At 74.0% G+C, this 53979-nt stretch carries 48 protein-coding genes; 15 read left to right on the top strand and 33 right to left on the bottom strand.

Translation table 11 applies throughout. The annotated features are described in order from the left end of the window. The first annotated feature begins 261 nt into the window (after nt 1-261). From ACPYOM_RS02435 to ACPYOM_RS02410, 6 genes are all read left to right on the top strand, one after another. A complete protein-coding gene (locus ACPYOM_RS02435) occupies nt 262-2268 on the top strand; it encodes a M15 family metallopeptidase (RefSeq protein ID WP_481344760.1) in 2007 nt (668 codons plus the stop codon). A gap of 139 nt (nt 2269-2407) precedes the next feature. Next, nucleotides 2408-3811 carry a dihydrolipoyl dehydrogenase family protein gene (locus tag ACPYOM_RS02430; protein ID WP_481344759.1) on the top strand — a complete coding sequence of 468 codons (1404 nt, stop codon included), beginning with the start codon at nt 2408-2410 and terminating at the stop codon, nt 3809-3811. A 106-nt stretch (nt 3812-3917) separates the two neighbouring features. After that, a complete protein-coding gene (locus ACPYOM_RS02425) occupies nt 3918-4775 on the top strand; it encodes an HAD family hydrolase (RefSeq protein WP_481344758.1) in 858 nt (285 codons plus the stop codon). A 130-nt stretch (nt 4776-4905) separates the two neighbouring features. Next, on the top strand, nt 4906-5337 hold the full coding sequence (locus ACPYOM_RS02420; RefSeq protein ID WP_481341406.1) for a YciI family protein: 432 nt from the start codon (nt 4906-4908) through the stop codon (nt 5335-5337). A gap of 252 nt (nt 5338-5589) precedes the next feature. Continuing rightward, nucleotides 5590-6834, top strand: a complete 1245-nt coding sequence (locus ACPYOM_RS02415; protein ID WP_481344763.1) for an RNA polymerase sigma factor — start codon at nt 5590-5592, stop codon at nt 6832-6834. 98 nt (nt 6835-6932) lie between these two features. Beyond that, on the top strand, nt 6933-8384 hold the full coding sequence (locus ACPYOM_RS02410) for an amidohydrolase family protein (RefSeq protein WP_481344757.1): 1452 nt from the start codon (nt 6933-6935) through the stop codon (nt 8382-8384). Nucleotides 8385-8390: 6 nt separating this feature from the next. Here the strand turns inward: ACPYOM_RS02410 and ACPYOM_RS02405 are convergent, their stop codons facing one another. Further along, on the bottom strand, nt 8391-8849 hold the full coding sequence (locus ACPYOM_RS02405; protein WP_481344756.1) for a VOC family protein: 459 nt from the start codon (nt 8847-8849) through the stop codon (nt 8391-8393). Between the two features lie 144 nt (nt 8850-8993). Here ACPYOM_RS02405 and ACPYOM_RS02400 point away from each other — a divergent pair, with 144 nt between their 5' ends. Continuing rightward, the gene (locus ACPYOM_RS02400) at nt 8994-9653 is read left to right on the top strand and encodes a hypothetical protein (RefSeq protein WP_481344755.1); all 660 of its coding nucleotides are present in this window, start codon (nt 8994-8996) and stop codon (nt 9651-9653) included. 25 nt (nt 9654-9678) lie between these two features. Here the strand turns inward: ACPYOM_RS02400 and ACPYOM_RS02395 are convergent, their stop codons facing one another. The 4 genes from ACPYOM_RS02395 to ACPYOM_RS02380 all read right to left on the bottom strand — a co-directional run bounded on the left by ACPYOM_RS02395 (nt 9679) and on the right by ACPYOM_RS02380 (nt 13834). Beyond that, entirely contained in the window at nt 9679-10731 is a 1053-nt protein-coding gene (locus ACPYOM_RS02395) for a TerC family protein (protein ID WP_481344762.1), read from the bottom strand. A 249-nt stretch (nt 10732-10980) separates the two neighbouring features. Then, nucleotides 10981-12462 carry a sensor histidine kinase gene (locus tag ACPYOM_RS02390; RefSeq protein ID WP_481344754.1) on the bottom strand — a complete coding sequence of 494 codons (1482 nt, stop codon included), beginning with the start codon at nt 12460-12462 and terminating at the stop codon, nt 10981-10983. Continuing rightward, complete coding sequence (locus tag ACPYOM_RS02385) at nt 12459-13175, bottom strand: response regulator transcription factor (RefSeq protein ID WP_481344753.1); 717 nt, start codon at nt 13173-13175, stop codon at nt 12459-12461. The genes ACPYOM_RS02390 and ACPYOM_RS02385 overlap by 4 nt, the downstream gene beginning before the upstream one ends. Nucleotides 13176-13231: 56 nt before the next feature. Next, nucleotides 13232-13834 carry a DedA family protein gene (locus ACPYOM_RS02380; RefSeq protein ID WP_481344752.1) on the bottom strand — a complete coding sequence of 201 codons (603 nt, stop codon included), beginning with the start codon at nt 13832-13834 and terminating at the stop codon, nt 13232-13234. Nucleotides 13835-13995: 161 nt separating this feature from the next. Between ACPYOM_RS02380 and ACPYOM_RS02375 the strand changes: the two genes are divergently transcribed. Both ACPYOM_RS02375 and ACPYOM_RS02370 read left to right on the top strand, forming a co-directional pair. Beyond that, entirely contained in the window at nt 13996-14853 is an 858-nt protein-coding gene (locus ACPYOM_RS02375; protein ID WP_481344751.1) for a TrmH family RNA methyltransferase, read from the top strand. A 131-nt stretch (nt 14854-14984) separates the two neighbouring features. After that, complete coding sequence (locus tag ACPYOM_RS02370) at nt 14985-15620, top strand: VOC family protein (RefSeq protein WP_481341391.1); 636 nt, start codon at nt 14985-14987, stop codon at nt 15618-15620. A 145-nt stretch (nt 15621-15765) separates the two neighbouring features. Here ACPYOM_RS02370 and ACPYOM_RS02365 read toward each other — a convergent pair whose 3' ends face one another. The 7 genes from ACPYOM_RS02365 to ACPYOM_RS02335 all read right to left on the bottom strand — a co-directional run bounded on the left by ACPYOM_RS02365 (nt 15766) and on the right by ACPYOM_RS02335 (nt 22748). Next, nucleotides 15766-18114, bottom strand: coding sequence for a heavy metal translocating P-type ATPase (locus ACPYOM_RS02365; protein ID WP_481344750.1), 2349 nt, complete (start codon nt 18112-18114; stop codon nt 15766-15768). A 12-nt stretch (nt 18115-18126) separates the two neighbouring features. Further along, complete coding sequence (locus ACPYOM_RS02360; RefSeq protein ID WP_481341393.1) at nt 18127-18345, bottom strand: heavy-metal-associated domain-containing protein; 219 nt, start codon at nt 18343-18345, stop codon at nt 18127-18129. 169 nt (nt 18346-18514) lie between these two features. Continuing rightward, nucleotides 18515-18925, bottom strand: coding sequence for an MmcQ/YjbR family DNA-binding protein (locus tag ACPYOM_RS02355; protein ID WP_481344749.1), 411 nt, complete (start codon nt 18923-18925; stop codon nt 18515-18517). A gap of 122 nt (nt 18926-19047) precedes the next feature. Continuing rightward, entirely contained in the window at nt 19048-20460 is a 1413-nt protein-coding gene (gene purB, locus ACPYOM_RS02350) for an adenylosuccinate lyase (RefSeq protein ID WP_481344748.1), read from the bottom strand. A 93-nt stretch (nt 20461-20553) separates the two neighbouring features. Beyond that, the gene (locus tag ACPYOM_RS02345; RefSeq protein ID WP_481344747.1) at nt 20554-21396 is read right to left on the bottom strand and encodes a VOC family protein; all 843 of its coding nucleotides are present in this window, start codon (nt 21394-21396) and stop codon (nt 20554-20556) included. 35 nt (nt 21397-21431) lie between these two features. Next, the gene (locus ACPYOM_RS02340) at nt 21432-22202 is read right to left on the bottom strand and encodes a VOC family protein (RefSeq protein ID WP_481344746.1); all 771 of its coding nucleotides are present in this window, start codon (nt 22200-22202) and stop codon (nt 21432-21434) included. A gap of 24 nt (nt 22203-22226) precedes the next feature. Continuing rightward, a complete protein-coding gene (locus ACPYOM_RS02335; RefSeq protein WP_481344745.1) occupies nt 22227-22748 on the bottom strand; it encodes a low molecular weight protein-tyrosine-phosphatase in 522 nt (173 codons plus the stop codon). 416 nt (nt 22749-23164) lie between these two features. Here ACPYOM_RS02335 and ACPYOM_RS02330 point away from each other — a divergent pair, with 416 nt between their 5' ends. Continuing rightward, nucleotides 23165-23575: a nuclear transport factor 2 family protein gene (locus ACPYOM_RS02330; protein WP_481341399.1), complete on the top strand. Its 411-nt coding sequence runs from the start codon at nt 23165-23167 to the stop codon at nt 23573-23575. Nucleotides 23576-23771: 196 nt separating this feature from the next. After that, complete coding sequence (locus ACPYOM_RS02325; RefSeq protein WP_481344761.1) at nt 23772-25118, top strand: MFS transporter; 1347 nt, start codon at nt 23772-23774, stop codon at nt 25116-25118. A 174-nt stretch (nt 25119-25292) separates the two neighbouring features. Here the strand turns inward: ACPYOM_RS02325 and ACPYOM_RS02320 are convergent, their stop codons facing one another. From ACPYOM_RS02320 to ACPYOM_RS02285, 8 genes are all read right to left on the bottom strand, one after another. Continuing rightward, nucleotides 25293-26756 (bottom strand): wax ester/triacylglycerol synthase domain-containing protein, encoded by a 1464-nt coding sequence (locus ACPYOM_RS02320; protein ID WP_481344744.1) that lies wholly within the window; start codon nt 26754-26756, stop codon nt 25293-25295. A gap of 92 nt (nt 26757-26848) precedes the next feature. Then, a complete protein-coding gene (gene galE, locus ACPYOM_RS02315) occupies nt 26849-27871 on the bottom strand; it encodes a UDP-glucose 4-epimerase GalE (protein ID WP_481344743.1) in 1023 nt (340 codons plus the stop codon). An 80-nt stretch (nt 27872-27951) separates the two neighbouring features. Beyond that, nucleotides 27952-28848, bottom strand: a complete 897-nt coding sequence (locus tag ACPYOM_RS02310; protein WP_481344742.1) for a M56 family metallopeptidase — start codon at nt 28846-28848, stop codon at nt 27952-27954. Between the two features lie 3 nt (nt 28849-28851). Then, the gene (locus tag ACPYOM_RS02305) at nt 28852-29274 is read right to left on the bottom strand and encodes a BlaI/MecI/CopY family transcriptional regulator (RefSeq protein ID WP_481341403.1); all 423 of its coding nucleotides are present in this window, start codon (nt 29272-29274) and stop codon (nt 28852-28854) included. A 12-nt stretch (nt 29275-29286) separates the two neighbouring features. Then, the gene (cydC, locus tag ACPYOM_RS02300; protein WP_481344741.1) at nt 29287-31101 is read right to left on the bottom strand and encodes a thiol reductant ABC exporter subunit CydC; all 1815 of its coding nucleotides are present in this window, start codon (nt 31099-31101) and stop codon (nt 29287-29289) included. Beyond that, nucleotides 31098-32753, bottom strand: coding sequence for a thiol reductant ABC exporter subunit CydD (gene cydD, locus ACPYOM_RS02295; protein WP_481344740.1), 1656 nt, complete (start codon nt 32751-32753; stop codon nt 31098-31100). The genes cydC and cydD overlap by 4 nt, the downstream gene beginning before the upstream one ends. 12 nt (nt 32754-32765) lie before the next feature. Continuing rightward, nucleotides 32766-33815: a cytochrome d ubiquinol oxidase subunit II gene (gene cydB / locus ACPYOM_RS02290; RefSeq protein WP_481344739.1), complete on the bottom strand. Its 1050-nt coding sequence runs from the start codon at nt 33813-33815 to the stop codon at nt 32766-32768. A gap of 17 nt (nt 33816-33832) precedes the next feature. Then, nucleotides 33833-35335, bottom strand: a complete 1503-nt coding sequence (locus ACPYOM_RS02285) for a cytochrome ubiquinol oxidase subunit I (protein WP_481344738.1) — start codon at nt 35333-35335, stop codon at nt 33833-33835. 139 nt (nt 35336-35474) lie between these two features. Between ACPYOM_RS02285 and ACPYOM_RS02280 the strand changes: the two genes are divergently transcribed. Continuing rightward, the gene (locus tag ACPYOM_RS02280; protein WP_481344737.1) at nt 35475-35885 is read left to right on the top strand and encodes a GntR family transcriptional regulator; all 411 of its coding nucleotides are present in this window, start codon (nt 35475-35477) and stop codon (nt 35883-35885) included. Here the strand turns inward: ACPYOM_RS02280 and ACPYOM_RS02275 are convergent. The 6 genes from ACPYOM_RS02275 to ACPYOM_RS02250 form a co-directional block, all read right to left on the bottom strand. Further along, nucleotides 35877-36332: a nitroreductase/quinone reductase family protein gene (locus ACPYOM_RS02275; RefSeq protein WP_481343650.1), complete on the bottom strand. Its 456-nt coding sequence runs from the start codon at nt 36330-36332 to the stop codon at nt 35877-35879. The two genes, ACPYOM_RS02280 and ACPYOM_RS02275, sit on opposite strands and share 9 nt — an antisense overlap. A gap of 132 nt (nt 36333-36464) precedes the next feature. Beyond that, complete coding sequence (paaK, locus tag ACPYOM_RS02270; protein WP_481344736.1) at nt 36465-37784, bottom strand: phenylacetate--CoA ligase PaaK; 1320 nt, start codon at nt 37782-37784, stop codon at nt 36465-36467. A gap of 154 nt (nt 37785-37938) precedes the next feature. Continuing rightward, complete coding sequence (locus tag ACPYOM_RS02265) at nt 37939-38796, bottom strand: amino acid ABC transporter ATP-binding protein (RefSeq protein ID WP_481344735.1); 858 nt, start codon at nt 38794-38796, stop codon at nt 37939-37941. Next, the gene (locus ACPYOM_RS02260) at nt 38796-39776 is read right to left on the bottom strand and encodes an amino acid ABC transporter permease (protein ID WP_481344734.1); all 981 of its coding nucleotides are present in this window, start codon (nt 39774-39776) and stop codon (nt 38796-38798) included. Before ACPYOM_RS02260 ends, ACPYOM_RS02265 begins: the two co-directional genes overlap by 1 nt. Continuing rightward, nucleotides 39773-40687 carry an ABC transporter substrate-binding protein gene (locus tag ACPYOM_RS02255; RefSeq protein ID WP_481344733.1) on the bottom strand — a complete coding sequence of 305 codons (915 nt, stop codon included), beginning with the start codon at nt 40685-40687 and terminating at the stop codon, nt 39773-39775. Before ACPYOM_RS02255 ends, ACPYOM_RS02260 begins: the two co-directional genes overlap by 4 nt. A gap of 150 nt (nt 40688-40837) precedes the next feature. Then, the gene (locus ACPYOM_RS02250) at nt 40838-41668 is read right to left on the bottom strand and encodes an RDD family protein (RefSeq protein ID WP_481344732.1); all 831 of its coding nucleotides are present in this window, start codon (nt 41666-41668) and stop codon (nt 40838-40840) included. 100 nt (nt 41669-41768) lie between these two features. Here ACPYOM_RS02250 and ACPYOM_RS02245 point away from each other — a divergent pair, with 100 nt between their 5' ends. After that, nucleotides 41769-42764 carry a stage II sporulation protein M gene (locus tag ACPYOM_RS02245; protein WP_481344731.1) on the top strand — a complete coding sequence of 332 codons (996 nt, stop codon included), beginning with the start codon at nt 41769-41771 and terminating at the stop codon, nt 42762-42764. 4 nt (nt 42765-42768) lie between these two features. Here ACPYOM_RS02245 and ACPYOM_RS02240 read toward each other — a convergent pair whose 3' ends face one another. The 7 genes from ACPYOM_RS02240 to ACPYOM_RS02210 all read right to left on the bottom strand — a co-directional run bounded on the left by ACPYOM_RS02240 (nt 42769) and on the right by ACPYOM_RS02210 (nt 50561). Beyond that, on the bottom strand, nt 42769-44064 hold the full coding sequence (locus tag ACPYOM_RS02240; protein WP_481344730.1) for a DUF58 domain-containing protein: 1296 nt from the start codon (nt 44062-44064) through the stop codon (nt 42769-42771). A gap of 13 nt (nt 44065-44077) precedes the next feature. Beyond that, on the bottom strand, nt 44078-45142 hold the full coding sequence (locus tag ACPYOM_RS02235; protein WP_481344729.1) for an AAA family ATPase: 1065 nt from the start codon (nt 45140-45142) through the stop codon (nt 44078-44080). Continuing rightward, on the bottom strand, nt 45139-46635 hold the full coding sequence (locus ACPYOM_RS02230) for a DUF4350 domain-containing protein (protein ID WP_481344728.1): 1497 nt from the start codon (nt 46633-46635) through the stop codon (nt 45139-45141). Before ACPYOM_RS02230 ends, ACPYOM_RS02235 begins: the two co-directional genes overlap by 4 nt. Beyond that, nucleotides 46632-47318 (bottom strand): DUF4129 domain-containing protein, encoded by a 687-nt coding sequence (locus tag ACPYOM_RS02225; protein WP_481344727.1) that lies wholly within the window; start codon nt 47316-47318, stop codon nt 46632-46634. Before ACPYOM_RS02225 ends, ACPYOM_RS02230 begins: the two co-directional genes overlap by 4 nt. After that, nucleotides 47315-48613, bottom strand: a complete 1299-nt coding sequence (locus ACPYOM_RS02220) for a DUF7847 domain-containing protein (protein WP_481344726.1) — start codon at nt 48611-48613, stop codon at nt 47315-47317. The genes ACPYOM_RS02225 and ACPYOM_RS02220 overlap by 4 nt, the downstream gene beginning before the upstream one ends. A 209-nt stretch (nt 48614-48822) precedes the next feature. Continuing rightward, nucleotides 48823-49308 carry a hydroxyphenylacetyl-CoA thioesterase PaaI gene (paaI, locus tag ACPYOM_RS02215; protein WP_481344725.1) on the bottom strand — a complete coding sequence of 162 codons (486 nt, stop codon included), beginning with the start codon at nt 49306-49308 and terminating at the stop codon, nt 48823-48825. Beyond that, nucleotides 49305-50561, bottom strand: coding sequence for a 3-hydroxyacyl-CoA dehydrogenase NAD-binding domain-containing protein (locus ACPYOM_RS02210; RefSeq protein ID WP_481344724.1), 1257 nt, complete (start codon nt 50559-50561; stop codon nt 49305-49307). The genes paaI and ACPYOM_RS02210 overlap by 4 nt, the downstream gene beginning before the upstream one ends. A 56-nt stretch (nt 50562-50617) precedes the next feature. Here ACPYOM_RS02210 and paaN point away from each other — a divergent pair, with 56 nt between their 5' ends. Beyond that, a complete protein-coding gene (paaN, locus tag ACPYOM_RS02205) occupies nt 50618-52345 on the top strand; it encodes a phenylacetic acid degradation protein PaaN (protein ID WP_481344723.1) in 1728 nt (575 codons plus the stop codon). A 17-nt stretch (nt 52346-52362) separates the two neighbouring features. Beyond that, nucleotides 52363-53787, top strand: coding sequence for an MFS transporter (locus ACPYOM_RS02200; protein ID WP_481344722.1), 1425 nt, complete (start codon nt 52363-52365; stop codon nt 53785-53787). Nucleotides 53788-53979: the final 192 nt, after the last annotated feature.

The raw sequence follows: 53979 nt of genomic DNA, 5'->3' as shown, positions 1-53979 counted from the left end.
GGACGCAGCCGGACACACTTTCACGACAGAGGCCCTCCCGGGACACCCCGGGCAGGGCCTCTGCCGCATTTTCCGGACCTTGGGGTCAGCCCGACGTGCCGGGCTCCACGGTCCGGACCTCCGCCACCTGCACGAGGATGCGGTGCCCGTCGGTGCGCACCAGCTGGACTTCGTGGAGGCGACGGTCTGAGAATCGGGCAAATGGGGTATGTCGGGCGCAGCCCGGCGCCAACCCCGGTGCCGCGACGCGGAGGTCCGCCCATGCCCGGTCCGCTCGACCCGCCCGCACCGTCGCCGACGCGACCCGTCCGTTCGCGCGGCCGGGGAGCCGTCGCCGGCGTCGTCGGGGCGGTGCTGGCGGCGACGATGGTGGTGGCACCCGACGCGGTCGCCGCGGACACACCCGGCCCGCTACCCGCGTCCGGCGGCTCGAGCGCCCAGACGGCGACGCCGGGGCCCGACCCGACGACCTCAGCGCCGGCCCCGCCGACTTCGGCGACCTCCGCGCAGCCCGGCACGGTGTCGGTGGCCGGCACCCCGCGTGTCGGCGCGAGCCTGACCGCCGTCACCGAGGGCTGGGACCCCGACCTGACGCTGACCTACCAGTGGACCGTCGACGGCACCCCCCTCGCGGGCGCCACGGACCCGACCCTCGTCCCACCGGCGTCGTCCCTCGGCAGGCAGGTCGCGGTCATCGTGACCTCCCACCGCGGCGACACCGTCGTCGACGTGGTGACGAGCGACCCGATCGGACCGGTCGGACCGGGGATCTTCACCGCGGCCCCAGCCCCGTCGGTGACCGGGACGCTGCGCGTCGGTCGCATCCTCACCGCGGTCCCGGGCGCCTGGGCGCCGGCCGCCACCTTCACCTACCAATGGCGCGTCGACGGCGTGCCTGTGAGCGGTGCCACCCGGAGCACCTACACGCTGCAGGCCGCCGACCGGACCAAGCGGGTGACGGTGACGGTCACCGGCTCGCGGGACGGTTTCACGCCGGTCGCGCGCACGTCCGCACCGACGGCTGCCGTCGACTGGGGCATCTTCGCGGCGGCTCCCGTCCCGGTGGTCACCGGTACGCCGCAGATCGGCTCGTCCGTGGGCGTCGCACCGGGGACGTGGTCGCCCAGCGCGACCCTGAGCTACCAGTGGCGGATCGACGGCCGCGCCGTCGCCGGCGCGACGAAGTGGTGGCTCTACCTCGACGCGACGCGGCTCGGGCATCGCGTCGACGTCGTCGTCACGGCGCGACGGTCGGGTTTCCTCACGGTCGTGCGAACGAGTGCGTCGCGCGGACCGATCACCCGCCCGTTCACCACCGCACCGACGCCGACCGTCGGTGGGTTCTTCCGGCGCGTCGGGTGGCCGGTCACCGTGACCACGGGCGCATGGAGCCCGTCCGCCGGTATCACGGTCCAGTGGCGTCGCAACGGTGTCGCCATCCCGGGAGCCACGACCCGCGCCTACCGGCCGACGCGGGCCGACCTCGGCAAGCGGCTCACGGTGACGGTCACCGGGCGACGGGCCGGCTACACGACCACCGCACGTACGAGCGCCGCCACGCCCGCGATCCTGCCCGCGCCCTACGGCTTCACCGACGCCGGCACCCCGGCGACACCTCCGGTGGCCGCCTACGCCCCCTCGACGATCAAGCTCATGACCGACGAGCAGTGGGCCAAGGTCACGGCCAGCGGCGTGTGGCGGAGTGGTTGCCCGGGCTACCGGACGTCGTTCCGGCGCGTCGAGGTGCCCTACCGCGGGCTCGACGGCCAGACGCACCGCGGCTGGGTCAATGTCAATGCCGACGTCGCCACGAGCACCGCGAAGATCTTCAACACCCTCTACGCCAAGGGTTTCCGCATGCACCGCGTCGAGGGCATCGAGATGTTCGGCGGCTGGGAGTGGCTCGGGTCGAAGGGCAACGTGTCGACGGCGCTCAACTGCCGCAAGCCCTCGGAGCAGAACTCGAGCAACTCGTCCTCACCGCACGCGTGGGGCCGCGCCCTCGACCTCAACCCGGTGCAGAACCCCTACATCAACCCGCGCACCGGCACGTGGGACCCCAACGCCCCCGCCTCCTCGACCGCCCCCGGGGCGATTCGCTACGGCGGCCTCGCCTGGACGGTGCTGCGTTCCTACGACTGGTACTGGTCGGGCACCGACGCGTGGCGCGACTACATGCACTTCGACACCGGATACCCGTCGCGGCCCAAGGCGGGCTACGCCACGACCCCGGACGGAGACGACCTCCTGCACGGCACCCTGCGCTGAGGCGTCGCGCCGTCGACGCGACCGTCGACAGTGCTCGTCGACAGTGCTCGTCGACAGTGCTCGTCGACAGTGCTCGTCGACAGTGCTCGTCGACCCGAGTGGGCTCGACGCGGAGGCATGCCACAGGTAAGGGTGGGGCATGAGCAGCGGCCTCGACGCAGACCACACCTTCGACGTCATCGTCATCGGGCTCGGCCCCGGCGGCGAGCACGTGGCCGGCACCCTCGCCGAACGCGGGCTGCGCGTCCTCGGCGTCGACCGCCGCCTCGTCGGCGGCGAGTGCCCCTACTGGGGATGCATCCCGTCGAAGATGATGATCCGTGCTGCTGACGCCCTCGCCGAGGCGCGGCGCGTCCCGGACCTCGCGGGCAGCATCGGCCAGGTCAGTCCCGACTGGGGGCACGTGCACCGGCGCATCCGCGACGAGGCCACCGACGACTGGGACGACAAGGTCGCCGTCGACCGCCTCGTCGGCAAGGGCGCCACGTTCGTCCGGGGGACCGGAGTCATCACCGGGTCCGGCCGGGTCGCCGTCGACGGCACCGCGTACACCGCGACCACCGGGATCGTCGTCAACACCGGCACGACCCCGGCGATCCCGCCCATCGAGGGCCTCGCGGACGTGCCCTACTGGACCAACCACGAGGCCGTCGAGGCCGCCGAGCTGCCGGCCTCGCTCGTCGTGCTCGGTGGCGGCGCCATCGGCTGCGAGCTGAGCCAGGCCATGGCCCGCTTCGGCACGAGCGTCACCGTCGTCGAGGCGGCCGACCGGCTCCTCGCCCTCGAGGAGCCGGAGGCGTCGGCGAAGGTGGCGGAGGTGTTCGAGGCCGAGGGCATCACGGTGCACACCGGCGTCGGCGCCACCAGGGTCGAACGGCACGACGCCGGCGCCACCAGGGTCGAACGGCACGACGCCGGCGTCCGCGTCAGCCTCGAGGACGGCAGGCACGTCGACGCCGACCGGATCCTCGTGGCCACCGGCCGGCGCCCCGACGTCACCGGCGTCGGGCTGCACCACGTCGGTGTCGCCGAGGACGCACGCTTCGCCCCGGTCGACGACGAGTGCCGCGTCGCCGACGGCGTCTGGGCCATCGGAGACATCACCGGCAAGGGCGCGTTCACGCACGTGTCGATGTACCAGGCTGCGGTCGTCGTCCGCGACGTCCTCGGCGACGACGGGCCGCCCGCGGAGTACGCGGCGCTGCCCCGGGTCACCTTCACCGACCCCGAGGTCGGCGCGGTCGGCCTCACCGAGGCGCGGGCCCGCGAGCAGTACGACACGGTGCAGGTCGGCGTGACACCGCTCGGTGAGACGACGCGGGGCTGGATCGCCAAGGCCGACGGCCTCATCAAGGTGGTGGCCGACGCCGACAGCGGGCTGCTCGTGGGCGCGACCGTCGTCGGCCCTGCGGGTGGTGAGCTCCTCGGGGCGCTCGCGGTGGCGGTCCACGGCAAGGTCCCCGTCACCCGGCTCCGCTCGATGATCTACGCCTACCCGACGCTGCACCGTGGCATCGAGGACGCGCTCGGCCGGCTCGCCTGACGGGGTCGACGAGGGCGGGTACGGTCGACGGTCCGGCCGGCGAGCCACGACCGGCTCGGGTGCGGGGCCGTCGGAGACGCCCGGCTTCGGACGCTACGGTGAGGCCATGCCCCAGCGCCTGCTCGCCCTCGACCTCGACGGGACGACCCTCAGCCACATGGGCGAGCTGTCGCCCCGTGTCCGCGAAGCCGTCCGGGCGCTGCCGGAGGAGGTCAGGGTCGTCGTGGCCACCGGACGCTCGATCCTCGCGACGACCCCGGTGCTCGAGGAGCTCGGGATCACCACCGGGTTCGCCGTCTGCGCCAACGGGGCCGTGACGCTCGAGCTCGACCCGGCCGCCGAGCAGGGCTACCGAATCGTCGACACGGTGACCTTCGACCCGCGGCCCGTGCTGGAGAAGATGCGGGTCGCCCTTCCCGACGCGCTCATCGCCGTCGAGGAGCTCGGCGTCGGGTTCAAGGTCAGCCGGTACTTCCCGGACGGTGAGCTCATGGGCGAGTCGCGCGTGGTGTCGTGGGACGAGCTCGTCGAGCACCCCGTGACCCGTGTGACGCTGCGTCAGCCCGAGGCCAGCGCCGAGGAGTTCATGGAGATGGTCGAGCGGGCCGGCCTGCACGGCGTGTCCTACGCCGTCGGCTGGTCCGCCTGGCTCGACATCAACCCCGAGGGCGTGTCCAAGGGGTCCGCGCTCGAGCTCGTCCGGCGCAGCCTCGGCATCGAGCCGATCCACACCATCGCCTGCGGCGACCAGCGCAACGACCTCGAGATGCTGCACTGGGCGGCCTGGGGCGTCGCCATGGGCAACGCTCCCGACCAGGTCAAGGCCGTCGCCGACGAGGTGGCCGGTCACGTCGACGAGGACGGCCTCGTGCCCGTGCTCGAGGCGGTGAGTGCCGCGGTCAGGGACGGCGTCCCGTTCCGCGACGGCGTGCCCTCCGGGGCCACTGCACGTCTCGAGCTGTGACGCGCTCGCGCGGCCGGCGAGGCACGACGAGAATTCTCCCGGGTCGTGTCGAGACCGTCGGCCGCCGTTCGACGCAAGGGTGAGAGCAGGCGCACCGCCTGCACCGACCGAAGGAGACACCGTGCGTTTCATGATCATCGTCCCGGCCAACGCGGACTCCGAGCAGGGCCGAACCGGCACCGTCCAGCAGTTCGCGGACATGCAGGCCTACAACGAGCAGATGCTCCGCGCCGGCGTCTTCGTCGCGGGTGAGGGCCTGCACCCCACGAGCCGCGGGGCCCGCGTCACGTGGGCCGACGGCGAGTGGTCGGTGACCGACGGCCCGTTCGCCGAGGCCAAGGAGCTCATCGCCGGGTTCACCATCATCGAGGTGTCCTCCCGCGAGGAGGCCCTCGAGTGGCTCAAGAAGTGGCCGGCGTCGTGCGCGCCCGACCCGGGCCTGCACCTCGAGCTGCGCCAGGTCTATGCGCCCGAGGACTTCGGCGAGGAGTTCACCGCCGAGATGCGCGAACGTGAGGAGCGCATGCGCGAGGAGGCCGCCCGCAACGCGGCCCGCGGCTGACCTGCGGTCCGGGTGGTCACCACGGGACGCGTCCCTGAGGGCGTGATGCGCCGCGACCGCTACGTCACTGCTCAGTCAGAGTGAGCAGTGACGTAGCGGTGGTGGGTGTCCACCTGCCGGGTCGCGGGGCACCGGGCGGCCCCCGGAGTCGGTGCGGCGTGCGAGAGTGGCCCGGTGGCCGTGACGACCCAGCCCCACCCGGGCGAGCCGAGTCCTGACGAGGTGCGTCGCACCCTCGAGGCCGTGTGGCGCATGGAGGCCGCCAAGGTGACCGCCGTCGTGGCGCGCGTCGTCGGCGACATCGGCCTGGCCGAGGACCTCGCGCAGGACGCGTTCGTGCAGGCCCTCGAGCAGTGGCCACGTGACGGTGTCCCCGACAGGCCGGGGGCCTGGTTGACGCAGACCGCCCGCCGCCGGGCCGTCGACCGGATCCGCCGTGACGTCAACCTCGCCCGCAAGCTGCAGCAGGTCGGCCACGCCGAGGAGCTGCGGGTCGCCGACCTCGCCGAGGCCGACTTCGACGCCGCGCTCGAGGACATCGACGACGACGTCCTGGGCCTCATCTTCGCCGCCTGCCATCCCGCCCTCACCGCCCAGGCCCGGATCTCCCTGACGCTGCGGATGATCGGCGGCCTGACGACGCGCGAGATCGCGCGGGCGTTCCTCACCACCGAGACGACGATCGGCCAACGCATCTCGCGGGCGAAGCGAACGCTGAGCCAGGACGGCGTGACCGTCGCCGTGCCGTCCGGGTCCGAGCTGGCGCCCCGGCTCGCGTCCGTGCTCGAGGTCGTCTACCTCGTCTTCAACGAGGGGTACGCCGCGACGTCCGGGCGCGACTGGGTCCGCGGCGACCTCATGGAGGAGGCCATCCGTCTCGGGCGCGTCCTGGCCGCACTCGCGCCGCGTGAGGCCGAGGTCCACGGGCTGCTCGCCCTCATGGAGATCCAGGCCTCGCGCACCCGCGCGCGGATCGGCCCCGACGGCGAGCCGGTGCTGCTCCTCGACCAGGACCGCACCGCGTGGGACTGGGCCCTGATCCGCCACGCGCTCGCAGCCCTCGACCGGGCCCTCGCCCTCGCCGCCGCACCGGGCACCGACGGTGCCGCCCCCTCCGGACCGGGTCCCTACCTGCTCCAGGCGGCGATCGCCGCCTGCCACGCCCGGGCCCGCACGGCCGAGGAGACCGACTGGGCGCAGATGGTCGCTCTGTACGAGCAGCTCGCGGCAGTGCGTCCCTCGCCGGTCATCGACCTCAACCGCGCCGTCGCCCTGTCCTACGCCGCCGGTCCCGAGGCCGCCCTCGGCGTCGTCGACGAGCTGGTGGACGCCGGCGCGCTGGCCGACTACCACCTTCTCCCGAGCGTCCGGGGGGACCTCCTCCTGCGCCTGGGGCGGGGCGAGGAGGCCAGGGCCGAGTTCGCGCGCGCGGCCGACATGGCCCAGAACGAGGCCGAGCGCACGCTGCTTCGACGACGGGCCGCCGCGGAGGACTGACCCGAACCGTCACGGGCACCGGTGCATGAGGACTACCGTCGGAAGACCCTGCACCGACGACGACCGTCGACCGGGTCCGCCACGGAGGGAGGCCGCACGTGGCCCGCACCGAGGGCCGGGGCGCCACCCGGCACGCGACCGGCACGAAGTCCGACGTCGAGCACTGGGAGTCCGGCCGATCCACGACACGACCCGGCCGCGGGCCCTTCGACAACGCCTACACGCGCGGCATCACCGAGGAGCTGCCGCGACCCGCCGTCCGCAGCCGCGCCCTGCCGCCGATGCCGTTCGTGCTGCACGGCGCGGTGGTCACGCCCGAGGGTGCCTGGTCCAGCGGCTACGTCACCGTGGCCGACGGCGTGGTGGCACGGGTCTCGAGGCGCAAGCCGGGCGACCTGCCGGTGCAGGAGACGGACGGCGTCATCCTGCCCGGCCTGCTCGACCTGCACGGCCACCCCGAGTTCAACGTCTTCGCCGCCTGGGAGCCCCCGAAGCTCTTCGCCAACCGGTACGCATGGCGGCGCTCGACGCCGTACCAGCAGCTCGTCCGGGACCCGCAGAACGTCCTGCTGACGCGCGTGCCGCCGGGGACGGAGACCCGGTACGCGGAGGTACGCGCGCTCGTCGGCGGCGTGACCGGCATCCAGGGCGCGTCCGGCGCGAGCACGGCGACCGCTGAGCCGCTCGTGCGCAACGTCGACCAGTGGGCGTTCGGCGCGCACCGTGCCAGGTCGATGATCGACCTGCCGTCGGGCTCCTTCGGGCTGCCGACCTTCCAGCGCGTCATGGAGCGGATCGCAGCGGGTGAGGTCACCGCGTTCTACCTGCACCTGTCCGAGGGGCGGCGTGGAGATGCCGTGAGCGCCAAGGAGTTCCGACACTTCCTCGACCTCGGCGGCGCCACCCCGGCGACGAACATCATCCATGGCAGTGCCCTCTCGGCGGACGACCTGCGCACGGTCGCGGCCGCCGGGTGCCGGCTCGTGTGGTCGCCCCAGTCGAACCTGCGCCTCTACGGCGAGACGACCCTGGCGGGTGAGGCGCTCGCGGCGGGCATGCCGGTGGCGCTCGGGGCCGACTGGTTGCCGTCGGGCTCGACGAGCCTGCTCGCCGAGATGAAGGTCGCGCGCCGCGAGCTGGCCCAGCAGGGGCACCCGCTGGCCGCGGCGGACCTCGTCGCGATGGTGACGTCGGTGGCCGCCCGCGTCGCCGGGCTGGACGAGCACCTCGGCGCGCTGGCGGAGGGCCGGCCGGCCGACCTCGTCGTCCTCGAGCGCCACCACGCCGACCCGTACGAGAACGTCTGCCTCGCGGACCCGTCGTGGGTCGAGCTCGTCTGCATCGGGGGCGACGTCACCTACGCTCGCGCCGACTGGTTCGCCTCGCTCTCCGGCGCGGCCCAGGGAACGACGATCGAGGACCTCACCGCCTGGGGCAAACCGATGCGGCTCGACACCGGTTTCCAGGGCGGCGCCGACGTGCCACCGCTGTCGACGGTGCGTGGTCTGCTCACCGACGCCTACCCCGCGGTGGGGCCGATCTTCGCCTGACCCCACTCAGGCGACGAAGATGCAGAACGGGTGACCGGCGGGGTCTGCGAAGACGTAGAGGGGCTCGTCCTCGTCGTCGGACCGGTCGAGCAGGATCGTCGCGCCGAGCGCCACAGCCCGGTCGCGCTGACGGCCCAGGGCGGGCAGGTCGTCGACCGTCATGTCGAGGTGCGACATCTGGCGCTGGCGTGCCGGGTCGGGGCCGTCGGCGCTCCACACCGGTGGCTCGTACGCGGCGACCTGCTGGAAGGCGAGACCCCGCCCGCTGCGGGCGGCGTCCGGCTCGGGCCGCAGCACGAGCCAGTCCTCGCCGTTCGGATCCGGCTGACCGGCCGGTGGCAGCTCGTCACCCGGGCGGTAGGCGTAACCGAGCAGCTGCCGGTAGAACTCGGCGAGGGCCCGCGCGTCCGGGCAGTCGAGGACGACCTGGCGGAGCATGGGGTAGTCGCTGACGTCGCGGTCCATCACCCGACCGTAGCCCGTGGCGGTGACGCCCACCCGCTGCAGCGGGCCCCGGGGCGCGGCGCGGACGCCGGTCGGAAAGGGTCCGAACACGATCCGAACACGGTCCGGACCGTCGCCTGACCCCGGCCGGGCACCGTGGGTGCCATGACGAACGACATCCGCCGGACCACCGGCACGCTCCGAACCGTCCTGCAGCCGTCCGGCGCCGTCGTCGCCGCGGTGCTCCTCGCGGGCGGCCTCGCCCTGGGCGCCTGCTCCACGGGCGACGCCCCCGGTGCCGGCGGCACGGCTGTCGGCCTCGGTGCCGCGCAGGCACAGGCCTCCGGCGCCTCGGCCGACGCGACGACTGCCGACCTGGTCGACGCCGACCTGGTCGACGCAGCCCTGGGAGCGCCTGCGCCGGCGACGTCCGCGACCGCCGCGGACGCGCCCTTCGGCCAGGGCGACCGGCGCGGGCTCAGGGCTCGGCTGTTGCGCGCCCTACACGCCACGTGGGTCACCGAGGGCCGGACCGGGCCGGTCACGCACCAGGCCATCCGGGGCGAGGTCACCGCGGCATCGAGCACATCGGTGACCGTCAGGGCCCGGGACGGCGTCTCGTCGACCTTCACCGTCACCGGCGACACGAGGGTCCGGGCCCGCGCGAACGGCACGGCCCACGACTCGTCGATGGCCGCAGTCCGCGTCGGTGACAAGGCGTTCGTCGTGGGTACCGGTGCGACGCGCCCGACGGCCGGTGTCGTCGTCTTCCGCCACGCCAACGTGACCCCGTCGACCACACCTTCCCCGGGCACGACGAGCTGACCCCTGCTCCGCCGCGACGTCGCGGTCAGGAGGCCACGGGCTCGTCGCGCGACGCGTCCGGGGAGTCCTCCTCGGCCGGTGCGTCCGACGCGTTGCGGGTGGCCGCATCGGCACGCCGCCTGGCCACGAGGCTCGTCAGGGTGACGACGGCGAGGATGCCGACGATGACGCCGAGCGAGGCGAGCGTCGGGATCTCGGGGACGCCGGGCCACACGGTGTGCCCCCAGTGGAGCACCAGCTTGGCACCGATGAAGGCCAGGATGAGCGACAGGCCGTGCCCGAGGTGCACGAGCGAGGACAAGGCGTTCTCGAGGACGAAGTAGAGCGCGCGCAGGCCGAGCAGCGCGAACGCGTTCGTCGCGAAGACGAGGTAGGGGTCGCCGGTGATGCCGTAGACGGCCGGGACCGAGTCGATGGCGAAGACGACGTCGGTGCCGAGGATCGCGACGGCCACGACGGCGAGCGGCGTCAGCCGGCGGCGCCCGCCGCGCCTGACCGACAGGTGCGTGCCGTCGTAGTCATCGGTGACCGGGTGGAAGCGGCGGACCAGCTTGACGCTGCGCAGGTTCGCGACGTCGATCTGGTGGTCGCCGTGCGACAGCGCGTCCCGGCCGACCTTGACGGCGGTGGCCAGCAGGATCGCGCCGAAGAGCAGGAAGGTCCACGAGAAGGTGGCGATCATCTGGGCGCCGACGGCGATGAAGACGCCCCGCAGCACGAGGGCGCCGGCCACCCCGATGAGCAGCACCCTCTGGCGCAGCTCGCGGGGCACGGCGAACGCCGACAGCAGGATGATGAAGACGAAGAGGTTGTCGACCGACAGCGACTTCTCCACGAGGTAGCCGGTGTAGTACTCGAGGCCCTGCGGCGAGCCGTACCGGGACCAGAGCCACGCGCCGAAGGCCAGCGGGATCGCGACGTAGAACGCCGACCAGGCCACGGCCTCGCGCATGCTGGGGTCGTGCGGCCGTCGGGTGATGACGAAGTCGACCGCGAACAGGGCCACGATGCCGAGGATCGTGGCGGTCCACAGCGTCGGCGTCCCGATGGACAGGGTGGTCGTCGCGGTGCTGGACACGGTGGTGGTCGCGGTGGCGGACACGGTCGCGGTGGCGGACACGGCGGTCGGCGGGGCAAGGGTGGTGAGCACGGTGGTCTCCTCAGAACGGACACGTGGCGGTTCGTCTGAGGTCTCCTCCACCGGCTGGCACCGGCTCCCGTCCGGGGCGGCTGGGCCGCCGTACTGACCGGAACGGGACGTGGAAGTACTCCCCTCGTGCACAAGGGTACGTGACGCGTCGACCGAAGCCCAAGACGCCGCCGCGCGTCACCCCGACGGCAGCGGCGGTCGCACCCGGTTCTCGGGAGGAGGCACCGGCGTCCCGTCCGGTCCCACAGCCGCGGGCAGCCGGAGCGTGAACCGGGCCCCGCCCTCGGCCGCGTGCCCGGCCTCGACGTGTCCGCCGAGCAGCTCGGAGAGGCGCCCGACGATGGCCAGGCCGAGGCCCGTGCCGACCGGCCGAAGGCCCCGGTAGCGCTCGTGCAGGACCGACGGCTCGAACGCGACGGCGAGGTCGTCGTCGGTGAGGCCGGGACCGCCGTCGCGCACCTCGACGACGTGGACGGCCCCGGGCCCCGGGTGGGCGGCACCTGCGACGGTCCCCTCGGTACGCACCTCGACGACGATCGGCCGTCCCGACGGCGTGACGCGCAGGGCGTTCTCGAGGAGCCCGTCGACGAGCTGCCGCAGCCGCCCCGCGTCGGTGAGCACGGGCGCCGCCCGAACCCTCGTCACGAGTGCGAACGGGACCCCCACCGCGCCGCACCGTGCCGACCACACCGCCTCCACCTCATGGCCCACGACGACGAGGTCGGTGGGCCGGGGGTGCAGGCTCGGCGCCTGCGCACCGAGCCGCGCCAGGTCGAGCAGGTCGCCCACGAGACGCTCGAGGCGACGCGACTCCAGCAGCACGACACCACCCACCCGCGCCGCGTCCTGCGGGGGCACGACCCCGCTCGCGAGCGACTCGGCGTACCCGGTGATCCCGGTCAGCGGCGTCCGCAGGTCGTGCGACACCGACAGGAGGAAGTCGCGCTGGCGTCCCTCCGAACGCGAGAGCGAGGCCGACAGCAGGTTGAGGGCGCTCGCCACCTCGGCGACCTCGTTCGGCCCCTCGACCGGGACCGTGACGTCGCGTCGACCGGCGGCCAGGGCGTGCGCGGCATCGGCGGTCCTGCGCAGCGGGCGCGCGAGCCGAGCGGCGAGGGCCGCACTGACGGCGACGGCGACGAGCGCGGCGATGGCGAGAGCCAGCAGGACGCGGCGGACCAGCCGGTCAGAGGCGGCCGTCGCGTCGGACCGGCGCTGGGCCAGCACGATGCCACCTGCGTCGGTCGGCCGTCCCTCCACGAGGACGGTCGTGCCGTCGAGCTCGTCCCGCCCCGACACCGGCCGCCCGGCGAGCAGCGCCTCGGTGCGGGCGGGCGTCAGCGCCGCACGGGCCAGACGGCTGGTCGAGACGACGATCCCGCCCCGGCCGACGCTGGCCGACTCGACGCCGAGCGCCCCGAGGGTGCGGACCGCCCGGTTCTGCGCGACCCGCGCCACCTCACCGGTGTCGGCGCGGGCCGCCGCCGCGTCGGCGATCCGGGCGAGGGTGGCGCGCGCCGAGTCCTCGGCGGAGGAGCGCGCCAGCCCGACCGCGAGGAGCCCGGCGAGCACGGCGGTGAGGACCGCGATGCCGACGGCGAGCTGTGTGATGCGCCGCGACAGCGACGCGCCGTGCGAGGCGCCGTGCGAGGCGCTCACGGCGCGCGCTCGGCCGCGTAGCCAACGGACCGGACGGTGCGGATCGGGCTCGCCTCGCCGAGCTTCGCACGCACCTGCGCCACGTGGACGTCGACGGTCCGCCCACCCGCGGTGGAGCTGTAGCCCCACACCTCGCTGAGCAGCCGTTCCCGCGTGAAGACGACACCCGGGCGCCGCAGCAGATGTGCCAGGAGGTCGAACTCCGTTGCGGTCAGGGCGATCTGGCGGCCGTCGACGGTGACTTCGTGGCTCGTGAGGTCGACGCTGAGGGACCCGTGGCGCAGCACCTCCGGCGTGCCCGCGGTGCCGCGTGTCCGACGGAGGACACCGCCGAGGCGCGCGACGAGCTCGCGGGGGGAGAACGGCTTGGTCAGGTAGTCGTCGGCGCCCAGCTCGAGCCCCAGGACGCGGTCCACCTCGTCGTCGCGCGCGGTGACGAACAGCACCGGCGTCCAGTCGTTCTCGGCCCGCAGCCGCCGGCACACCTCGATGCCGTCCATCGTCGGCAGACCGATGTCGAGGATCACCGCCGAGGGACGCATCCGGCGGACGGCGGCCAGGGCCTGCCCACCGTCACCGACGACCTCGACCCCGTAGCCGGCGGCGCGCAGGTTGAGGCGCAGGAGGTCGGCGATGGTCGCCTCGTCCTCGACGACGAGCACGAGGCCACGCCGTGCCGGTGCGTCGCTGCTCGGGGGTTGGGCCGTGGGCACGCTCGCAGCGTAGAGCCCGCCGGACGCGCAGGCGTCACGCCGACGTCAGGATCGTGTCAGGACCGGTCCGTGGCGTGCGCGGCCGGGTCGGTCGGTCCGCCCGCGAGCGGTCCGGCCACGGCGTCCGCACCGGCGTCCGCACCGGCGTCCGCACCGCTGCCCGGACCGCTGTCCGGACCGCTGCCCGGACCGCTGCCCGGGCCCGGGGCTCGGCCACGACGCCGCAGGACGACCGCCGCGACGATGCCCCCGGCGAGGGCGAGGAGTCCGGCTGCCGCCCACCAGGACCCGGCCTCGGCCGCGATCCAGGCCTGGACGACCGCGAGACCCACGGTGGCGTAGAGCGTCGCCCACACCGCCGACCCGACCACCGCCGCCGGCACGTACCAGCGCAACGGCATCCGCATGACGCCGGCGGTCAGGTGCACCGCGGTCTGGACGCCGACCGTGAGGTAGGACAGCGTGACGGCCACGGGCCCCAGTCGTCGCAGCCACGCCTCGGCGCGCGAGGTCAGTTCGTTGTGCCTGCCACGGTAGCGACGCCACCCGGAGACGGCCCCACGGCCGACCCAGTACGTGCCGTTCGAGCGGACCATCGCGCTCGCGAACAGTGCGAGGAACGCCTGCCAGAAGGGCAGGGCGGCGATGGCGTCGAGCATGGCGCCACTCTAGGTGTCCCGCCGGCGGCCCCGGTCCGGCTGTCGACCTCGGCGGCACGGCCTGCGCTTCGCGGCACGTGCCGCTCGGCCCCGGCCCGGCCCTGCCCCGAAGCGCGCACCGTGCCGCGAACCACCGCGGCGGTGGGATGCTTGGCCCTGCCATGTCGAACGCCAGCGCCCGCCCGAGTCACGACCTCGTCATCACCTCGCCCTCGAACCCGCGCCTCAAGTCCCTCCTCGGGCTGCGTCGGCGCCGGACCCGTGAGGAGACCGGCCGCACCCTCGTCGAGGGGTACGAGGAGATCGGGCTCGCGCTGTCGGCCGGGGTGCGACCCGCGTCGGTGTTCGTCTGCGAGGAGCTCTTCAGCCCCGCAGGGGTGGCCGGGTCCCAGCGCATCGGGGACCAGGCCGAGCTGCTCGACCGGCTCCGCGACGACCGCGTGGAGGTCGTGCGGCTGGGTCGGGCCGCGTTCGAGAAGGTGTCCTACCGCGAGGGGCCCGACGGGCTGCTCGCCGTCGTCGACGCCGTGGGTCGGCCGCTCGGCGACCTGCGCGTCGACGCCCCGGACCACCTGACGCTGCTGTCGCAGGGCGTCGAGAAGCCCGGCAACCTCGGCGCGATGCTGCGCACGGCCGACGCGGCCGGCGTGGACGCCGTCGTGGCGGCCGACCCCGTCACCGACTGGGGCAACCCGAACGTCGTCCGTGCGAGCAAGGGCACGGTGTTCGCGGTGCCGGTGGCGGCCGCCCCGACCGCCGAGGTCCTCGCCTGGCTGCGGGCCAACGACGTCCGGCTCGTCGTCACGACGCCCGAGACCGACCTGCTGCACACGGACGCCGACTACACCGGACGCGTCGCCGTGGCCGTGGGCAGCGAGAAGCACGGGGCCGACGCGGCCCTGCTCGCGGCCGCCGACGTGCGGGTGCGCATCCCGATGCACGGCCGGGCCAACAGCCTCAACGTGTCGGTGGCGGCCGCCGTGGTCCTCTACGAGGCCGTCCGCCAGCGCACGCGGTGACGTCCGGTCTGCGTACGTGTGTGGCGCGTGTGGCGGTCGTGTGACGCCCGGGTAACGGCTCGTCAGGGGCCCTACCGACCGGGACAGGGGGTGGTCAAGAGCACCCCTCGGCGTGTGTCACGATGTTCTGTATGCGAGTTGACCACGTCTCCTATGCGGCCGAGGCGGGTGGCCTCAAGGCCACGGCCGAGCGCCTGTCGAAGCTCATCGGTGTGACGCCCGTCGACGGCGGGGTCCACCCGCGGTTCGGCACCCGCAACATCATCTTCCCGCTGGCCAAGGACCACTACCTCGAGGTCGTCGAGGTGCTGGACCACCCGGCGTCCGACAAGGCGCCCTTCGGCCAGGCCGTCCGGGCCCGCTCCGAGGCCGGCGGCGGCTGGCTCGGCTGGGTCGTCGCGGTCGACGACATCACCGTCGTCGAGAAGCGCCTCGGCCGCGACTCCGTGGAGGGCAACCGGCACCGTCCCGACGGTACCGAGCTCAAGTGGCGCCAGCTCGGCATCAAGGGCCTGCTCGCCGACCCGCAGGTTCCCTACTTCATCGAGTGGGACGACATGACGGTGCACCCGTCCGCCGGTTCCGACACGGAGGTGTCCATCGACAACCTCCAGATCGCCGGCGACCCGCGGCGCGTCCGCGAGTGGCTCGGCCCGGAGGACACGTTCGACAAGGGCGGCATCGACTTCACGTTCGTGGCGCCGCACGGCACGCCGGGGCTGCTCTCCGTCACCTTCGACACGCCCCGCGGCAAGGTCACGATCTGACCCGACGCCTGACCCGACGGGTCGGCTCGCACCTCGAAGAGGCCACCTCCCGCATCGCGGCAGGTGGCCTCTCGACGTGAGAGGAGCCCTGCTCCGAGGTCCTCCGCGGTTCTCCGGGGCCGGGTCGCGCCCGGGAGCGCAGCGGTCAGCGCGGGACGCGTCGCAGCCGCAGCGAGCTGACGACGACGAGCACCGAGGAGAGCGCCGTCGCCGCGCCGGCGACCATCGGGTCGAGCAGCCCGAACGCCGCGAGCGGGATCGCCACGACGTTGTACCCGAAGGCCCACGCCAGGTTCTGCCGGACGACGCGCAGCGTCGCCCGCGAGAGCGCGATCGCGTCGCCGGCGGCCGACAGGTCCGGGCGCGCGAGGACGATGTCCGCAGAGGCCGTCGCGACGTCCGTGCCGGTGCCCATGGCGATGCCGAGGTCGGACTGGGCCAGCGCGGCCGCGTCGTCGACGCCGTCCCCGACCATCGCCACGACCCTGCCCTCGCGCTGGAGCGCGGTGACGACCTCGTGCTTGTCCGCCGGGAGGACCTCGGCGCGCACGTGGGCGGGGTCGATGCCGACCTGCTCGGCGATGCTTCGTGCGTTCGCGGCGCTGTCGCCGGTGAGCAGGTACGGGGTGAGGCCCAGGGCCTGCAACCGGGCCACGGCCGCGGGGGACGTGTCGCGGACGGTTTCCTCCACCGTGAGGGCCGCCTGGGCCACGCCGTCCCAGCCGACGTAGACCGTCGTCCCGGCGTGCGTCGCGGCGTGCTCGACGAGGGCCGGGTCGACCTGCTCGAACAGCACCGCCTTGCCGACGGTGACCTCGGTGTCCCTGATGCGCGCGGTGGCGCCCTCGCCGGGGTTGGCCTCGAAGTCGCGGATGCGGGGCAGGTCCAGCCTCGCCAGGCGGGCGCCGGCGACGATCGCCTGCGCGACGGGGTGCTCGCTGCCCTGCTCGACGGCGGCGGCCGCGACGAGGGCGGCCTTCTTCGACAGCCGCCCGCGCACGGCGATGCTGCGCAGCCGGAGCTCGCCGGTGGTCACGGTGCCGGTCTTGTCCAGCACGACGGTGTCGACGCGTCGGGTCGACTCGAGGACCTCGGGGCCCGTGACGAACGTGCCGAGCTGGGCACCGCGGCCGGTGCCGACGAGCAGGGCCGTCGGCGTCGCCAGGCCGAGCGCGCGGGGGCAGGCGATGAGGAGCACCGTCACCGCGACCCCGAGCGAGCGACCGACGTCGTGGCCGGTGAGCAGCCAGCCGACGAGCGTCGCCGCGGCGACCCCCAGCACGACGGGCACCAGGACGGCCGACACCCGGTCGGCGAGGCGCTGCCCACGCGTCCTGCCGGTCCGGGCGTCCTCGACGAGGCGGTGGATGCGGGCGAGCATCGTGTCGGCACCGACGCGTCGGGCCTCGACGACGATGCGTCCGGTCGTGCTGACCGAGCCGCCCGCCACCTCGCTGCCGGGCCCCACGTCGACGGGGGAGGATCCACCGGTGACGAGGCTCGCGTCGACGGCGCTCGACCCGTCGAGCACGACGCCGTCGGTGGCGATCGTCTCGCCGGGTCGGACGATGAGCTGGTCGCCGACGGCGAGCCGCGCGACGGGCACCCGGACCTCACTCGTCGTCCGGGTGGTCGGGTCGATGCGCAGCACCGACGCGTCGCGGGCGCCGGCGTGCAGCAGCGTCGTCAGCGCCTGCCGGCCGGGCTCCCGGGCGCGGGCCTCGAGGAGACGCCCGCCGAGCAGCACGGTCGTGACCACGGCCGAGGCGTCGGCGTACAGCGCCCGCCCACCGGCGAGGGCGGCGACGAGCGAGTAGCACCATGCGGTGAGGACGCCGAGCGACACGAGCGAGTCCGCCGTCGGAGCGAGGCGGCGCGCGTCGACTGCGGCGAGGCGGTGGAAGGGCCAGGCGCACCACAGCACCACCGGCGCCGCCAGCACCAGCTGGAGCCATCGGCTCCACGTCGGTCCGGGAGCGAGCACCGCCAGCGCGAGCACCGGCACCGTGAGGAGCATCGCGAGGACCAGCCGTGGACGGAGGACGGCACGTGTCGGCGAGCCGTCGAGGTGGCTCGCGTCAGGCGCCCGAGCGTCGTCGTGGGGCCCGGCGGAGGAGGCCGTCGGTTGCCCGTCGAGCGCGCGGCCGGGCGTCCCGGGGTCGGGGGCTGCACCGGTCCTCGAGCGGCGGGCTGCCTCCGCGGCGCGCAGCTTCTCGAGCAGCGCGCCCGCGGCCGGACGCCGGTCGAGCGGGCGCGCGCCGTAGCCCGTCCGCTCGACCTCGGCGACGATGTCCGCGACGGTGAGCGGGGCGGAGTAGGTGACGAGCGCCTTCGCGGTGGCGAGGTCGACGGTGGCCGACTCGATGCCGTCGAGCCGGCTCAGCGTGCCCTCGATGCGGGCCGGGCACGAGGCGCGCGTCATCCCGCTGATCGCCAGCCGGACCTGGTCCGGTCGCTGCGGCCGCGGGGGCGACTGACGCTCGTCGGTGCTCATCGGCTCACCACGTCACCGCAGCGTGTACCCGGCCTCGACGACCGCGGCCTCGACGGCGGCCGGGTCGAGGGGTGCGTCGCTGGTGATGGTGACGGGGGAGTCGGAGCCGGCGTGCAGGTCGACGTCGACGCCGGTGACGCCGGGCACCTCCGACAGCTCCTCGGTGACGCTGGCGACGCAGTGGCCGCACGTCATCCCCGACACGGTGATGGTCGTGACGGTCTGGCTCATCGTGGTTCCTCCGATCGGTTCGGGTGGTTCGGGTGTTCCGTTGGTTCGGCGGGTTCGGCGGGTCCGGCGGTTCGGCGGTCCGGCGGTTCGGCTGCGCCCGAGGCGTGACGACGTCGGCCGCCTCACGCACCATCTCACCTGCGCCGGCCCCGGGCGGTGTTCCTCGCCGTCATGTCGCGGCATCGAGGTACGCGGCGACGAGGCGTCTGGGTGCGCGAGCGAGCCAGGCGTCGGTGACGACCTCTCGCAGCTCGGCCACCGTCAGGCGTCCGAGATCACGTTCGAGCAGGAGGACGGCGTTGTACCCGTTCCAGTGCGGCGTCGTGAACCACGGCGACGCCGGGTCGGAGACCATCGCCAGCTTGTCCTCGGCCGTGCAGTGAAAGGGGAGGACGTCGGTGTAGCGCTCGCCCGTCTCGGGGTCCGTGGCGTCCTTGCGCGGCCCGCGGGCGAAGACGAAGATCCTGCCGCCGACGAGGTAGGCCGGTCGGTCACCGTCCGACGGCTCGCGGGTCACCTCGGGCAGGGCGAGCGCGATCTCGTCGATGTCGGCCAGCCTGGCCCTGCGGGAACGCGCCATGCCTCAGCACGGTAGCCCGCGCACCCGGACCCGCAACACACCGAGCAGTCGTCAACCCGTCACGGGTACTCCAGCTGCGGTTGGCAGCTGCTCGGTGTGTTGCGGGTCGGTGCGGGTGGGTGTCAGGCGAGGTAGTCGTCGACGAGGCGGGCTGCCAGCGCGGTGTAGGTCTGCGGGGTGAGGTCGAGGAACCGCGCCTCGACGTCGGCGGGCAGGCCGAGGCCGCGGACGAACTCGCGCACCTCGTCACCGCCGACGCGTCGTCCGCGGGTCAGCTCCTTGAGCCGCTCGTAGGGCTCCTCCATGCCGGGGACGCCCTGGGCGCCGAGTGCCCGCATCGCCGACTGGATCGGCTCGCCGAGCACCTCCCAGTTGGCCTCGAGGTCGGCGGCCATGCGCTCGGGCACGGCGTCGAGGCCGGCAAGCCCCCGGGACACGTTGTCGACGGCGAGCAGGCTGTGCCCGAAGGCCGTCCCGATGTTGCGCTGCATCGAGGAGTCGGTGAGGTCGCGCTGGAGGCGGCTCTGCACGAGGGTCCCGCCGAGCACGTCGAGCAGGGCGTTGGAGACCTCGAGGTTGGCCTCGGCGTTCTCGAACCGGATCGGGTTGACCTTGTGCGGCATCGTGCTCGACCCGACGGTGCCCTGGCCGCGCACCTGGGCGAAGTAGCCCATCGAGATGTAGGTCCACACGTCGGTGCACAGGTTGTGCAGGATGCGGTTGAAGCGGGCGACGTCGGCGTAGAGCTCGGCCTGCCAGTCGTGGCTCTCGATCTGGGTCGTCAGCGGGTTCCACGTCAGGCCCAGGCCCTCGACGAACGACCGCGACACGGCCGGCCAGTCGACGTCGGGCAGGGCCAGGGCGTGGGCGCCGAACGTGCCCGTGGCGCCGTTGAACTTGCCGAGGTACTCCTGGCCGCCGATGCGGCGCAGCTGCCGGCCGAGGCGGTGGGCGAGGACGGCGAGCTCCTTGCCCATCGTCGTCGGGGTCGCCGGCTGGCCGTGCGTGTGGGCGAGCAGCGGGACGTCCTTGAGCTCGCGCGCCATCGCGGCCACCTGCTCGACGAGCGCCCGCGCCCGCGGCAGCCACACCTGCTCGACGGCGCCCTTGACCATGAGCGCGTAGGACAGGTTGTTGATGTCCTCGCTCGTGCAGCCGAAGTGGACCAGCTCGGCGAGCCCCCGGTCCTCGGCGGCCGGCGCGATGTCGGCGAGGCGGCGCTTGAGGAAGTACTCGACGGCCTTGACGTCGTGGACGGTGACCCGCTCGATCTCGGCGAGCTCGGCCACCTCGTCGGGACCGAAGTCCTCGACGACCGAGCGAAGCCGACGGGTCTCGTCGTCGCTCAGCTTGCGCACGCCGGGCACGACTCCGTGGCTCGTCTGGTGGATCAGCCACTCGACCTCGACCCGGACCCGCTCGCGGTTGAGCGCGGCCTCGGACAGGTGGTCGACGAGCGGTGCCACCGCGCCGCGGTAGCGGCCGTCGAGCGCGCCGAGGGCGATGGGCGGGGTCGCGTCAGCGAGGGAAGCCATGGCCCCCATCCTCCCAGAGCGGGAACCGTGCCCCGACCGCCGTCTCAGCCGATCCCGGCCTCGGCCGGGCGACATGCCAGCCGGGCGAGCGCGTCAGCCGGGCGACGCGTCGGGGGCGGACGCGTCGGGGGCGGACGCGTCGGTGCGCGGGGACGGCTCGGGCAGCTGCATGACCGAGAAGGTCTCGCCCTGCGCCCCGGCGACGACGGCCATCCGGCCGTACGGGCTGTCGAACGCCGGCTGCACGACGCTGCCCCCGAGGCTCGTGACCCGGGCGGCAGCGGCGTCGCAGTCCGCGACGGCGAAGTAGACCATCCAGTGCGAGGACACCTCGGCGGGCGCCTCTGCCGGGATGGCGCCGATGCCGGCGACCGGCTGACCGCTCTCCTCGATCGTGGCCACGGAGTAGCTGAACCCGCCCTCGCCGATCTCCTCGAGGCGGTAGCCGAGGACGTGGCTGTAGAAGGTCCGGCTGGCGGAGTAGTCGCGACTCATCGACTCGGCCCAGCACAGGGACCCCGGCTCGCCGACGAGGTCGGCGCCGGTGTGCGTGCGCGCCTGCCACAGCCCGTACGCGGCACCGGCCGGGTCGGCGCCGACGGCGATCCGGCCGACGTCGAGCACGTCGACCGGTCCGAGGAAGAAGATGCCCCCGGCCGCGAGCGCGAGCTCAGCCGTGGCGTCGACGTCGTCGGTCGCGAGGTAGACCGTCCACACGTCCCGCTGGCCGGGGTCCTGCGGGTCGCGCGCCATGAGACCGGCCACGACGTGGTCGTCCTTGCGCGCCATGACGTACCCGCCGGCCTCGGGCGGGAGGTCCTCGAACGTCCACCCGAACAGCGCGCCGTAGAAGTCGCGGGCACGGGCCACGTCACCGACCAGGACGTCGGCCCAGCACGGCGTTCCGGGGGCGAAGCTGTCCTCGTGGACGGGCACGGTCTTCCTCCTGCAGGTCGGTGGTCGAGGGGGCGTCAGTCGAGGTCGGGCACGAGGAGGGAGAAGACCTCTCCCTCGGGACCCGCCAGCACCGCCCCGAGGCCGTAGGGCCCGTCGAACGGTCCCTGCACCAGCCTCGCACCCAGCTCGACGGCGCGCGCGGCGGAGGACTCGACGTCGTGCGTCGCGAACGAGGCCACCCAGTGCGGCGGGATCTCGGTGGGCCACTCGGCATCGATCTCGGCCAGCCCGTAGGCCGGGTTGCCGTCACCGGTGTGCGCGGTCGACCACCGGGGCCCGCCCGGCTCCGTCTCGTCGGTGAACTCGTGGCCGAAGACGCCGAGGTGGAACCGCTGGACCCGGTCGTAGTCGCGGGTCAGCAGCTCGTTCCACGTCAGGGACCCGGGCTCGTCGAGCAGGCCGGACCCCGGCAGCTCGCCCGGCTCCCAGACGCCGAAGTACGCGCCGCCGGGATCCATGGCCACGAGGGTGCGGGACAGCGCGCCGAGGGGCACCGGCCGGCCGAGGACGCGTCCGCCGTGGGCCTGGACCGCCGTGGCGGCCACGTCGATGTCCCCCACACGCAGGTACGTCGTCCACTGGCTCGGCACGCGCGCGTTCGCCGGCTTGCGGCTCAGGCCCGCGACGGGCTGCCCGCCGAGGAGCGCCATCGTGTAGCCACCGGTGGCGGGGTCGCCGCTCAGCCACGTCCAGCCGAAGAGGTCGGCGTAGAACTGCTTGGCGTGGGGCACGTCGGTCGTCAGCAGGTCGACCCAGCAGGGCGACCCGTACGGGTAGTCGGGCACGGTCGGGCTCAGGTCTCGTGTCGGTCAGGTGAGGGGATGGGCGTGCTGGCTCGCCAGCGTGGCCCTGACATGGTCGAGGATGCCATGGCAGGCGGCCTCGACCTCGGCGAAGCACCGGGCGAAGTGCTCGTCGCCGCCGTACCAGGGGTCGCTCGTCTCCAGCGTGCCGGCCTCGACGGCGGCGGGGTCGAACTCGCGGACCAGCCGGATCTTGCGGCGGTTGGCGGATGTCCCGGCCAGCCGCTGGAGGGTGCGCACGTGCCCCTCGTCGGAGGCGAGCACGAGGTCCAGGTCGTCGAACTCCTCGGGGTCGAACTCGCGAGCCCGGTGGTGCGAGCCGTCGTAGCCGTGCTGGGCGAGGACGGCGACGGTGCGCGGGTCGGCGTGCTCCCCGACGTGCCAGTCACCCATGCCGCTCGAGCTGACCCGGACGTCGTCGGCCAGCCCCGCCTCCTCGACGAGGGACTGGAGGATGACGTGCCCCATCGGCGACCTGCAGATGTTGCCACTGCACACGAAGGTGACGTGGAGGGGGCGCGCGAGCATGCTGCCCATTGAACACCGCAGACTCGCGCCCGGTGCCCGAAGTGCGCAGATTGGCCCGCTTGTTCCGGAGGGCGGCTCGTGAGGGGCGCCGGGCCGGTTCGCGCGCTCCTGTGGCGGCCGCGCGGGGCTGCGTCGAGGCACTCACCGACCCGTGCGCGGCCGATGCCCGGCCCCCAGCCGACCTCACGCGCAGCGGCCGGATTCCCGCCGCGCCTCCACGACGTTTCGCGCGCTTCTGACGTGGGCGCGCAACATATCGCGCGCGCGGACACCGGATGGCGCGCCCCTGTCCTGCTCCACGCCACGGTTCGCGCGCTTCGCACAGAAGCGCGCGAAACATCTCCGGGGGTGGGGGTCGGGACGGTCTCCGGTGGCGCGTGCGGCGTGCTGTCGGTGGTCGGTGCCACGGTGTGGCCATGACGACGACCCGCCCCGCAGCCCAGGCTCCCGAGGACCTCGAGGCCCTTCTCGCCGCCGCCGTCGCCAGCGCCGACCTGGACGCGGTGGCCGCCCTTCACGCGCCCGACGCGGTCGTGAGCCTGCCGGGTGGGCGGGAGGCGGCGGGCCGCGACGCGGTACGCGCGGCGTACGCTGCGGCGCTCGATGCGGGGGCGCTCGTCGACACCGCGCTCGGTGCGGCCTCGACCCGCGCAGTCGTGTCCGGCGCGCTCGCGATGACGACCTCGACCTGGTTCGACGGCACGGTCCGCACGCAGGTGGCGCGCCGGGAGCCGGACGGCACGTGGGTGTGGACGCGGGACGGCTCCCGGCTGCGCGACATCGCCGCGTGCCTTCCGGTCGCCGGCACCGACACGTCGGTGGCGTAGCGTCGGGCGGGTGAGGGCAGGACCGGGGGAGCGCGGCACCGACGAGCACGAGGACCGTCGCCTGACCGACACGACCAGGAGCACCCCCACCCACGCGAACGCCGGCGGAGACGCCGCGGATGGCGACAGGGCAGGCATCGGGCTGATCAGTGGGCCGGACAGCGGGCCGGGCAGCGGCGCCGACCCCGGGGCAGGCCTGCCCGCGAGCCAGGACGTCGACCCCTCGGGCAGCGTTGGCCCACAGCATCGGTCGCACCTCGTCGACCTGACACCGCTGCGTGTCAGCCCGGCGTTCGCGCGCCTCTGGTTCGGCAACGCCCTCGCCGGCATCGGCACGTTCGTCACGAGCACCGCCGTCGGCCTGCACATCTACGACCTGACGCAGTCGACCTTCATGGTCTCGCTCGTCGCCTGGTTCTCTCTCGTCCCGATGGTCGTCGCGGGGCTCTACGGCGGGGCGGTCGCCGACCGGTTCGACCGGCGCACCGTGGCGATCACGGCATCGACCGTGGCCTGGGTCTCGACGGTCACGCTCGCGTCGGTGGCCTGGCTGCACCTCACCCACGTCTGGGTCTTCTACGTCATCACCACCGTCAACGCCGTGGCCGCGACGATCGCGTCGGCCACGCGCCAGGCGATCACGCCGCGACTGCTGCCGAGAGAGATGCTGCCGAAGGCCGCCGCGCTCATGGGCATCTCGGCCGGTGTCATGGTGACGGTCGGGCCGGGCCTCGCGGGCGTTCTCGTCGCACGGGCCGGCTACGCCTGGACCTACACCGTCGACGTCGTCCTCTTCCTCGCCGGGTTCTTCGGCCTGTGGACGCTGCCGCGGATCCGGCCCGAGGGTGACCGGCCGGTCGTCGGCGGCATCGGGTCGGTCCTCGAGGGACTCGCGCACCTGCGCCGGGCGCCGAACGTCCGCATGAGCTTCGTCGTCGACATCATCGCCATGACGTTCGGCCAGCCGATAGTGCTCTTCCCGGCCGTCGGTGCCGTCGTCATCGGTGGTGGCTCCGTGACCGCCGGCCTGCTGCTCGCGTCCTTCGCCGTCGGCGGCATCGTGTCGAGCCTCGGCTCCGGACGGGTCACCGGCCTGCGCTGGCAGGGCGTGGCGATCCGCAACGCCATCGTCGTCTACGGACTCGCGGTGCTCGGCCTCGGCCTGGTGCTCGCGACGACGACGCTCGGTGGGCACGCGGTGGCCTCGCGCGACTTCGGCGACGTCGACCGGCTCGCCCTGACGCTCGCGATGCTGTGCCTCGCGGTCGCCGGTGGTGCCGACAACGTCAGCGCGATCTTCCGGCAGTCGATCCTGCAGTCCGCCGTGCCGGACCACCTGCGCGGCAGAACCCAGGGCGTCTTCACCGTCGTCGTCACCGGCGGGCCGCGCCTCGGGCAGATGTTCGCGGGCACGCTCGCGACGCTGACGGCCACGTGGGTGCCGCCCGTCGTCGGCGGGGTCCTCGTCGTCGCCCTCGTCGTCCTCGCCGTGGCGCGGGTCCGCTCGTTCCGCGAGTACGACGCGCTCGACCCACGCCCCTGACCGACGCGCGCCCCGGAGCGATACGACGTCGGCCCAGACGTGCGCCGTCTCCGCAGGAGTGCGCCCTTGCCCCAGGGATGCGCCGTGCACGGCGCATCCCTGGGCAAGGCGCGCACTCCCGGGGTCGACGCGCACTCCTGGGACGGACCGCGTCGGCCCGTCGCTTGTACCGGGTCAGCCGAGGAGCTCGTCGAGGCGGGCTCCGACCCGAGCCACGAGGTGCGGTGCGTCCGGCGCCGTCACGGGGTCGGCGACGACGGTGACGCCGAGGCGCCCGGCGTACGAGAGCACGTCGAAGGTCGCCGTCGTGTTGCCCGGGGTGACCGCCACCGGGATGATGCGGCTCACCTCGCAGCCGCCGAGCCGGACGCTCTGCGCGGGCCCCCGGACGTTGGTGACGAACGTGGTGACGAGCCGCTGGCGCTCGATGAACCACCGGAAGAGGCCGACTCGCGCGAGGAACCTGAACACCAGTCCGAGCGGAGCCGCCGACGCAGCTCGCGGCCGGTTGCGCTGAGCGAGGGACTGGGCGTGCACCCGTTCGAGGCGCGCTCGCGCGTCGGCTCCCGTGCCGGGCACCCGGAACGGCACGACGCCGCTCGCGTTGCCGAGGTCGCGGGCGGTGGTGCTCGGGCGCGCGGAGTACGGGACCGAGACGACGATCTCGTCAGCGCCTTCGCCGCGCCCCTCCAGCACGTCGACCAGAGCTCCCGCCACGGCGACCAGGACGAGGTCGTTCACGGTGGCCCCGAGACGGTGGGCCGCCGACAGCACCAGGTCGAGTGGACGGTCCACGACGCCGATCCGACGCGTCGGACCGGTCGGCCGGTTGAGCGAGGTCCGCGCGACGAGCCGCGGAGGCCGGGCGCCGACGCCGAGGTCGCGCAGCCCCGACGCCGTGACGCGGATGCGCCGTGCCAGCCTGCCGACGAGCCCACGCATCACGGTCCGACGCATCCGCGAAGCGGCCGTCAGGTCGTGCCGGGACGGCCACGGTGCGCGCCGGCCCGCACCGGTCTCGCTTCCCGTGCCACCCCCCGCGGCGCCCGTCGGGACGCTCGTCGAGGCACTGGGCAAGGGGTTCGTCGACGCGCTCGCCGGTGTCGCGGCCGTCGACGGTGTCGCGACGGCCGGGTCGGCGAGGGACTGAAGGACCGCCACCCCTCCGATCCCGTCGGCGAGGACGTGGTGCGCGACGATGACGAGGGCATTGCGGCCCGGTCCGACGCCGGTCACCCAGTGTGCGGCCCACAGCGGGCGGTCCCGCGGCAGCGGACGGCAGACGACGTCGGCGGCGAGCTCGAGCAGCCCCGCGAACCCGTCGACCGCATGCACCTCCAGGTGGCGTCGCACGTCGAACTGCTCGTCGTCGCTCCAGTACGGGCGTGCGAGCCCGGCCGCGTCGCCGTGCAACCGCTGGCGCAGTCGCGGCACCCCCGCGACACGTTCGTCGAGGAGCCGTGCGACCGTAGCCGCGTCGACACCAGGGCCGCCACCGGTCGGCGGCTCGACGACGAGGGCCGCGGCGATGTGCATCGGGACAGGGCCACGGTCGGTGACGAGCGTCGTGAGGTCGTTCGCGCTCAGCCGGTCCACGCGGACCGCGGCGCGGTCACCGCGTCGATGACGACGACCCACCCCTCCACGGTAGGCACGAGGGCGGCGTCGGGACGTGGGATCGCCGCCGGCGTGAGGCAGCAGACACGGTGCCGGCGCGGGGGGCGCGCGGGTCAGCCGGCGCTGTCCGGGTAACCGGTCGGGTTGGCCTGCTGCCAGCGCCACGTGTCGACGCACATGTCGTCGACGGTGCGGGTCGCGCGCCAGCCGAGCTCCTCGTTGGCCTTGGTCGGGTCGGCGAAGGACACGGCGACGTCACCGGCCCGGCGTGGGACGACGCGATAGGGCAGCTCACGATCGACCGCCCGCTCGAACGCGTGGAGCATCTCGAGCACCGACGTGCCCTGCCCCGTGCCGAGGTTCCAGACGCCGACCGGCTCGTCCATCGTGCCGAGCCGGGCCAGGGCGGCGAGGTGGCCGGCGGCGAGGTCCTCGACGTGGATGTAGTCGCGCAGGCCGGTTCCGTCGGGGGTCGGGTAGTCGTCGCCGTAGACCTGCAGGTACTCGCGGCGTCCGACGGCGACCTGGGAGATGTAGGGCACGAGGTTGTTCGGGATGCCCTGCGGGTCCTCGCCGATGGTGCCGCTGACATGGGCGCCCACCGGGTTGAAGTACCGCAGCAGCGCGAACCGCATCGACGGGTGGGCCACGGCGACGTCGCGCAGGATCTGCTCCTGCATGACCTTGGTCCAGCCGTACGGGTTGGTCGCCGACGTCGACCGGTCCTCGGTGGCGGCCTCCTGGTCGAGGCCGTACACGGTGGCCGAGGAGGAGAAGACGAGCTTGTCGACGCCGTGGCGTCGCATGGCGCGGACGAGCGAGAACGTCGAGCCGAGGTTGTTCTCGTAGTACTCGAGCGGCAGCTCGACGCTCTCACCGACGGCCTTGAGCCCGGCGAAGTGGATGACGGCGTCGATGTGCTCGTGGGCGAAGAGGTGCTCGGTCTTGTCGACGTCGGTGAGGTCGAAGGCGTGGACCGGCAGGTGTGTGTCGGTCAGGGCCTCGAGGCGGTTGACGACGGCCGGCTTGCTGTTGGCGAAGTTGTCGACGATGAGGACCTCGTGCCCGGCGGCGACGAGCTGGACCACGGTGTGCGAGCCGATGTAGCCGGCGCCGCCACTGACGAGTACGCGCATGCGGTCACCCTACCGAGCCGGTCGAGCCGCCCTCCCGAGCCGACCGAGCCGACCGAGCCGACCGAGCCGACCGAGCCGCCTCAGACGAGCGCGAAACCCGCGATGGCGAGCGCGTACAGCCCGAGCGGCGCCGCGACGAGCGCCACGGCGGCCGCGTACATCCCGCCCCCGACGACCTCCGCCGGCAGGCCCGCGATGCGGTCGGCGTCGAGCAGCTCGATGCGGGTCCTGGCCACCGGCGCGTTCTCACGGATCGCCATCGCGCCCAACGGTTTCGGGCCGTCGGCCATCGCGACGATCGCCCGGCCCGTGGTGACCGGGCCCGTGCGGCGAACCGCTGCGCGGTCGGCGAGCACCTCGATGAGCAGGTGCACCTCGTGCAGCGCGGCGTCGGAGCGCAGGAACCGCGGTACCGCCTCGTGGACCACGGTGAAGAACTCCATGACGAGGTCGTGCCGCGCGGTGAGGTGCGCGCGCTCGTGCGCGAGGACCGCGTCGAGCTCCTCGGGTGCCAGCCGCGCGAGCGTGCCCTGGGTCAGGACCACCCGGCGCCGGACGCCCGGGACGCAGTAGGCAGTGGGCGTCGCGTGCTCGAGGACGCGCATGTCGCGGTCGGGGCCCTCACCGGCCGCGCCGAGCAGGTCGACGAGGTCGCGGTGCCGCCGCCGGGCCGCCCGCAGCTGGCGTCCGATGCGGTCGCCGGCGACGAGCAGCCGGCCGGCGACGACGGCACTCAGGGCGCCGGCGACGGCGACGACGGGCCACGTGTCGGCGAGCCGCGCGCGGTGACCGAGGAGCGCCGGCAGCGCGGCGGGAGCGGCCAGCAGCGCGGCGATGACGGCGGCGACGGCCGTCGCCTGCCACAGCGCCAGCGCGGCACGCGGCGCCCGACGCAGCACCGTGACGCGGGACAGCAGCCGCGGCACCGGCCACGCCAGCAGCGCCGCGAGCACCACGAGCGTGCCGACGACGACCATGGGTCAGGCGCTTCGGGGTTTCGGCCCGGGACCGCGGCGCGCCTCGAGCTCGGCGAGGGCGGCCTTGAGCTCGTCGAGCTCCTCCGGCGTCGACTCGTCGAGGAAGTGCAGGAGGGCGCTGCGGCGGGTCTCGCCGGCCAGCTCGCCGAGGGTGTGGTGCAGCGACTCGGACGTCAGCTCCTCACGCGTCGACGCGGGCGTGTAGCGCCAGGCGCGTCCGTCGCGCTCGCGCGTGACGAGGTCCTTCTTGGCCATCCGGTCGAGGACGGTCATGAGCGTCGTGTAGGCCAGGCCCCGCTCGACGCCGATCTCGTCGTGGACGTCGCGGACGGTGAGGCCGCCCGGGTTCGACTCCGCGGTGTTCCAGAGGTGCTCCATGACGGCGCGCTCGAGCTCGCCGAGGCGGTTGCGGGGAGTGTTGGGCATGGTCGTTCCAATCTACCGGCGCTCGCCGGATCCGGACCCGCGGCCGTCGTCGCCGGTCGCGGTGCTGGGTGGCATCGTGCCCGATGCCGGGTGGTGCAGGGCGACGACCCGGTCGAACAGGTCGGTCCCTTCGTCACGGTGGGTCACCATGACGAGCGTCTGGCGAGCCTCTGCCGCGCCGGTCAGGTCGGCGAGCACGGCGCGCGCGGTCGGTGGGTCGAGGTGGGCCACCGGCTCGTCGAGCAGGACGAGCGGGCGGCGGCTGACGTGGGCTCGCGCGATGCCGAGCCGGGCCCGTTCGCCCCCGGACAGACCGCGTCCGGACGCCCCGAGAGTGGTGTCGAGCCCGTCCGGCAGGTCGGCGAGGAGCCCGCCGAGGCCGGCGGCGTCCAGGGCAGCCTCGACCTCGGCGTCGGACGCGTCCGGACGGGCGAGCGTCAGGTTGTTGCGCAGCGTCGTGGCGAAGACGTGGGGCTCGTCGTCGACGACCGCGATGCGCGACCGCGCGGCCTCGAGCGGGACGCCGAGCGCGTCGCTGCCGTCGAGCGCATAGCTGCCGCCCGACGGGTCGAGGTGCCGGGCGAGGACGGCGAGCAGGGTCGACTTGCCGGTGCCGTTCGGTCCGGTGACGACGACGCGGCTGCCGGGCCGCAGGTCGAGGTCGAGCGGGCCGAGGTCGGTGCGGCGGCCCGTCCACGACGCCGTGAGGCCGCGCACGTCGACGGCGACGCCCCCGGCCGCGGAGAGGTGGTCGGCAGCGTCGGCGTCGGACCCCCCGGTGACGGCGTCGGGGACCGCGTCTGCGGCCGGGTCGACGACGGCGGGGTCGCTGTCGAGGAGCGCGTCGATGCGCGCCTCGCTGCCACGTGCGCGGGCGAGGGCACGCATCGCGTCGACGAGCGGCGTGATGGCCTCCGACACCGCGACGGGGGTCAGGACGAGGAGGGCCTTGACGGGCGTGGCGACATCAAGGCCCCGGGCGATGACGGCGGTGGCGGCCACGGCGGCGCCCACGCCGACGAGGAACAGCGCTGCGGCTGTGGCACGACCCAGGCTGATGCGGCGCGTGACCTGCTCGAGGGTGCGGTGGGCGTCGTCGAGCCACCCGAGCGCCGTGTCCCAACCGCCGACCGCGCGCAGCTCCCGGGACTGCGTGGCCATCAGCTCGCTGACCCGCGCGACCTCGGCGCAGGCCGCGAGCAGGTCCGGGAGGGAACGGGACTCGAGGGCGAGCGCGACGGCGCACACGACACCGACGACGACCGCGAGGGCCAGCAGCACGAGGCCCACGGGCAGGGCGACCGCCGCGACGACCGCGATGACGAGGCCACCGGCCAGGACGGTCGAGATGACCGGCACGGTGACCCGCACCTGCGCGTCGACGGCGTCGGTGAGGTCCTCGACGACGCCGGTCAGGACGTCCGCCCGGCGGCGTCGGCCCAGCCGCGCGGGGGTCAGCGGCACGAGGCGGGCGTAGGCGTCGGTGCGTCGTTCGGCCAGCAGCCGCAGCGCCGCGTCGTGGCTGACGAGCCGCTCGGCGTAGCGGAACACCGGTCGCGCGATCCCGAGGGCGCGCACCATGACGATCGCCGTGAGCAGCGTGAGGACGACGGGCCGCTCGGCGGCGCGGACGATCAGCCAGCCGGACGTCGCCGTGAGCGCCATGCCCGAGGCGGTGGCGACGCCCCCGAGGAGGCCCCCGCGGACCGTGCCGGCAGACGGCCACGAGACGCCGCGCCGCCGGGTGGCGGTGGTGGCAGCGGTGGCGGGATGCGCGACGCCCCCTGGGGGACGTGACTCGGGCCGCGAGGTGGCGGTGGGGGTCACCGGGTCGCCTCCTTCGCGGGACCGGGGGTGGTTCGGGCGGGCGCACGGCCGTGGCGCGAGAGGACGACGTGGTGGTCGGCCCGGCGCACGAGCTCGTCGCGGTGGGTCACGACGACGACGACGCGACGCTCGGCCAGCTCGGCGACGACGTCCGCGAGGGACTCGGCGCCGGCGGCGTCCACGTGGGCGGTCGGCTCGTCGAGGAGGAGGACGGTCTCCGGGGCGAGCCAGGCCCGGGCGAGGGCGAGGCGCTGACGCTGGCCGGCGGACAGGCCGAAGCCGTCGTCCCCGAGCGAGGCCGACAGGCCGCCCGGCAGCGCTGCGACGACGCCGTCGACGCCGACGGTGCGCAGGGCGTGCCACAGCTGCTCGTCGGTGGCCGGGTGCCCGATGGTCAGGGCGGCCCGGACCGACCCGGTGGGCAGGAACGGACGCTGCGTCAGGTAGTGCGACGGCGGTGCGGAGACGGTGCCCGTCGTCGGCGTGCGCAGTCCGGCGAGGAGGTCGAGCAGCGTCGACTTGCCGGCACCGGACTCACCGGTGACGACGGTGAGCCCGGGTCCGGCGACGAGGTCGAGGTCCTCGACGACGGGGGAGGACGCGGGCCCGTAGGCGTAGGTCAGCCGGGAGGCCCGCACCTCTCCCGCACGCCCGGCCACCCCGCGGCTTCCGGCACCGAACGACTCGTTCGGTCCCAAGGAGGGGGAGGGGGTGGCGGAGGTGGCCAGCTCGGCGAGGAGGGCGTCGAGGGCGGCGGCGCCGTCGGCGGCGGCATGGAACTCGGCGCCGACCCGTCGCACGGGCCAGTACGCCTCCGGGGCGAGGAGGATCGCGACGAGGGCCGGGCCGAGGGCCATCGACCCGTTCGACAGGCGCAGCCCGACGGTCACGGCGACGATCGCCACGGAGATCGTCGCGAGCAGCTCGAGGGCGGCCGAGGACAGGAACGCGATGCGGAGGGTCTCCATCGTCGCGCGGCGGTGCCGGTCGCTGACCTCGCGCACCGTCTCGACCTGGCGCCGCGCGCGACCGTAGGACACGAGCGTCGGCAGGCCACGGACGACGTCGAGGAAGTGGCCCGCGAGCGCGGCCAGTGCCGCCCAGCGCCGCTCGGTCGTGTCGGCGGTGGCGCGGCCGATGAGCGCGGCGAACAGCGGCAGCAGCGGCAGCGTCAGCGCGACGACGAGCGCGCTCGGCCAGTCGACGACGACGAGGGTGCCGAGGGCGACGACCGGAACGAACGCGGCGGTGACGAGCGTCGGCAGGTACCTCGACGCGTACGGCTCGACCGCGCTCGTGCCCGCGGTGGCGAGCGCCACGGCACGGCCGGGCTCGGGCGCCGTGTCGGCGTCGACCCGGCCCCAGTGGCGCAGCAGCGCGGAGCGCAGCGCCGACGACACCGCCACGCCGGCCCACGCCGCGACGGCCTCGTTGCCGGCGGCGAGCCCGGCGCGCACGAGGAACAGCGCGCCGAGCCAGGTCAGCGGGCCGACGAGCCCGGACCCGTCGACGACGCCGACGACGACGGCCGACAGGGCGAAGGCGGTGGCGATCGTCGCGACGCCGCTCGCGACGCCCAAGGCGCCGAGGGCGAGGGCGGGCCTCCGGGCGGCGGGGACCACCCGGAGCAGCCGTGGGTCGAAGGGTCTCACGTCGTCGGCCCCTCAGGTACCGCTGGGAACGAGCGGAGCGTCCTCGGGAATGTGCTTGGTGGTCAAGCGCTTCCGGAACACCCAGTACGTCCAGCCTTGGTAGAGCAGGACGATCGGCGTGAAGACGAGCGCGACGATCGTCATGACCTTGAGCGTGTAGTCGGTGCTCGACGCGTTGTCGACGGTCAGGTTGAACGCCGGGTCGGTCGTCGAGGGCATGACGTTCGGGAACAGCACGAGGAAGTACGTCGCGACCGCCATGGCGATCGTCGTCGCCGTGCCGACGAACGCCCACCCCTCGCGTCCGGCGCGGTTGGCCGCCAGCGCGCCGAGCAGCGCCACCGCCGCCACGACCGTCGTGGCCCACGAGGCGACCTTGCCGTCGGTCACACCCAGCCACAGCAGCAGCACGACCGCCGCCCCCGCGGCGACGCCACCGACCCGCTGGGCGATGACGCGTGCCTCGTGGCGGATCTGCCCGTCGGTCTTCAGCGCCACGAAGATCGCGCCGTGGGTGAGGAACAGCGCCACGAAGACGATCCCGCCGAGCAGGCCCATCGGGTTGAGCAGGGTGAGGACGGTGCCGGTGAACTCCTTGTGCGCGTCGATCGGTACGCCGCGCACGATGTTCGTCAGCGCGACGCCCCACAGGAGGGCGGGCACGAGCGAGCCCCAGAAGATCGCCTGGTCCCAGCGTGCCTTCCACCGGGCGTCGTCACGCTTGTGCCGGTACTCGAACCCGAGGTTGCGCACGATGAGCGCGACGAGGATGACGAGCAGCGGCAGGTAGAAGCCGCTGAAGAGCGTGGCGTACCAGTGCGGGAAGGCCGCGAACGTCGCGCCACCGGCGGTCAGCACCCAGACCTCGTTGCCGTCCCACACCGGCCCGATGGTGTTGAGCAGGACGCGCCGGCGCTTCTGCGCGTCGGCCGCGTCGGACGCGTACCGCCGACCCCCCAGCACCGGTAGGAGCATGCCGACGCCGAAGTCGAAGCCCTCGAGGACGAGGTAGCCGGTCCAGAGGATGCCGAGGACGATGAACCAGAAGGTTGCGAGGTCCATGGGTGGTCACGCGCCTTTCAGTAGGCGAAGACGAGGGGTGCGTCCTCGTCCCGCTCGCTCGGGTCCGGAGGCTGCTCGAACGGCTCGGCACCCTTTCGGACGTAGTGGAGGAAGAGCTTGACCTCGACGACGGCCAGCGCTCCGTACAGGAGGGTGAAGACGACCATCGAGGTGAGGACCTCGCCGACGGACACACCCGGCGACACGCCGTGGGCGGTCGTCATGAGGCCGAAGACGACCCACGGCTGGCGACCGACCTCGGTGAAGATCCAGCCGAAGCTGTTCGCGAACACCGGCAGGAGCGGTGCCGCGATGCCCAGCCACACGAGCCAGCGCTGGGTCGGGGTGCGGCCCCTGCGGGTCAGCCACAGGACGGCGAGGGCGATGAGGGCCGTGGCGACGCCGAGCCCGATCATGAGACGGAACGTCCAGTACGTGGTCGGGATGTTGGGCGCATAGGCGGTGGCCGCGTCGGCGACGAGCGGGTCGCCGGAGGCCCCGTACCGCTGGGCGTACTCGGCCTTGAGGTCGTTGATGCCCTGGACGGCACCGTCGAACGAGCCGGTGGCCAGGAAGCTGAGCAGGCCGGGAACCTCGATGACGGCGTTGGCGTGCGAGCCGTCGAGGGAGCCGACCGACAGCACCGAGAAGGGCGCGCCCTGACCGGCCGGGACCGAGTCGTAGAGCGCCTCCGCGGCGGCCATCTTCATCGGCTGGACCTCGGTCATGATCTTGCCCTGGACGTCACCGGACAGGGCGACGCCCGCCGCCGCGACGAGGCAGAACACGGCGGCCAGACGCGTCGCGCGCCGGTACATCCCGGCGTCCGAGCCGCCGGCCCCGGCCACCGCGGCCACCGTGGCCACTGCGGCCACACCGGCGGCCCGGCGTGCCTCGCGTCGCATCAGCCACAGCGAGACACCCATGACGACACCGGCGCCGGTCATGTAAGCCGACAGCACGACGTGCGGGAAGGTGACGAGCTGCACCTTGTTCGTCAGGACCGCGAAGAAGTCGGTCAGCTCGGCGCGCCCGCTCTGGGGGTTGAACCGGAAGCCGACCGGGTGCTGCATGAACGAGTTGGCGGCGAGGATGAAGTACGCCGACAGCACGGTGCCGACGTGGACGACCCACATCGTCGCGGCGTGCAGCTTCTCGGGGAGGCGACCGCGGCCGAAGATCCACAGGCCGAGGAAGGTCGACTCGAGGAAGAAGGCGAGCAACGCCTCGATCGCGAGCGGCGCGCCGAAGATGTCACCGACGAAGCGCGAGTAGTCGCTCCAGTTCATCCCGAACTGGAACTCCTGCACGATGCCGGTCACGAGCCCGAGCGCGAAGTTGATGAGGAAGAGCTTGCCGAAGAAGGAGGCGAGCCGCATCCACTGCTCGTCGCGGGTGCGAACCCACAGCGTGTTGAAGACGGCGACGACGAGGGACATGCCGATGGTGATCGGCACGAAGAGGAAGTGGTAGACGGTGGTGATGGCGAACTGCCACCTGGCCAGGTCTGTGGCATCCATGGAGGCTCCCGACACGGAGAGACTGGCGAACTACATGACGTAGTAGAGGATACGACACCCTGTAGTACTACAGCACGTCGGGGAGGTGTTCGGCGTGTGAGGCGCGCCACGCCCGGCCGCACCGGCGAGGATGGGCCGCGTGGATGCACGCACGGTGACGGTGGACGGTTCCGGCGGTGGCGGACTCGTGCGCGTCGACCTCGACGCGGCCGCCCCGCCCTTCGAGCAGGTGCGCGTCGGCCTCGCCGACCTCATCACGAGCGGGCGGCTCCTGCCAGGCGACCGCCTTCCCACCGTCCGTGGGCTGGCCACCGAGCTCGGCGTCGCCGCCGGCACCGTCGCCCGCGCCGTCAAGCAGCTCGAGGCCGCGGGTCTCGTCGTCACCGGTCGACGCGCCGGCACGACGGTCGCGACCGGGGCGCACGCCGGCGAGGTCGCCCTGGAGGCGCTCGCCGCACGGTTCGTCGCGGGCGTGCGCGACGCTGGGTTCGGCGAGGCGGACGCGCTCGACGCGGTGCGCCGTGCCTTCCGGCCCCCGGCCTCAGGCTGACCCGACGCCGGACTCCGTGGGCGTCAGCCTCGCCACGGCGATGGTGCGGCCCGCCTTCGTCTCGTAGTCGGCGAAGAACGGGTGGGTGGCGACGATGACGTCGTTCCACGCCGCGTCTCGCGAGGCGCCACGCAGCACCTCCACGGCGACCTCGTGGCGCTCGCGGCCCACCTCGATCGTCGCCGACGTGGCCGCACGCAGGTTGCGGATCCACTGCGGCTCGGCGTGCTGCCCGCCGGCGGAGGCCGCCAGGTAGTAGGCGCCGTCGCGGAGCACGTACCCGACGGGCACCGTGTGCGGCACGCCGGTCCTGCGGCCCGCCACGGTGAGCAGCAGGACGCGGCTGCCGCCCTTGGCCGTACCGCCGAGCCGGCCCCCGGTGCGCCGGTACACCCAGACGGCGACGGTGCTGCCGACCTTCCACAGACGCTGGCCGATCGATGCCATCGGGACCTCGCTCGCTCGCCGGCGTCCGGGCCGACCCGGACGCCCTCGCCTGAGTGAAGCACCGGTCGGGCCCTTCTCGGGACCGAATCGCGCGGAGGCCGACCCGTCGGCGGGGCGGTGGCAGCGGGCGCGTCAGGCCCTGGGACGCTCGTCGACGATCCGGCGGGCCTTGCCGATCGACCGCTCGATCGACCCCGGCGCGCGGACCTCGACGCGGCACGTCACCCCGACGTGCGTCTTGACCGCGTGCTCGAGGCGGCGCGCGACCTCAAGGGTCGCGTCCTCCGACAGGCGCTCGAGGGGCTCGACGAGAACCGTCAGCTCGACCATCCGGCCCGGCTGGCTCAGGACGCACTGGAAGTACGGCGAGAGCTCCGGCTCGGCGAGGACGTGCTCCTCGATCTGGGTCGGGAACACGTTGACCCCACGGATGATCATCATGTCGTCGGTGCGACCGGTCACCTTGGCCATGCGCCGCATCGAGGGCACGGCGGTGCCCGGGAGCAGCCGGGTCAGGTCGCGGGTCCGGTAGCGCAGCACCGGCATCGCCTCCTTGGTCAGCGACGTGAGGACGAGCTCGCCGAGCTCACCGTCGGGCAGCACCTCCTCGGTGACCGGGTCGATGACCTCGGGGTAGAAGTGGTCCTCCCACACGTGCAGGCCGTCCTTCGTCGTGGCCGCCTCCTGCGCCACGCCCGGCCCCATGACCTCCGACAGGCCGTAGATGTCGACGGCGTCCATGCCGGTGCGTCGCTCGATCTCTTGGCGCATCGACTCGGTCCACGGCTCGGCGCCGAAGATGCCGACCTGCAGGCTCGTCGCGGAGGGGTCGAGACCGGCGCGTTCCATCTCGTCGAGGAGGGACAGGAAGTAGCTCGGCGTCACCATGATGACCCGCGGGCCGAAGTCCTGGATGAGCTGGACCTGTCGCTCGGTCATGCCGCCGCTGACCGGCACGACGGTGGCCCCGAGCCGCTCGACGCCGTAGTGCGCGCCCAGGCCGCCCGTGAACAGCCCGTAGCCGTACGCGACGTGGACGACGTCGCCCGGGTGGCCGCCCGCCAGCCGGATCGAGCGGGCCATGAGGTCGGCCCACGTGTCGACGTCGCGCCGCGTGTAGCCGACGACGGTCGGGCGGCCGGTCGTGCCCGAGCTGGCGTGGATGCGGACGACGTGCTCGCGCGGCACCGCGAACATCCCGAACGGGTAGTTGGCGCGCAGGTCCGCCTTGGTCGTGAACGGCAGGTGCCGCAGGTCCGCCAGCCCTCGCACGTCATCCGGGTGAACGTCCTTGTCCTCCAACGCCTTCCGGTAGTGCGAGACGTTGTCGTACGCCCGCCGCACCGTCGCCTGCAGGCGCTCGAGCTGGAGCGTGCGCAGCTCGTCGACCGACAGCGTCGGGATCTCGTGGTCCGGCAGGGCGGGCCGACGCCCCGGTGACTCCGTCGTCATGCCGCCCATTGTCACCCACCCCCGAACCGCAACACACCGAGCAGCTGCCAACCCGTCACGGGTACTCCGTGCGGAGCTGGCTGCTGCTCGGTGTGTTGCGGGGTGACGTGGCGTCCGGGCTGGGCGGACGCGCCGCGGCCGGGTCGGTGACGCGTCAGGCGCCGGCGTCGTCGTGGGAGTCCGCGCGCATCCGCTTGAGGAAGGTGCGGGTGCGATCGTGCTGCGGGTTGCCGATGACGTCCTTGGGCGCCCCCTCCTCGACGACGACACCGCCGTCCATGAACACGACGTGGTCGGCGACGTCCCGGGCGAAGCCCATCTCGTGCGTCACGACGATCATCGTCATGCCGTCGCGGGCGAGCTCGCGCATGACCCGGAGCACGTCGCCGACCAGCTCGGGGTCGAGGGCCGAGGTGGGCTCGTCGAAGAGCATGAGCTTCGGCTCCATGGCGAGCGCCCGCGCGATCGCGACGCGCTGCTGCTGGCCGCCCGACAGCTGCGCCGGGTAGGACCCGGCCTTGTCGGCCAGGCCCACCTGCTCGAGCAGCTGCTGGGCCCGCCCGCGCGCCGCCTTCTTGCCGACGCCCTTGACCTGGACCGGGGCCTCGATGACGTTCTCGAGGGCCGTCATGTGCGGGAAGAGGTTGAAGCGCTGGAACACCATGCCGATCTCGCGGCGCTGCGCGGCCACCTGCTTGTCGGTCAGGTGGTGCAGGTGGCCGTTCTCCTCGCGGAAGCCCACGAGGTCGCCGTCGACCCAGATGCGGCCGCCGTCGATCTGCTCGAGCTGGTTGATGCAGCGCAGGAACGTCGTCTTGCCCGACCCCGACGGGCCGAGGAGGCAGACGACCTCGCCGCGGTGGACGTCGAGGTCGATGCCCTTGAGCACCTCGTTGCCGTGGAAGCTCTTCAGGACGTTGAGCGCCCGGACGAGCGGCTGCTCCTCGTCGGTGCCCGGACGCCGCCGCCCCGGCCCCCTCGACGCGCCGGTGGTCGTGGTCGTGTCTGGCATCACGCGCCTCCCGCCCCGGCCGGTCGAGCGAACCGCCTGTTGCTCGGGGCGCCGAAGCCGCGCCCGAAGCGTCGCTCGAGGAAGTACTGGCCGACCATGAGCACCGACCCGACGACGAGGTACCACGCGGTGACGGCGACGAACGCCGGCATGATGAGCAGCGTCCGGTTGCCGATCGCGCTCGTCTGGTAGAAGAGCTCGGTGATGACCGGGATCGCCGACAGCAGCGAGGTGTCCTTGACCATCGCGATGGTCTCGTTGCCGGTCGGCGGCACGATGACGCGCATCGCCTGGGGCAGGACGATCCGCCGCATCGCCTGGCCTCGGCTCATGCCGAGCGCGGCCGCCGCCTCGTTCTGGCCCTGGTCGACCGACAGGATCCCGGCGCGGGCGATCTCGGCCATGTAGGCGGCCTCGGACAGGCCCAGGCCGATGATGCCGGCGAGGAGCGTGCTCGAGAACTGGTTGACGTTGAGCGTGAAGAACGTGAAGCTGCGGTCCAGGCCCATGAGCGAGGCGAGCTGCTCGCCGAACGGCACCCCGAAGTCGATGTGGCTGTAGAGGTAGCCGAGGCCGCTGCCGATCATCGCGAGGAGCACGAGACGCGGGATGCCGCGGAAGAACCACGTGTAGACGAAGGAGACGCCGCGCAGCACCGGGTTGGGCGACAGGCGCAGGATCGCGACGAGCACGCCGCCGACCACACCGATGACCATCGCGCCGACGGTGCCGATGATCGTGCCCTTCCAGAGCCCCTCGAGGACGGGCGACTGGTTCATGATCTCGAGCGCCTTGGGGAAGTTCCAGCGGTCGTTGGTCAGGAACGAGCTGATGAGCATCGCGAGCAGCACGAGGATGACGACGAGCGCCACCCACCGGCCGGGGTGGGGCACGGGCCGCGCGTCGATGATGCCGGGGCGGTCCCCGGCCGCGGGTGCGGCCGGGGACGAGCCCGTCGTGGTGCCGGTGGTCTCGCTCACGGGTTCAGGGCGAAGTCGTCGATGGCGCCGGCCTCGACCGAGTACTTCTTCAGGGCGGCCTCGTAGCTGCCGTCGGCCTTGGTGGCCTTGAGGGCCTCGACGAGGAGGTTGGCGAAGTCGGTCTGGTCCTTGGGGACGACGAATCCGTAGGGGGCCGAGTCGTAGATGTCGCCGAGCGGCTCGAGCTGGCCCGTCGTCTTGACGGCGTAGAGGCCGACCGGCGAGTCGGCGAGCATCGCGACGGTCTTGCCGCTGACGACGTCGGACGTCACCTGGTTCTGGCCCTCCTGGATGACCATGGTGATGGCCGGCTTGCCGGCGTCGGTGCACTTCTTGCTGCGGGCGGCGAGATCGTCGGCCTGGACGGTGCCCTTCTGGGCACCGACGCTCTTGCCGCAGACGTCGTCCATGGTGACCTTCTCGGGGTTGCCCTTGGCGACGACCCACTGGGTGCCGGCCTTGTAGTAGCTCACCATGTTGACCTGCTTCTTGCGGTCGGGGTTGATGGTGAAGCTCGAGACGCCGATGTCGTACTTGCCGCTCGTGACGCCGAGGATGATCGTGGGGAAGCCAGCCGGCTGCCACTCGGTCTTGAGGCCGAGCTTGGCGGCCACGGCGTTGAAGACGTCGACGTCGAAGCCCTCGACCGTCTTGCCGTCGGAGCCGAGCATCTCGTTCGGCGCGTACGTCGGGTCGGTGCCGACGGTGATGACGCCCTTGCTCTTGAGGGCTGCGGGCACCTTGGCGGCGAGGGCCTGGTCGACGCCGCCACCGGCCGGCGTCGTGGCGGGGCCGCCGGCCGCGGAACCGCCGCTGCCGGGGTTGGTCGACAGTGAGTTCGACCCGCAGGCGGACAGCGAGAGGCCGACGGCGACGAGGCCGGTGGCGGCGATGAGGGACATGCGGCGCATGCGTGTGGGGTCCTTCCGGGCGTTGCATCGGTCAGGCAGGCGCGACGGTGCGCTGCGCTGGGTCTGGCCGATCCTGCCATCTATCCCGGCAGGTGGACACTAGGGACACCGAACCGTTAGATGGGCCACGTCACCGACGCCGGCCCGGCGTCAGAGCTCGCGGGGCAGGACCGCGTCGCGCAGCCGCTGCTCGCGCTCGAGCCGCGCGAGGTCGCGGCGGTACCGCTCGGCGGCGACGGCGCGCAGGACGGTCTCGGGGTGGTGTCCCGCGGGTGGGGGCGGGGCGACCGCCGCGAGGACGCGTCCGAGCAGCTGGCGCCCGTGGGCGTCGCGCGCGTGCGGCGCGAAGGACGCCGCGCGCGGGAGGAACTGCCGCAGCGCGGCGGCCAGGCCGGGGTCGAGCGGGGCGATGTCGGCGTGGGCGGCCCACGCCTCGAGCTCGGCCGGCATCTGCGGCGGCGGCGGCAGGGTCAGCCGGCTGCGCTCCGCAACGACGTACGTGCCCGCGGCCTGGTCGCCGAGGCGCTTGACGCGCGAGCTGGACAGGCCCGCTATGAGGGCCGCGACACCGGAGGTCAGGTAGACCTCGGGCCAGCCGACGAGGGCGCGGGTCAGGGTGTGCCGCGAGGACACCGGACCGCCGTCGTCGCGCACGACCCGCAGACCCATGACGAGCTTGCCGAGCGTCCGGCCGCGGGTGAGCGCCTCGGTCGTGGCCGGCACGCCGACGAGCACCCCGACGACGACGACCACGAGGGCGGTCCGGCTGACCGCCTCGGACGACCGTTCGGTGAGGCCGAGGGCGAGCACGGCCAGGCCCCAGCAGGCCAGGCCGTTGACGACGACGTCGATGAGGCCCGCCACCGCCCGGGAGCCGATGTTGGCGACCGGCAGCTCGAGCGCGACGCCCTCGCCGGTCACCGACTCCTGCGCCGCGTACCCCCGGTAGGGCACCGGCGTGCTACGCGCGTTCGCCGTCACGAGGGGCAGGCTAACCCCGCGAAGGACCCCCGCGGGCCGGACCCGGCCGGTTGTGGACCGACGCCGCCCGCGGCCGGACCCGCGCGGCTAGGGTGACGCCGTGAACGTCGATGCGCTCGTCACCGCGCACCACGAGCAGTGGCAGCGCCTCGACGCGCTGAGCCGGCGGCGCCGCCTCTCGGGCGCCGAGGCCGACGAGCTGCTGGACCTCTACGAACGCGTCTCGACCCACCTGTCGCAGGTGCGCTCGACGGCGCCGGACCCGGCGCTCGTACGCCACCTGTCGACGCTGCTGACCCGCGCGCGCCTCTCCCTCGCCGGGCGCCACGCGTCGACGTGGGCCGGCCTGCTGGCCTTCTTCACGAGCACCTTCCCGGCCGCGCTCTACGACCTGCGCCGCTGGTGGGTGTCGACGCTCGTCGGCAGCGTCGTCGTCACCGCGCTCGTGGCGTGGTGGACGGTGGCGCACCCCGAGCTCTACACGTCGCAGCTGACGGCCGAGCAGATCCACGCCTACGTCGACACGGACTTCGCCGGGTACTACTCGGAGTTCGCTCACCACGAGTTCGCCACGGAGGTCTGGGTCAACAACGCGTGGGTCGCGGCCCAGTGCATCGCGTTCGGGGCGCTCGGCCTGCCCGTGCTGTACGTCCTGTGGCAGAACGTCGTCGGCCTCGGCATCGTCGCGGCGCTCATGGTCAGCCACGACCGGGCCTCGCTGTTCTTCGGGCTCATCCTGCCGCACGGGCTGCTCGAGCTGACCGCGGTGTTCGTCGCAGGCGGCGCAGGTCTGCGGCTGTTCTGGTCGTGGGTCGAGCCGGGACCGTTGTCGCGCTCGGCGTCGTTCGCCCGGGCCGGGCGCACGGTCGTCGGCATCGCGCTCGGGCTCGTGGCGGTGCTGCTCGTCAGTGGTGTCATCGAGGGTTTCGTCACGCCGTCGGGGCTGCCGACGGCCGCGCGCATCGCCATCGGGCTGGTCGCCTGGGGCGCCTTCCTCGTCTACGTGTTTGTCATCGGCCACCGGACCCACCGGCGCGGCACGACGGGCGACGTGTCCGCCCGCGAGGCCGGCGACGCCGCTCCGGTCGCCGGCTGACGCGTCACAGCAGTCCCTCGCTCTTGAGACGGAGGTAGTGGTCGGCGAGGCGCGGCGGCAGCGCGTCGGCGTCGGCGTCGATGACGTCGACGCCCATCCGTTCCAAGGCCTCCGCGACGCGGCGGCGCTGGGCGCTCGTGCGCTCGGCCGCGGCGGCGGCGTACGCGTCCTGGGCGGTCTCGCGCGCCTGCCGCAGGGCCGTCACGGCCGGGTCGGCCACGCTGGCGACGACGACCCGGTGCCGAGCGACGAGGGCGGGCAGCACGGGGAACAGGCCCTCCTCGACGGCCGCTGGTTCCAGCGGAGTCAGGAGCACGACGAGGGCGCGGCGGTGGCCGCGGCCGACGAGGCCCGACACGAGGGCCGTCCAGTCGGCCTCCACGAGCGCGGCGTCGACCGGCGCCAGGGCCGACACGACGTCGGCGAGCAGCGTCGCCCGGTCGACGGACCCGCCGACCCGGGCCCGGACGGCCTGGTCGCCGGCCACGACGTCGACACGGTCGTGGGCCCGGCTCGCGAGAGCCGTGAGGAGCAGGGCGGCATCCATGGCGGCGTCGAGCCGCGGCACGTCGCCGACGCGCCCCGCGCTCGTGCGCGACGTGTCGACGACGATGACGACGTGGCGGTGCTGCTCCGGCTGCCAGGTGCGCACGACGACGGAGCGCCGGCGCGCCGTAGCCCGCCAGTCGATCGAGCGGACGTCGTCGCCCTCGACGTAGTCCCGCAGCGAGTCGAACTCGGTGCCCTGGCCGCGGCGTCGCACGGCCGAGCGGCCGTCGATCTCGCGCAGCCGCGAAAGGCGGCTGGGCAGGTGGCGTCGGGACGGGAAGGGGTGCAGGACCCGGACGCTGCCCGGAACGCTCGTCGAGTGCTGCCGGCCGGCCAGGCCGAGCGGACCCACGGTGCGCACGGTGACGCGGTCGGCGGCCCGGTCCCCCCGCCGCGTCGGACGCAGCGGGGTGCGGACGCGGACCCGCTCGCCGGCGCCGACGCGCAGCGGATGCCGGTCGGGGGTCGCTCCCGCGGACGGCGGCCACGCGTCGCGCAGCAGGCCACGGACCGCCCGGCGCCCGGGGTTGGTGACGAGCAGGTCGGTCGGGACGGTCTCGCCGAGGCGCACCTGCGCGGGGCCGGTGCGTTCGAGGCGGAGGGCGCGCGGGGAGGGCGCCAGTGCGACGTCGACCGCCGCGAGCACCGCGACGGCGACTACCCACAGCAGCACGGTGCCCGTCGAGGGCCACCACACGAGCAGGACCGCACCGGCGAGCAGGGCCCACGCGGCACGCGTCGTCACGACCACGGGCCGGCTCCGCTCACCGGGGCACCGGCACGGAGGCGAGGGCGCTGTCGAGGACGGCCGCGACGCTGACCCCCTCGAGCTCGGCCTCCGGCCGGAGCGCGAGGCGGTGCGCGAGGGTCGCGTGCGCGAGCGCCTTGACGTCGTCGGGCGTGACGAACCACCGCCCGTTGAGCCAGGCCCAGGCGCGGCTCGTCGCGAGCAGCGCCGTGGCTCCGCGGGGGCTGACGCCGAGCGAGATGGACGGAGAGGTGCGCGTGGCGCGGGCAATGTCGACGATGTAGCCGGCGATCTCGGGCGACACCTCGACGCGCCGCACGGCCTGCACGCCCGCCTCGAGGTCGGCCCGGCCGGCGACGGCCCGCAGTCCCGCGCTCGACAGGTCACGCGGGTCGAAGCCGGCCGCGTGCCGTCGCAGCACGGCGACTTCGTCCTCGCGCGGCGGCAGCGGGAGCGTCACCTTGAGGAGGAACCGGTCGAGCTGGGCCTCCGGCAGGGGATAGGTGCCCTCGTACTCGACGGGGTTCTGGGTGGCCGCCACGAGGAACGGCGTCGGCAGCGGGCGTGGCCTGCCCTCGACGCTGACCTGGCGCTCCTCCATCGCCTCGAGCATCGCCGACTGGGTCTTCGGTGGCGTCCGGTTGATCTCGTCCGCGAGGAGCAGGTTGGTGAACACCGGACCCTCGCGGAACGTGAAGTCCGACGTGCGCGGGTCGAGCACGAGCGAGCCGGTGACGTCGCCCGGCATGAGGTCGGGCGTGAACTGGACGCGCTTGGCGGTGAGGTCGAGCGCCGCCGCGAGCGATCGGACGAGGAGGGTCTTGCCGACGCCGGGGACGCCCTCGAGGAGGAGGTGGCCGCGGGCGAGGAGGGCGACGATGGCCGCGCTGACGGCGGCGTCCTGCCCGACGACGGCCTTGGCCACCTCGGCGCGCACGGCGTTGAGGGCCTGGCGGGCGGCGTCCGAGGGGCCGTCGCCGTCGGGGCCGGGCGCATGGGGCAGGGCGTCCCGGAACGGCTGGGGCTCGTCGGGTGGTGTCGTGGGCGCGGTGCTGGTCTGGGGGTCGGGCGTCTGGCTCATGCGCTTCGCACGCTCTCCTCGAGGTCGGCCAGCCGCTGCGCGAGCAGCAGCAGGTCGCGGTCGGTGGTCGGGTCGGGACCGTCGAGCGCGAGCTCGACGTCGGAACGGGGCAGGCCCGAGGCCCGGGCGGCGGCATCGACGAGGGCGACGACCGGGGTCGAGCGCGGCAGGCCGAGGCGGTCGGCGAGCCGGGTGCGGGTGCCTGCGCGCAGCGCCCGCGCCGCGAGCGGCCGGTCGGCGGCGCGGTGGTAGAGCCGGCCGCGGGCCTCGGTGGTCTCGACGGCCCGGACCACGACCGGCAGCGGCTCGACGACGAGGCGACCGAGCCGGCGCCCGCGGGCCAGTGCGAACGCGACGACGGCGGCGGCCAGGAGCAGCGCCCCCGGTGTGAGCCAGCCGGGCACGCCGCGGCCGGGGTCCGTGACGTGGTTGCCCGAGGAGTCGGGTGCATCGAGGTCGGAGACCCCGGGCACGTACCAGAGCAGGTGCTCCGTCGGCCCCAGCGTCCGCAGGGTCAGCGCCGCGTGGCTCGCGTCGAGCACCTGGCCGTTGCTGACCGCCCCGGCCGATCCGAGCACGACGGTCTCGGGCGCGCGGCCTTCCGACGGGAGGACGACGAGGGCGCCGGAACGCTGGGCGCCGGTGCCCCCGGGGGCGCTGCCCGAGCCCTCCGACGTGTTCCCGGAGCCGTCCGAACCGCTGGCCTGCCCGCTGCCCGTCGCGGCGTCGGGGGTCGGGAAGCACACCGTCGCACCGGCGGCCGAGCGCGACAGCACCGGCGGCTGCGGGGCTTCCGGGTCGGCTGGGTCGTTAGGGTAGGCCGGATCGGTGGGATTGGCGGGGTCGGTGGGGTCGGCGGGGTTGTCGGCCCGGTCCGAGCGGACGGTGCCGGCAGCGCCGTGGAGCAGCCCGTAGCTGCTCCACGAGGTCTCGAGCCGGTCCGTGGGGTCGGCGACGCCCGACGTGCACCCGGCACTGAGGTGCGTGCGGCCGCGGTCGGTGACGGTGAGCGGCAGGCCGAGGTCGCCGAGCTCGACGTCGTCGGGCTCGACGACGACGAACCGGTGGGTCTGCTCGACGGCGAGGGTGAGCCGCTCGGCGGCGCCCTGGCCCAGGTAGGTGGCGTCGGTGAGCACGACGGTCCACGCGGCGCGGGTGTCGCCGGAGTCGAGCGTCCGCTCGAGGTCGCCGATGCTGCGCACGACGGACACCTCGACGCCCTGCCGGCGAAGCACCTCGGCCGCCGCCCGGGCGCCGGCGTGGCCGGGGTCGTCGGGGTCGAGGGGCAGCCCGGACCGGGCCGGCCCGGCGACGACCGCGGCGAGGGCCCACACCGCGACGACCGCGGCGAGCACGAGCACGAGGACGCGGACGGCGGTGCGGCGCCGGCTGCGGGGCGCCTTGGGCGGGATGGCCGCGTTCCAGGCCGTCGGACCGGTCGACGGCCCCGCGACGTCGGTCACACCGGCGACCCCGGTCACCGCCGCGCTCACCGGGCACCACCCCGGCCGACGGCTTCGGCGGGGACACCGCCCGATTGGGCCGCCGCGAGGGTCGGACGCGTGGCGCCGAGGCGCGCGTCGAGGTCGAGGACGCGGCGGGCGTCCTCCACCTCGACCGGGACGCGTCCGTAGACGACACGGTCGAAGAGGTCGGCCGCGTCGCGCACCTCGCCGGCCTCGGCCGGGAAGACCGTGGCGAGGGTCGTGCCGATCTCGTGGGCGGTGCGCCCGGGCACGTCGTCGAGGAGGGTGCGCTCGGCGGCCGAGGCGGCCACGGCGCGGAAGGCGTCGGCCGTGGCGGTGGCCGCGGCTCCCCGGGCGAGGGCGGCCTCGGCCCGGGCCCGGTAGTCCGCCGAGGTCAGGTGCGGCTCGTCGAGGACCCCGCCGCCTGCGCCGGCCCGCGAGACGACCGGGGACCGCCGTACCGCGACGACGAGGATGGCGGCCACGACGACGGCGAGGACGACGAGCGCGACCGGCAGCGCCCAGCCCGGCGCCGACGGCGGGCCACCGACACCGGACAGCTGCTCGCCGAGCCAGTCACGGAACCGGTCGAGGAGGTTGCGGTCGTCGGCGTACGCCGGTGCGGCGAGCTCGTGGGCCAGCCAGGCCCGGGCCTGCTCGACCGTCGGGTCGAGCGGCGGGCTCGTGGGCAGGGCCGACGCGAGGGTCACGAGGCCCGAGCGTCGTGGCCCTGCATCGACCGCTGGAGCAGAGCGACGTCGAGGCCCTCGTAACGGATCCGCTGGTCGACGTAGAGCAGCGAGTCGACGCCCGAGCTGAACGGTGTCGTGAGGACGCTCTGGACCAGGACGACGCAGGCCTGCAGGACGGGCACCAGCCATAGCGAGCCGGTCACCGCGCCGGCCGAGATCAGGCCGCTGAGGAAGCTCAGGGGCACGGCGATGACCGACCCCGCGACGCCGACGACGATGGCGGTCAGCAGCCGGATGCCGAAGATGCGCCAGAAGCCGCGCTTGCGGGTCAGCGTCCACGAGCGGCGCAGGGCCGTGACCGGGCCGGCCCCCTCGAGCACGACGATCGTCACGGCGAGGCACCACCGCACGCTGAACAGGACGACGAGCCAGATGGCGACGACGACCGCCAGGAAGGTGACGAGGCCGGCCCCGCGGCCGTCGCCGTCGCCGGTGCCCACCCACGCGGCCACGACCACGCCGACGAGGATGCCGAAGGCGACGAGACCGGCGAGCAGCACGAGCAGCAGGACGCCGAGCGCCGACCAGATGCGGCCCCGGGCGGCGCGGGCCGTCTCGCCGAGCCCGATGCGCCGGCCCTGCACGCCCTGGCCGATGACGACGGCCATGAACAGCGGCAGGAGCAGCGCGGTGACGTAGGAGGCGATCTGGGGGATCGAGCCGGCCAGCTGGCCGTCGAACATCCGGAAGAACTCGTCGGGGGAGCCGTCCGCCGTCGCGTCGAACGGGCCCGTGGCGGCGCTGCCCGCGATGTTCTGGGCGACCCACACGCCGACGAGCGTCAGGGGTACGAGGACGACCGCGGTCGTCACGAGGGCGAGGCCGATGGTGGCCGCCGGGTTGCCCCGCACGGCCGTCATGACCCCGCTCCAGATCTCGCCGAGGGTCAGTGGCCGGAGCGGGATGATGCCCGGCTTCGGGGCCAGCTGCGGCGGAACCCATCCCGACGGGGGCGGGTACGCCGCCGGGCGGTGGGACGCCGCGTACGGGGCGGGCGTCGGCACCGGCTGGGCGGGCGTGGACGGTGCGGTGCCAGGCGGTGGGCCCCACGACGCGTCGGACGTCGGGTCGTGGGACGGGCCGGTGGACGCCGAGGCCCAGGCGTCACCGCCTGCCGCTCCCGTCGTGTCCCGCGTCCTGTCTCTCGGGACGTCTCCCGGAACGTCACTCGGGACGCCACGTGGAACGTCACGCGGGACGTCACCGGGCGGCGTCGCTGCCCCGGGAGTGGTCCACCCCTGCTCGTCGCTCACTGTCTGCGAACCTCCCTGTCGGTCCGCGGCAATGTACCCCGCCGCGGCGCCCCGCCGCGGCACGTGATCCACAATCGTCACGACACCGTGTCCGGTACCGCGGGAGGGCCTGTGGACAGTGCACCGGCCGGCCACTCCGGACCTTCGCGGGCGGTCGCGGGCGGTCGCGGGCGGGCTCGTGGAGCGGGGTCGACGCGGGAGCGGCCCGCTCAGCCGGCCGACGGGATCGAACGGCTGCGCCCCCGGAACTCGGCGACGACGACGCCGTCGGCGGCCCGCGTCACCGTGACGTCGGTGAGGCCGCTGCGTCCATACGCCGTGCGGACCCGGGCGTCGGCCACGAGCACGTCGCCGAGCCGTCCCGGTGCCGTGAAGGTGACGTCGGCCCCGGCCGCCACGGTGAGGTCGCCGCGGGAGTTGCACGCCAGGGCGAACGCCGAGTCGGCGAGCGTGAAGATGAACCCGCCGTGGCAGATCGCGTGCCCGTTGACCATGTCGTCGCGGACGGTGAGACGCACGACGGCGTGGTCGCGCTCGACGACGACGGCCTCCATCCCGAGCCGCCGCGACGCCTCGTCGTCGTCCCACATGCGGTGCGCGAACGCGACCCCGGCCGCGACCTCGTCCCCGGACGCGTCCGACGCGCCCGATGCGTCCGACGCGCCCGACGCGCCCGACGCGTCGGTGGCGCTCACGCGAGACTCCCGTCGGTGAGCGCCGGGCTGGGCCGGTAGCGGCCGCCCGGGAAGGCGGCGTCGAGCTGCTCGAGCTGCCGGGCGACCACGTCGAAGCCGATCTCACGGCCCCAGGCGATCGGCCCCTTGGGGTAGCGCGTCCCGAGCCGCATCGCGGTGTCGACGTCCTCGGCGCTCGCCTCGCCGCGGTGCACGAGGTCGACGGCCTCGTTGACGAGCATCGCCAGGGTGCGGGCGAGCGGGTCGGTCTCGAGGAGACCGCCGACGAGGCGTTCGGCGAGCGCGAGGTCTGGCTCGGCGTCCGTCGGCGTGCCGTCGGCCCCGTACGTGTAGACGCCGGCGCCGGTCTTGCGGCCGAGGCGACCGGCGTCGACGAGCCGACGCTGCAGGTCGGTCGGGGCGTAGCGCTCGTCGTGGCCGGTCTGCTCCCACACCGACGTGCCGACCGCGAGGTTGACGTCCTGGCCGATGAAGTCCGTCAGCTCGAGCGGCCCCATCGGGAAGCCGCCTCTCTCGCGGAGGATCCAGTCGACGGTGGCGGCGTCGGCGACCCCGGACTCGACGATGCGCTGCGCCTCGCCGTAGAACGGCCGCGCCACCCGGTTGACGATGAACCCCGGCGTCGACGCGCAGCGCACCGGCGTCTTGCCCCACGCCTCCATGAGCGTCACGGCGTGCTCGACGTAGGCGCGCGAGGTCACGGTGCCGTGCACCACCTCGACGAGGCGCATGACGGGCGGGGGGTTGAAGAAGTGCAGGCCGAGGACGCGCTCGGGGTCCGTGACGTCCTGGGCGATGGCGTCGATGTCGATGCTGCTCGTGTTCGTCGCGAGGACCGCCGTCGGGGGTTGCCCCTCGGCGAGCTCGGCGAACAGCCGCCGCTTGAGGTCGAGGTCCTCGGGCACCGCCTCGACGACGAGGGCGCACTCCGGCAGGTCGCCGACGGCCTCCGCGGTCGCGAGGCGTCGCATGGTGGCGGTGGCGGTGGCCTGCTCGATGCGGCCGGTGTCGGCGAGGCGCTCGAGCGAGGCCCCGATCCGCTCCAGCGCCGAGGCCGCAGCGCCGGGGACCGCGTCGACGAGGACGACGGTGTGCCCGGCGACGGCGGCGACCTGCGCGATGCCGGCTCCCATGGCTCCTGCGCCGACGACGGCGACGCGGCCGAAGGCGGACTCGCCTCCGGCCTGCCCGCCGCGGTCGTCCTCGAGGCCTGCGGCGTCCGTGGGGGTCGGGGCGGCGTCGTCGGTGACCATGCGGCCATCCTGCCTCGTCCGGTCCGCGGGCCGGGCGCCGGACTAGCATCGATGGCGTGACTGCACCGGCGACGACGCCCATCACCCACCCGCTGCTCGACCGCCACACGGGCGTCCTCGACGAGATCCGTCAGGCGCTGGCCGGCCGCACCTACTACTCGCGCTACCCCGAGTCGCCGAGCCCCCGCGTCTACGGCGAGGACGCCGCCAGGGAGGGGCTGGCCGCCCACGAGGCGCACCTCGGCGCGCCGTTCGCCGCGCTCGCGAGCCAGCCGACCGACGGCACGTCCGTCGGCAGCGAGGTGTCGCCGTACGGCCCGGCCCTCGGCGTCACGTACCCCGCGCTCGACCTCGACGCCGGCCTTGCCGCTGCTCGCGAGGCGATGCGCGCCTGGTGCGACGCCGGCCCGCAGGTCCGGGCGGCCGTCTGCGTCGAGATCGTCGACCGCGTCAACGCGCGCTCCTTCGAGATCGCCAACGCCGTCATGCACACCTCGGGCCAGCCCTTCGTCATGTCGTTCCAGGCCGGCGGCCCGCACGCGCAGGACCGTGCGGTCGAGGCGGTCGCGGCGGGCCTGGTCGAGCAGGAGCGCGTGCCCGCGTCGGTCGTCTGGGAGAAGCCCGGCAAGGACCGCGAGGGCAGGCCGGCACCGCTGCGGATGCAGAAGGACTACCGCCTCGTGCCGCGCGGCATCGGGCTCGTCATCGGCTGCAACACGTTCCCGACGTGGAACGCCTACCCCGGCATCTTCGCCTCGCTCGTCACGGGCAACGCCGTCGTCGTCAAGCCGCACCCGCGCGCCGTGCTGCCCCTCGCGATCTCGGTTGCCGCGGCACGCGAGGTGCTCGAGGAGGCCGGCTTCGACCCCGCCCTCGTCCAGCTCGCGCCCGAGTCCGACGGTCAGGGCCTGGCCAAGGTGCTCGCCGAGCGGCCCGAGGTCGCGATCATCGACTACACCGGTGGCCCGGCGTTCGGCGCCTGGCTCGAGGAGCGCGGCGCGGCGCTCGGCAAGCTCGTGTACACCGAGAAGGCCGGGCTCAACACCGTCGTCGTCGACTCGACCGACGACCTGCGCGGCGCCCTCGGCAACCTCGCCTTCAGCCTGACCCTGTACTCCGGCCAGATGTGCACGGCCCCCCAGAACGTCTACGTGCCCGCCGGCGGTGTCGACACCGACGAGGGCCACCTGAGCTTCGAGGAGTTCGGCGAGCGGCTGGCCGGCGCCGTGTCCCGTCTCACGGGCGAGGACGCCAAGGCGGTCGAGCTGCTCGGCGCCACCGTCAACGACCAGGTCCGCAGCAACGCCGACTCCCTCGAGACGCTGGCCGACGACGCCGACGGCCGCCTCGTGCTCGCCTCCCGACGCCTGACGCACCCGAGCTGGCCCGACGCCGTCGTGCGCGCACCCGGGCTCGTCGCCGTCGACGTCTCGCGCGAGGACGTCTACACGCAGGAGTGTTTCGGCCCGGTCGGCTTCCTCATCCGGACCGCCTCGACGGACCAGTCGCTGGCCCAGCTCGCCGACACGGTGCGCGAGCACGGCGCGATGACCGCCTCGGTGTACTCGACGTCCGAGGACGTCCTCGACCGCGCCCGCGAGGCGGCGGCGGAGGGCGGTGTCGCCCTGTCGGAGAACCTCACCGGCCAGGTGTTCGTCAACCAGACCGCCGCCTTCTCCGACTACCACGGCACGGGAGCCAACCCGGCCGCCAACGCCGCCTACACCGATGCGGCGTTCGTCGCCAACCGGTTCCGCGTCATCACCTCGCGCAGGCACGTGTGACCGCCGGGGAGAAGGCGGTGCCCACTCCCGTCGCAACCGACCGGGCGGCGTTGCAGCGCAAGGTGGTTCGCACCCTCGTCGGTTCGCAGGTTCTCGGCGGGGTCGGCATGGCATGCGGCATCGCGGTCGGCGCCCTCATCGCCGAGGACCTCAGCGGCACGGAGGCGCTCGCCGGCGTCGGCACCACCTCGCAGGTGCTGGGTACGGCGCTGCTGACCATCCCGGTGGCTCGCGCCACAGCATCTCGCGGCCGACGCATCGGGCTCCGGCTCGGGCTGAGCCTGGCCTTCGTCGGCGCCGCGCTCGTCGTCGTCGCCGCGGTGCTGCGCTCGTTCCCCCTCTTCGTCGTCGGGATGTTCCTCTTCGGCGGCGGCACGACGGCCAACAACCAGACCCGGTACGCCGCAGCCGACCTCGCCGAGCCGGCGCGACGGGGACGCGACCTGTCCGTGGTCGTGTGGGCCACGACGATCGGCTCGGTCACCGGCCCCAACCTCGTGGGGCCCGGCAAGGCCGTGGCCCACGTGCTCGGCCTGCCCGAGCTGTCCGGCGTGTTCGTCTTCTCGCTGGCCGGGTTCGTCCTCGCCTGGCTCGTCGTCGACCGGCTGCTGCGTCCCGACCCGCTCCTGACCGCGCGACGCCTCGACGCCGAGTCCCGCGCAGCGGACCTCCGGTCCCGAGGCGTGGACACCGAGGCGTCCCTCGTGCTGCCGGCCGACGCGTCGGTCGGGGCCTCGGCCGGCCAGGTGGACGCGCCCGGCGAGGCCGTCGGTGCGCCGGCGGACCCGTCCGCCGCACCGGCCGGCGAGGCGCCGAACCACGACGGCTCGATGCGCCGCGGCCTCGCGGTGCTCCGGTCCAACCCGCGCGCGCTGACCGGCATGCTCGTCATGGCCCTCGGGCACCTCGTCATGGTCAGCGTCATGGTCATGACGCCGATCCACATGAAGCACGGCCACGCCGAGCTCGAGGTCATCGGCTTCGTCATCTCGGTGCACATCCTCGGGATGTTCGCGCTGTCGCCCCTCGTCGGGATGGCCGTCGACCGGTGGGGCAGCCACTGGGTGGCGACCGCGGGCGGCGCCGTCCTCATGGTGGCGTCGGTGCTCGCGTCGTGGACCGCGGCGGGCTGGTCGGGTCTGCTCCTCGCCGCGCTCTTCCTCCTCGGGGTCGGCTGGTCGTGCACCCTGGTGTCCGGCTCGACGCTGCTCACCGGCGCCGTCTCGACCGACGAGCGTCCGGCGACCCAGGGCCTCGCCGACGTGCTCATGGGCCTGGCCGGTGCGGGCGGCGGCGTCGCGGCCGGCATCGTCGTGGGGTCCCTCGGCTACGGGGCGCTCGCGAGCGGGTCGGCCGTCGTCGGCGTCCTCATCCTCGTCATCGGTGCCGCGACCGCCACCCGCGCCGGCCGCCCCGGCCGCGCCTCAGCCGCCTCCGCCTGACCCCCACCGCGCGGCGCCCCGGCGCCCGGGCCCGGACCCCTGGAACCCCCCGGACCCCCCGGACCCCCCGGCCGTGCCGTCCCCCAGGCCGCGTGCCCCGCAACACACCGAGCAGCTGCCAACCCGGCACAGGTACTCCAGCCCGGGTTGGCAGCCTGTCTCTTATACACATCTGACGCTGCCGACGACGGA

This window comes from Monashia sp. HAY1-2A, assembly GCF_056755315.1.
This window is presented reverse-complemented; position numbering and strand designations above follow the sequence as displayed.

Excerpts from the sequence above, each read along its gene's own strand:
- ACPYOM_RS02360 (WP_481341393.1), bottom strand. The coding sequence starts at position 18,345 with ATGAGCCAGACCGTCACGACCATCACCGTGTCGGGGATGACGTGCGGC.
- ACPYOM_RS02265 (WP_481344735.1), bottom strand. The coding sequence starts at position 38,796 with ATGCCAGACACGACCACGACCACCGGCGCGTCGAGGGGGCCGGGGCGG.
- purB (WP_481344748.1), bottom strand. The coding sequence starts at position 20,460 with ATGGCTTCCCTCGCTGACGCGACCCCGCCCATCGCCCTCGGCGCGCTC.
- ACPYOM_RS02400 (WP_481344755.1), top strand. The coding sequence starts at position 8,994 with ATGACGAACGACATCCGCCGGACCACCGGCACGCTCCGAACCGTCCTG.
- ACPYOM_RS02365 (WP_481344750.1), bottom strand. The coding sequence starts at position 18,114 with ATGAGCACCGACGAGCGTCAGTCGCCCCCGCGGCCGCAGCGACCGGAC.
- ACPYOM_RS02310 (WP_481344742.1), bottom strand. The coding sequence starts at position 28,848 with ATGGTCGTCGTCGGCACGCTCGTGGTGCTCGCGGCGCTGCTGGCGTGG.
- ACPYOM_RS02420 (WP_481341406.1), top strand. The coding sequence starts at position 4,906 with ATGATCATCGTCCCGGCCAACGCGGACTCCGAGCAGGGCCGAACCGGC.
- paaK (WP_481344736.1), bottom strand. The coding sequence starts at position 37,784 with ATGACGACGGAGTCACCGGGGCGTCGGCCCGCCCTGCCGGACCACGAG.
- cydB (WP_481344739.1), bottom strand. The coding sequence starts at position 33,815 with ATGGACCTCGCAACCTTCTGGTTCATCGTCCTCGGCATCCTCTGGACC.
- ACPYOM_RS02235 (WP_481344729.1), bottom strand. The coding sequence starts at position 45,142 with ATGAGCCAGACGCCCGACCCCCAGACCAGCACCGCGCCCACGACACCA.
- ACPYOM_RS02255 (WP_481344733.1), bottom strand. The coding sequence starts at position 40,687 with ATGCGCCGCATGTCCCTCATCGCCGCCACCGGCCTCGTCGCCGTCGGC.
- ACPYOM_RS02380 (WP_481344752.1), bottom strand. The coding sequence starts at position 13,834 with ATGCTCGACGCCATCGCCGCCCTGCCCTTCTGGCAGGCGTTCCTCGCA.
- ACPYOM_RS02405 (WP_481344756.1), bottom strand. The coding sequence starts at position 8,849 with ATGGACCGCGACGTCAGCGACTACCCCATGCTCCGCCAGGTCGTCCTC.
- ACPYOM_RS02285 (WP_481344738.1), bottom strand. The coding sequence starts at position 35,335 with ATGGATGCCACAGACCTGGCCAGGTGGCAGTTCGCCATCACCACCGTC.
- ACPYOM_RS02330 (WP_481341399.1), top strand. The coding sequence starts at position 23,165 with ATGACGACGACCCGCCCCGCAGCCCAGGCTCCCGAGGACCTCGAGGCC.
- ACPYOM_RS02335 (WP_481344745.1), bottom strand. The coding sequence starts at position 22,748 with ATGCTCGCGCGCCCCCTCCACGTCACCTTCGTGTGCAGTGGCAACATC.
- ACPYOM_RS02375 (WP_481344751.1), top strand. The coding sequence starts at position 13,996 with ATGTCGAACGCCAGCGCCCGCCCGAGTCACGACCTCGTCATCACCTCG.
- ACPYOM_RS02275 (WP_481343650.1), bottom strand. The coding sequence starts at position 36,332 with ATGGCATCGATCGGCCAGCGTCTGTGGAAGGTCGGCAGCACCGTCGCC.
- ACPYOM_RS02355 (WP_481344749.1), bottom strand. The coding sequence starts at position 18,925 with ATGGCGCGTTCCCGCAGGGCCAGGCTGGCCGACATCGACGAGATCGCG.
- ACPYOM_RS02415 (WP_481344763.1), top strand. The coding sequence starts at position 5,590 with ATGGAGGCCGCCAAGGTGACCGCCGTCGTGGCGCGCGTCGTCGGCGAC.
- ACPYOM_RS02430 (WP_481344759.1), top strand. The coding sequence starts at position 2,408 with ATGAGCAGCGGCCTCGACGCAGACCACACCTTCGACGTCATCGTCATC.
- ACPYOM_RS02305 (WP_481341403.1), bottom strand. The coding sequence starts at position 29,274 with ATGCCCAACACTCCCCGCAACCGCCTCGGCGAGCTCGAGCGCGCCGTC.
- ACPYOM_RS02210 (WP_481344724.1), bottom strand. The coding sequence starts at position 50,561 with ATGGTCACCGACGACGCCGCCCCGACCCCCACGGACGCCGCAGGCCTC.
- galE (WP_481344743.1), bottom strand. The coding sequence starts at position 27,871 with ATGCGCGTACTCGTCAGTGGCGGCGCCGGCTACATCGGCTCGCACACC.
- ACPYOM_RS02435 (WP_481344760.1), top strand. The coding sequence starts at position 262 with ATGCCCGGTCCGCTCGACCCGCCCGCACCGTCGCCGACGCGACCCGTC.
- ACPYOM_RS02370 (WP_481341391.1), top strand. The coding sequence starts at position 14,985 with ATGCGAGTTGACCACGTCTCCTATGCGGCCGAGGCGGGTGGCCTCAAG.
- ACPYOM_RS02425 (WP_481344758.1), top strand. The coding sequence starts at position 3,918 with ATGCCCCAGCGCCTGCTCGCCCTCGACCTCGACGGGACGACCCTCAGC.